Annotated in this window: 40 protein-coding genes; 6 read left to right on the forward strand and 34 right to left on the reverse strand. The window is 34.1% G+C overall.

The features are described 5' to 3' along the window. The 9 genes from tnpA to Q0E86_RS07035 form a co-directional block, all read right to left on the reverse strand. Positions 1-272, reverse strand: a 272-nt coding sequence (tnpA, locus tag Q0E86_RS06995) for an IS200/IS605 family transposase (RefSeq protein ID WP_295755652.1), incomplete at its 3' end; no start/stop codon positions are given. A 128-nt stretch (positions 273-400) separates the two neighbouring features. Beyond that, positions 401-802, reverse strand: coding sequence for a hypothetical protein (locus tag Q0E86_RS07000; RefSeq protein ID WP_295755654.1), 402 nt, complete (start codon positions 800-802; stop codon positions 401-403). A gap of 8 nt (positions 803-810) precedes the next feature. Beyond that, positions 811-1,140, reverse strand: coding sequence for a RhuM family protein (gene rhuM, locus Q0E86_RS07005; protein WP_295755656.1), 330 nt, complete (start codon positions 1,138-1,140; stop codon positions 811-813). A 22-nt stretch (positions 1,141-1,162) separates the two neighbouring features. Beyond that, positions 1,163-1,342 carry a hypothetical protein gene (locus Q0E86_RS07010; protein ID WP_295755658.1) on the reverse strand — a complete coding sequence of 60 codons (180 nt, stop codon included), beginning with the start codon at positions 1,340-1,342 and terminating at the stop codon, positions 1,163-1,165. Continuing rightward, positions 1,326-1,460, reverse strand: coding sequence for a hypothetical protein (locus tag Q0E86_RS07015; protein ID WP_295755660.1), 135 nt, complete (start codon positions 1,458-1,460; stop codon positions 1,326-1,328). Before Q0E86_RS07015 ends, Q0E86_RS07010 begins: the two co-directional genes overlap by 17 nt. A gap of 507 nt (positions 1,461-1,967) precedes the next feature. Further along, a complete protein-coding gene (locus Q0E86_RS07020) occupies positions 1,968-2,609 on the reverse strand; it encodes a helix-turn-helix domain-containing protein (RefSeq protein WP_295755662.1) in 642 nt (213 codons plus the stop codon). Then, positions 2,572-3,264: a DUF3990 domain-containing protein gene (locus tag Q0E86_RS07025; protein WP_295755665.1), complete on the reverse strand. Its 693-nt coding sequence runs from the start codon at positions 3,262-3,264 to the stop codon at positions 2,572-2,574. The genes Q0E86_RS07020 and Q0E86_RS07025 overlap by 38 nt, the downstream gene beginning before the upstream one ends. Before the next feature lie 674 nt (positions 3,265-3,938). Beyond that, positions 3,939-4,601, reverse strand: a complete 663-nt coding sequence (locus tag Q0E86_RS07030; protein ID WP_295755666.1) for a hypothetical protein — start codon at positions 4,599-4,601, stop codon at positions 3,939-3,941. After that, positions 4,564-5,022 carry a MarR family winged helix-turn-helix transcriptional regulator gene (locus Q0E86_RS07035; protein ID WP_295755668.1) on the reverse strand — a complete coding sequence of 153 codons (459 nt, stop codon included), beginning with the start codon at positions 5,020-5,022 and terminating at the stop codon, positions 4,564-4,566. The genes Q0E86_RS07030 and Q0E86_RS07035 overlap by 38 nt, the downstream gene beginning before the upstream one ends. Positions 5,023-5,148: 126 nt before the next feature. Here Q0E86_RS07035 and Q0E86_RS07040 point away from each other — a divergent pair, with 126 nt between their 5' ends. After that, positions 5,149-7,932, forward strand: coding sequence for an HD domain-containing phosphohydrolase (locus Q0E86_RS07040; protein WP_295755670.1), 2,784 nt, complete (start codon positions 5,149-5,151; stop codon positions 7,930-7,932). A gap of 32 nt (positions 7,933-7,964) precedes the next feature. On the opposite strand, the gene Q0E86_RS07045 is transcribed toward Q0E86_RS07040, so the two are convergent. From Q0E86_RS07045 to Q0E86_RS07100, 12 genes are all read right to left on the reverse strand, one after another. Continuing rightward, a complete protein-coding gene (locus tag Q0E86_RS07045) occupies positions 7,965-9,212 on the reverse strand; it encodes an ATP-binding protein (protein WP_295755671.1) in 1,248 nt (415 codons plus the stop codon). A 122-nt stretch (positions 9,213-9,334) separates the two neighbouring features. Next, the gene (locus Q0E86_RS07050) at positions 9,335-10,405 is read right to left on the reverse strand and encodes an SIS domain-containing protein (RefSeq protein WP_295755672.1); all 1,071 of its coding nucleotides are present in this window, start codon (positions 10,403-10,405) and stop codon (positions 9,335-9,337) included. Between the two features lie 18 nt (positions 10,406-10,423). Beyond that, positions 10,424-11,146 (reverse strand): GntR family transcriptional regulator, encoded by a 723-nt coding sequence (locus Q0E86_RS07055; protein ID WP_288535057.1) that lies wholly within the window; start codon positions 11,144-11,146, stop codon positions 10,424-10,426. Between the two features lie 2 nt (positions 11,147-11,148). Then, on the reverse strand, positions 11,149-11,859 hold the full coding sequence (locus Q0E86_RS07060; protein WP_295755674.1) for a GntR family transcriptional regulator: 711 nt from the start codon (positions 11,857-11,859) through the stop codon (positions 11,149-11,151). 49 nt (positions 11,860-11,908) lie between these two features. Further along, complete coding sequence (locus tag Q0E86_RS07065) at positions 11,909-12,739, reverse strand: sugar phosphate isomerase/epimerase (protein WP_295755677.1); 831 nt, start codon at positions 12,737-12,739, stop codon at positions 11,909-11,911. Between the two features lie 71 nt (positions 12,740-12,810). Next, a complete protein-coding gene (locus tag Q0E86_RS07070; protein WP_295755679.1) occupies positions 12,811-13,638 on the reverse strand; it encodes a PTS system mannose/fructose/sorbose family transporter subunit IID in 828 nt (275 codons plus the stop codon). After that, positions 13,628-14,404 carry a PTS sugar transporter subunit IIC gene (locus tag Q0E86_RS07075; RefSeq protein WP_288535048.1) on the reverse strand — a complete coding sequence of 259 codons (777 nt, stop codon included), beginning with the start codon at positions 14,402-14,404 and terminating at the stop codon, positions 13,628-13,630. The genes Q0E86_RS07070 and Q0E86_RS07075 overlap by 11 nt, the downstream gene beginning before the upstream one ends. A gap of 23 nt (positions 14,405-14,427) precedes the next feature. Beyond that, positions 14,428-14,898: a PTS sugar transporter subunit IIB gene (locus Q0E86_RS07080; protein WP_288535045.1), complete on the reverse strand. Its 471-nt coding sequence runs from the start codon at positions 14,896-14,898 to the stop codon at positions 14,428-14,430. A 21-nt stretch (positions 14,899-14,919) separates the two neighbouring features. Further along, a complete protein-coding gene (locus tag Q0E86_RS07085; protein WP_118325653.1) occupies positions 14,920-15,333 on the reverse strand; it encodes a PTS sugar transporter subunit IIA in 414 nt (137 codons plus the stop codon). 145 nt (positions 15,334-15,478) lie between these two features. Then, positions 15,479-16,150 (reverse strand): HAD family phosphatase, encoded by a 672-nt coding sequence (locus Q0E86_RS07090; protein WP_295755682.1) that lies wholly within the window; start codon positions 16,148-16,150, stop codon positions 15,479-15,481. Between the two features lie 66 nt (positions 16,151-16,216). Beyond that, complete coding sequence (locus Q0E86_RS07095; protein WP_295755683.1) at positions 16,217-17,251, reverse strand: SIS domain-containing protein; 1,035 nt, start codon at positions 17,249-17,251, stop codon at positions 16,217-16,219. Positions 17,252-17,557: 306 nt separating this feature from the next. Beyond that, positions 17,558-19,099: a hypothetical protein gene (locus tag Q0E86_RS07100; RefSeq protein WP_295755686.1), complete on the reverse strand. Its 1,542-nt coding sequence runs from the start codon at positions 19,097-19,099 to the stop codon at positions 17,558-17,560. Positions 19,100-19,393: 294 nt separating this feature from the next. Between Q0E86_RS07100 and Q0E86_RS07105 the strand changes: the two genes are divergently transcribed. After that, positions 19,394-22,048 (forward strand): DUF3427 domain-containing protein, encoded by a 2,655-nt coding sequence (locus Q0E86_RS07105; RefSeq protein WP_295755688.1) that lies wholly within the window; start codon positions 19,394-19,396, stop codon positions 22,046-22,048. A gap of 4 nt (positions 22,049-22,052) precedes the next feature. Next, positions 22,053-22,439, forward strand: coding sequence for a (deoxy)nucleoside triphosphate pyrophosphohydrolase (locus tag Q0E86_RS07110; protein WP_295755690.1), 387 nt, complete (start codon positions 22,053-22,055; stop codon positions 22,437-22,439). 1,207 nt (positions 22,440-23,646) lie between these two features. Here Q0E86_RS07110 and Q0E86_RS07115 read toward each other — a convergent pair. The 6 genes from Q0E86_RS07115 to Q0E86_RS07140 all read right to left on the reverse strand — a co-directional run bounded on the left by Q0E86_RS07115 (position 23,647) and on the right by Q0E86_RS07140 (position 31,581). After that, the gene (locus Q0E86_RS07115) at positions 23,647-23,802 is read right to left on the reverse strand and encodes a hypothetical protein (protein WP_158551044.1); all 156 of its coding nucleotides are present in this window, start codon (positions 23,800-23,802) and stop codon (positions 23,647-23,649) included. A gap of 79 nt (positions 23,803-23,881) precedes the next feature. After that, positions 23,882-26,590 (reverse strand): heavy metal translocating P-type ATPase, encoded by a 2,709-nt coding sequence (locus Q0E86_RS07120; protein ID WP_295755692.1) that lies wholly within the window; start codon positions 26,588-26,590, stop codon positions 23,882-23,884. Positions 26,591-26,599: 9 nt separating this feature from the next. Next, positions 26,600-26,911 (reverse strand): metal-sensing transcriptional repressor, encoded by a 312-nt coding sequence (locus Q0E86_RS07125; RefSeq protein ID WP_295755694.1) that lies wholly within the window; start codon positions 26,909-26,911, stop codon positions 26,600-26,602. Between the two features lie 518 nt (positions 26,912-27,429). Beyond that, on the reverse strand, positions 27,430-28,845 hold the full coding sequence (locus tag Q0E86_RS07130) for an ATP-binding protein (protein WP_295755696.1): 1,416 nt from the start codon (positions 28,843-28,845) through the stop codon (positions 27,430-27,432). A 158-nt stretch (positions 28,846-29,003) separates the two neighbouring features. Further along, positions 29,004-29,735, reverse strand: a complete 732-nt coding sequence (locus Q0E86_RS07135; protein ID WP_295755697.1) for a response regulator — start codon at positions 29,733-29,735, stop codon at positions 29,004-29,006. After that, the gene (locus Q0E86_RS07140) at positions 29,728-31,581 is read right to left on the reverse strand and encodes a DUF4118 domain-containing protein (protein WP_295755699.1); all 1,854 of its coding nucleotides are present in this window, start codon (positions 31,579-31,581) and stop codon (positions 29,728-29,730) included. Before Q0E86_RS07140 ends, Q0E86_RS07135 begins: the two co-directional genes overlap by 8 nt. Positions 31,582-31,713: 132 nt before the next feature. On the opposite strand from Q0E86_RS07140, the gene Q0E86_RS07145 reads away from it, so the two are divergent. The 3 genes from Q0E86_RS07145 (at position 31,714) to Q0E86_RS07155 (ending at position 34,316) form a co-directional block, all read left to right on the forward strand. Further along, entirely contained in the window at positions 31,714-33,051 is a 1,338-nt protein-coding gene (locus Q0E86_RS07145) for a TrkH family potassium uptake protein (protein ID WP_295755700.1), read from the forward strand. 10 nt (positions 33,052-33,061) lie between these two features. Further along, on the forward strand, positions 33,062-33,709 hold the full coding sequence (locus tag Q0E86_RS07150) for a TrkA family potassium uptake protein (protein WP_295755702.1): 648 nt from the start codon (positions 33,062-33,064) through the stop codon (positions 33,707-33,709). A gap of 253 nt (positions 33,710-33,962) precedes the next feature. Beyond that, positions 33,963-34,316 carry a hypothetical protein gene (locus Q0E86_RS07155; protein ID WP_295755704.1) on the forward strand — a complete coding sequence of 118 codons (354 nt, stop codon included), beginning with the start codon at positions 33,963-33,965 and terminating at the stop codon, positions 34,314-34,316. Between the two features lie 194 nt (positions 34,317-34,510). On the opposite strand, the gene Q0E86_RS07160 is transcribed toward Q0E86_RS07155, so the two are convergent. From Q0E86_RS07160 to Q0E86_RS07190, 7 genes are all read right to left on the reverse strand, one after another. Next, positions 34,511-35,527: an alpha-hydroxy-acid oxidizing protein gene (locus Q0E86_RS07160; RefSeq protein ID WP_295755706.1), complete on the reverse strand. Its 1,017-nt coding sequence runs from the start codon at positions 35,525-35,527 to the stop codon at positions 34,511-34,513. A 2-nt stretch (positions 35,528-35,529) separates the two neighbouring features. Then, the gene (gene eutH, locus Q0E86_RS07165) at positions 35,530-36,555 is read right to left on the reverse strand and encodes an ethanolamine utilization protein EutH (RefSeq protein ID WP_295755707.1); all 1,026 of its coding nucleotides are present in this window, start codon (positions 36,553-36,555) and stop codon (positions 35,530-35,532) included. 50 nt (positions 36,556-36,605) lie between these two features. Beyond that, entirely contained in the window at positions 36,606-38,492 is a 1,887-nt protein-coding gene (locus tag Q0E86_RS07170; RefSeq protein ID WP_295755709.1) for an extracellular solute-binding protein, read from the reverse strand. 2 nt (positions 38,493-38,494) lie between these two features. Further along, positions 38,495-39,322, reverse strand: a complete 828-nt coding sequence (locus Q0E86_RS07175; protein WP_118011557.1) for an ABC transporter permease — start codon at positions 39,320-39,322, stop codon at positions 38,495-38,497. Between the two features lie 3 nt (positions 39,323-39,325). Then, positions 39,326-40,909 carry an ABC transporter ATP-binding protein gene (locus tag Q0E86_RS07180; RefSeq protein ID WP_003865298.1) on the reverse strand — a complete coding sequence of 528 codons (1,584 nt, stop codon included), beginning with the start codon at positions 40,907-40,909 and terminating at the stop codon, positions 39,326-39,328. Between the two features lie 20 nt (positions 40,910-40,929). After that, complete coding sequence (locus Q0E86_RS07185; protein WP_295755711.1) at positions 40,930-41,463, reverse strand: cupin domain-containing protein; 534 nt, start codon at positions 41,461-41,463, stop codon at positions 40,930-40,932. A gap of 130 nt (positions 41,464-41,593) precedes the next feature. After that, on the reverse strand, positions 41,594-42,205 hold the full coding sequence (locus Q0E86_RS07190; RefSeq protein ID WP_295755713.1) for a hypothetical protein: 612 nt from the start codon (positions 42,203-42,205) through the stop codon (positions 41,594-41,596). Between the last annotated feature and the right edge of the window lie 27 nt (positions 42,206-42,232).

The following is a 42,232-nucleotide window of genomic DNA, read 5'->3' on the forward strand; positions in this document are numbered from 1 at the left end:
TCTTTCATTAAAAGTCTGGCCGATACACCCTTCATAGCTTTTATAATATTTGGAATGTAATGCTGCGGCGTACAATTGATCAACATATGGATATGATCTTCCTCCATATTCATTTCTAGAATTTGAAAACCATTATCCTTTGAAATCTGAATCAGCAACTCTTTTAATCTTGTTGCGACCTGTCCATTCAAGACATCACGACGATACTTTACGCACCATACAATATGATACTGTATAGAATAGACATAGCCTCTACCTTTAACAACTTCCATATGTTTTTTCCTCATCAATATTATAACATATGTATATGATTAAAGCACTATATTTATCATTTATTTTTAAATTATTTATTTAACATCTGCACATCTAATTCATCTCATGACTAAAGTCACAAGTGTTCTTAGATTGCATTATAAAGTAGATTAGCCGCCTTTTCTTCAATACTCGAATATATTTCTCGACCAAAAACATTTTGATATACAGCCGCAATAATTCCTTTTAATTTACCCTGTTCTTTTTCAACACCAAATACAGAAGAAAATCCACCATACCCCATTGAATCAATTAGAATTCTGCACTCTTCATAAGTCAATTGATATATTGAATCTTTACCTTCTGGCTTTAAAACACATCCATGATCATAATCATCCAGTAATGATAATGCATTTGAATAAGCCTCAATCACATTCAACACTTCTTTTTCTTCAATACCCAAAGTAGAAGCAAGCATTCTGGATTGAATCGTGATTGTTTTATTTAAAACCTCAAGTCTCTTTTCATTAACTGCATATCCCTTTATCATATACTCCTTCAATATAGAAGTTGCCCATTTACGAAAGATAATACCATTTTTGATTTTACACGGTATCCTACGGAAATAATCATATCGAGATTATAGTATTCAATTGATCTTTGAATTTTTCGACCTCCTTCAGTTTGAACTGTCGCAAATTTTGCGACAGTTGAATCATCTAATTCTTCTTTTAATGCGTTGCTAATATGTTTACCAATCGTTTTAACATCTCTATCAAATAATTGTGCAAGTTGATTACGATTTAGCCAAACAGTTTCATTATCTGGTGATGCCGTAACATCTAACTGTAAATCACCATTCACAAACTTAATTATTTCATTATTCATATATTCTCCAATCTTTTTTTATTTAAATGACCATGCCATGCTTTGTGGTTGTCGCATATTTTGCGACAACCTTCCATTTGAACTTGTTCCATTTTGGAACAGGTTGCTTAACTCCAACAACACGCATTTTTTGCGTGTTGTTCTCTTTTTCAACTTCTTGATCTTTAAATGTGTTATTTATATGCTTACGAATTTTTTTCATCACGATCAAACAATAATGCCATTTGATTTGCAGATAACCACACAGTTTCATTATCCGGTGGTACCGTAACATCTAACTGTAAATCACCATTCACAAACTTAATTATTTCATTATTCATTTGTACTCCAATCTTTTTATATTTAAGTGATCTTGATAATTAATGTCTTCATTAATTAATAAACTCTATATCATTTGCATAACCATTCCTTTATAGAGCTATAATACAAATAGAGAAAAGCTACTGGAAAAGCAGTGGCTGCTCTGAAATATAGTTAATGCTAAAGCACTAATCTATTTCCATTGCTAGTGGTGATTAGTGCTTTTTGCATTTTTCTATAATTATCAATGTGATTCTTAGTATTTCTACTAGTGCCATTAAACACATGGCAACATCAATATATAGATATATATATACATAGACATTTTCCTCCTGCAAAATCGGAATCTTAGATAACTCAAGATATAATCCTTTTTATTCAGAGGGTTCACCGTTACTACATCCAGTAGCCAATTTCAATTATAACGGTCCAATGTGAAAACATTATTAGCTCCAGTAAATTTGTTGTTTTTATTTCAAATCAAAAAGAAAAGAGTAGAATGAATCATCTCATTCTACCCCTAAATATCATTTTTCAATCAAATCCTCTATCTTACAACCAAATACTTTAGAAATACGATACAACTTATCTACACTCGCCTTATTAATATCTTTATTTCTTTGTTCATATAATTGTATTGAACGAAGACTTACACCAGAAAGATTGGATAATTCTTGTTGCGTATACCCATAAGTAGTTCGAATACGCTTTAAGTTTGTTTCCACATAATACTCTTTCATTTTAGAATCCACAATATCTACAAACTTAGAAATATCCGCCTCATGAAGTGTATAATACATTCTTTTTAAATCTTCAAAACTTAAAACATTAAATATCTCTTTAAAACTTCGATCTGAATACCACTGGTAATAGGCAATAGCCCAACCAATCCAATACTCACATGAACGACTATAGTTTACTTCAGCTTCAATATCCAACTCTTTTTGCATGGTCTCAAATACAATTTCATGTACAAGCTCAATACCACTTTTACCCGCCACACAGGCAGGCTCTCCATTTTCAATACGCTTACTCATAGAGCTTACGACAAACATATTCACAAAATCATCACCTGAAATATGACAAGTATTGATGGCATAATCAAAGGCATCTCCCAACATTGTTTGTGCATTATTTACATATATTTCTTGGTATGCGTGGATCATCATTTTTAATGCCCCCTCTTATAATATCTTGAATAAACAGTCCATTCATTTCTTGATCAAGCATTTTCAAATAATATTGATTTGCTTCATCATTTCTAACTTTACGTAAATCATAATATTGATTCTTATCTGCGGTTTCATATCCTTCAAACTTTAAATTTGAAAACGCAAACTGCGACTTAATGACAATCTGTTCTCCTAATTTGCCCAATCTCATAGCTTGTGCGAGTTGCTCAACTGAAATTGTATTATTCAAGAAACTTTCTGCATAATCAAAATAAGAATCATCCGCACGATAGCCTATAATCAAGTCATATGCGTTCACGTTGATACTAAAATGATCAATCAAATATTGCTTTGCCCTTCTTGCCACAGGCGTTTTAATTGAAAAAAGACGATGCTCTACCAATATCGCAATCCAATTTAAAATCGTATAATCCGAACTATTTAAATTCAAAACCTTCAAATACTCTGTATCTAAAGTATACTTATTAGAATAACCATCATTTAAAGATGAGACTGCCCATTCTTTTGCCAAATCATTACTTTGCGTACAATAAAATCCCAACCCAAAATCATTATTCTTTTTTCCAGCCCCAAATATTGGATTCTCTATTATTTTTTCAGATCCATGGTACAAAATCATTTTATTATCCATTATCATTCATCTCCTTTTAACTAATTATATCACTGTAGCGATATTACGAAAACAAAATTGGAAAGAAATAATATATTGACACATACTAAAGATTTGTTATGATTTAGTTAATCGTAGTCTTCACACCTCTTAACAATGTGGCCCAGAAGGCTCTTTTTTTAGGAAAACATATGAATAATTTATCTCTAATTGTGCAAGCATATTTTATCATCCAGAAATCTCATAGTTTCTCTTGTATTTTTTTAAAAGAATGGTATATTGCATATGACGAAGGCCGTCATCAGACGGCAAACTAGCGAATCACTATCGTACCCAATCGATAGGGCTCGCTTTTTATTTACAATGATTATGTATTGTATTCTATTATAGTTTGAAATATGAACTTATTTAGAGCAGAAAAAAGGAATATGACAATCAATAATTTTAAGCCAATGAAATGTCCAATATGTCATAAATATTATTTTGTTAATGACACCCAATGACAAGAAGAATGACTATTGCCCTCATTGCGGATGAGAAGATGATGAGTTAATGGAAAATGAACCAGATAAATAGGCAGGCTGCTCTAATCCACTTTATTTAAATGATTATCGAAAAGATTATCAACAGCGATTACAGAATTCTTCTTTTTTGAGAAACAAAAAAAAGGTGCAATAAAGCACCGATTTTCTAAATTAGAATAATAATTGTAATCCCATCACAATGATCCACATATAAGCACAAGTCTTAGGAATCATCAATAAACCAATCTTTGGCTTTGTCTTAGACCACAACGTAACTGGGATGTAGCAACCAAATGAAATAATGATCGCTGCAACCATACGGTTTAAGTGTAAATCATACATATTTCCTGAAATGGCATAAAGAAGAATTACACCAATTCCAGTTAGGGCAAATACGGCATTACGAATTACAGACAGTTTCCTGTTTCCTTCTTCTGAAGTCCAGTTATTCTGTGGTAAGAAACATACTACGATACGAACAATAGCTGAAATCCAAATCATAGCCTCAATCCATGCTGGAGCAGTAAGTGTTGGGAATGTTAATTTCCAGATATACAATAGAATAATATAGAATACAGTCATTGTGATTGAAGATACCTGCAATCCAATCCCTAGCTGTCTTTTAATTTTATCATTTGTTCCATAAATAGCTCTTTTAATACGAGGAACCAAGTGGAATGCATCTCCACCACACAAAGTCAATGTTAATACACCATATAAAATAAATAATGGATTTCCTTTTGAATATACAAAGAATAAGATTCCGGCAATTAAGTCAAAAATCAAATAACATGCATCAAAAATTGCTTCCATTAAATCCGGCATTTTTTTCATTTGAGATCATCCTTTCTGCATTGTCATACACCTTTTGAAAGATATCCATAAACACTTTGATCTCATTTTCACTAAGACCATCAAACATGTCTTGCGCAAACTCCTTTTGCGCCCACTTACCATCTTCAATCACTTCACTGGCCAGTTGAAGCAAATGAATGGTGACACGTTTTTTGTTGTTTTTATCCACTTTTCTTTCAATCAAACCACGATCTTCTAACACTTTAAGTGAAGTAGAAACATGAGACTTTGCTGATTTACGAATACGAACAATATCCGCAGCCGTATTATATTCAGGATTATTGTAAAGAAACATTAAGATGTCATATTCCATCTGTCTTAAATTGTATTTTTCACAAACCCCCGACATTTTCATCTCATAATATCTCGTTATTGTTTTATGTTCATCCCAAAAGTGCATATGCATTCTCCTTATTGTTCCATTTAGAACGATTACATTTTATTACTCATGCCTTGGTTTGTCAATAAAATCATTGACACACCTCTAAAAAAAAGGGATACTCTCTTTAGGGAAGAAGGATTTAAAATGCGTACACAAAAATATAACCTACAAGGAATAAAAGTATTCTTCTATATTTTAATGATTGCCATTTTAGGATGGTTTCTTTGTATGCAATTTTTTGGTGCAAATGAACAAGAAAATGATGTTCAATCCCTATCCCCTATCTATACAGGAACGTTTTATTGGGAAAAAGAAGATGGTTCCAAGCAAAAATTAAACATTCCAGGAGATTATGAAATAAAACCCGGTCATACAATGATTATTAGTACAACGCTTTCTAAAGATTATGATGCAACTTCATTTGCAATTCGCTCCTCTTTACAAGACATTAAATTCTACGTTGGAAATGAATTACGTACAGAATATTCTACTAAAGATACAAGATTGGCAGGTAAGAATTCAGCCAGTCGATACATATTTTGTCCCACAACCTATAGGGATGCAGGAAAAACACTACGCATTGAACTAACAACTTATACTTCTAACTATTCGGGTGTTGTCAACGAAGTCTATTGTGGAAGTCAGGCTGAAATCTGGCAATATATATATAACGATTATGGACTATCTACATTCATTGCCTTCTTCATTTTATTTGCCGGAATCACATCCATTATCTTTGGTTCAGCCCTAAAATTTACCTATCACACCACTTTCAGCATGGAATATTTAGGCTGGTGTATGGTTATGGGCGCCATCTGGATGCTTGGAGAATCCAAGATTCGCCAAATGCTAGTGCCAAACGCATCTTCTTTAGCCTCATTATGCTTTGTGATGATCATGCTTAGTCCTTTGCCACTACTGTTCTATGCCGACAGCATCCAAAATGGAAAGCACCGAAAGCTCTATAAATATATTGGGTGTATTGCCCTTCTAAACTTTGCGGTTTCATCCATTCTATATTTAGCTAAAGTCAAAGACTACATTGAAACATTACCTGTTGCACAATGCATTCTGATCTGTGTATTTATCTTGGTATTCATTCATTTATGCCAATACATACGCAAATACAGTCATTCCCGCTCAGACTACTTCTTACTTTTCGGACTCTTTTTAGTCTTAGTCTGCATAGCTGTTGAAAGTATATCCGTCTATTTTGTAGCTATGATTTCCGGCATCTTTATCGGTATCGGCATGATTATATTACTACTCACAAACATTGCTCGTACCATCCATAGAATTCAACTTATTGAACAGACGCGTCACCAAAAGGAATTAGATATTGAAAAGAAAGAAAACAAGAAAATAACGCTTCAAATGATGCAGTCCCTATCTACAACGATTGAAGCTAAAGACGAATATACACGAGGTCATTCAAGACGTGTAGCTCAATATGCGGCACTTGTAGCCAAAAATCTTGGTTGGACAGATCAAGAAATTGAAAATATTAAGAGCTGTGCTTATTTACACGACATTGGAAAGATTGGGATTCCAGACCAAATCTTAAATAAGCCTGGCCAATTAACAGAAGATGAATTTAGTTTAATCAAACAACATACGATTATTGGACAAGACATTCTAAAAGACATCACAATCATACCTCACTTGGGTGAAGTCACAAGAAGTCATCATGAACACTATGATGGTACTGGCTATCCAGATGGACTCAAAGGAAATGAAATTCCAATTCAAGCTCGTATTATTGCGCTTTGCGACAGTTATGATGCCATGAATTCAAAAAGAATCTATCGTGATGCGCTTAGTTTTGAACAAATCAAAGAAGAAATCAAAAAGAATGCAGGAACCCAATTCGATCCTGAAATCACAAACATCTTTCTTAAACTCATGGACAATAAAACTTTATTGAATTTAGAACACGAAAGTATTCCAGTTCATGAAAATACAATTGATAAATTTATATCCGACGTTGTATCAACCATTAAAGATCAGGAAGAAACAAAGAACTACGACTATCTTACAGGACTTCCAGTACGTAGTGTAGGGCAAAAATACATTGCGAGTGCCATGCAAAAGGCAACGGGATGCCTTATCTTTTTAGATATGGATAATCTTAAGAAAATCAATGATGTCTATGGACATAAAGCTGGAGATAGAGCTTTAAAAAGCTTAGGAAAACTATTATTAGACATTCCATCCGATAAGATTACATGCAGAATGGGCGGTGACGAATTCCTTCTATTTTTGCCAAAAGTAAATCATGAAGAGGCTGAAAACACCATTTCTGATTTGATTCAACAATTCAAAAAAATTGTTCAAAACGATCATGAAATTCAATTTGCGACCCTCTCTGCGGGTATGCTTATGACGACAAAGAATGATCATTTTGAAGATGCTTCTTCAAAAGCGGATAAAGCCTTATATTATGTGAAACAAAATGGTAAAAACAGCTATTCTTTCTACAATCAAATTCAATATGGAAATGAATCCAACAATGCGACTGACCTGAAACAAATTGCCAAATCCCTACAAAATAGCGGAAGCTATACAGGCGCTTTAAATCTAGAATTCAGAGAATTCACTCGACATTATGAATACATACACCAATTAATGGTTCGTAATCATTCTTGTTGCTATTTGGTGATGGTGACCATGGAAACTGTACAAGATACACTTCCATACATTGAAGAAATTGAAGAAGCATTAACACATATGGGTGAAGCTATCCACAAAAACATTCGAAAAGTTGATGTTTGTACACGCTATAGTGCCATGCAATATTTGATTATTCTATCCCAACCAATGGAATCAGAAATCCCAAATATTATGACCCGCATCTTTATGCAGTACTATAAGCTTCAAGACAGCCAAAATTTCACACCAACCTATGAATATATCACTATGAAGGATTAAAGGAGATTGACCACAAGTGTCAATCTCCCTTTTTAAATTAACAACCACTTCCAAACTGGAACCACATCTATATTAATTCCATCACAATTCAATTTTGTTTCCTCACTATTTGTGATAAGAAGACACTTTATGTCCGGGATAAATTGATTCAATTTTACAAATGCCTTCGTTTCACGTTCTAAAGTATCCACATCCTCTAATACTTGCATACTCACTTGTATTGCTAAGTTTTCACTAGGAATAAAGAAATCTACTTCGATATTATTTTCAAAGAAATACACATTATCAAATCCATATCTTCGAATCAGCTCAACCGCAACCAAATTTTCCAATTGAGCTGTTTTACAATCCAACAACATCAATCCTAGTAACCCAGTATCCATGAAATAATATTTTGGTGATGTTTCTTTTTCAACAAGTTTTGCTGCATAATTCTGCAAAGAAAAGATAAGATATGAATCTAACATGTGTCCTACATAATTAATTACCGTTTGTTTACCAATAGAAATACCAGCACTTTTCACAATGTTCGTTAACCGATTAAAAGACAAAGCTTTCGTTACAGACTCCGCAATCTTCTTTAAAATCAATCGCACCGCAAAATCATTCGTGATTTTATTTCTCGTGATGATATCCTGCAAATATACCGTTTGATAAATATTGTTTAAAAACGGTCTTTTATTTTTAATATCCACCAATTCAGGAAAAGCTCCATACGTCACATACTGTTCATATTGACTTACAATATCTGCACGCTGTTTCGTACTCATTTGATCAAGTCGTACATTCTCAATATGATTTGCACTCAAATATTCCTTAAATGAATATGGAAATACATTCACAATCATGAATCTGCCACCTAAAATAGAAGCTATTCTATTACTTCCCGTAATATTAATTCGATATTTCATATCCGCAACTCTACGAACAAATTTTTCCCATCCATCAACATTCTGAATTTCATCTAAAAATAAGTATGGTTTTCCTTTCGAACCAGATAATTCAATACCAATCTCTAATATTGTATTTAAATCCTCCACACCAATCTCCAGTAAACGCTCATCCTCGAAATTAACATATACAATTTGTGACGATGGAATTCCATCATTCATTAAGTTATGAATCTGTTGATACATCATATATGATTTACCCGTTCTTCGTATACCAACAAAACAATAGTTCACATTTTCTTCTAAATCATAATTCCTAGAAATCAATAGATTATCAAGATACATCTCCTTTTGATCGATTATTATCTGTTTCAAAATATCTCGATTCATATGTATCAACCTCCTTCACCTTATCATATATAGATATTGTCTTACTCACAAGACAATATTCATATATTTTTGTCTTACTAACAAGACAAAAGCCTTCCGAACAAATCGAAAGGCTAATAAAACTAATCTTCATATGTGATAGTTTTTGAATTAACAATCTTTTTAAACTCCTCAAACAACGGATGTTTAGGAATGGATCTTAACTCTTTACTAATTCGATATGCAAATAATTGGAATACTTGAAGATATGTTAAGGATACAGTATCTGCACATGGATTTAGTAACGTTAATACATGATCATCATTATACGCTTTATTTGTGATGTAATATACACGGTCTGAAACAGCACGAGAAGCTCTATAGATTTGGTATGAACGATCTGAAGTTTCATCTTGCGCATCAATAATAAATACATTATGTTTTGGAGAAAGTTGCAAATTCGGTCCATGAATATATTCTTCTAATTCATATGCACAAGAAACAATCTTCACAGTTTCACCAATCTTTAGTGCTGCCTCTTTCGCAACACCTTCAGCTACACCACATCCAGCCGCATACATATTTTCCATAGATAAGAAGTTCTTTTTAAACTTATCTAAGAAAGCTTCTTCACGCACAAAGTTTTCCTTTTGCATAGAAGCATAGTTTTCACAATACTCATCCAACCAAACTGTATCAACGGCTTCCTCTTGTTTTTCTAGAATCGCAAAAGTCAATTTCATTAAGAATAAGGCTAGTGTAGTTACACCCTTAGTAACATACCCCTCCTTTTCTTCGTCTACATAATCAATCACAACTTCAGCATGATTTTTAATATCACTCTTTAAATCTCCTGTTAACGCGATTGTTTTACGATCTAATTTTTTTAATATATCCAACGCATCTAATGCGTTTTTACTATATCCACTCTGTGAAACGACAAACACAAAGTCATCTTCACATAATACCGGATAGTATGCGAATGTGTATGGATTTATTACAGTGACATCTACACCTAAGTATTTTTCCATAACATATTTAGCACACCAAGACCCATTTCCGCTTGAACCAGAAGCTATAATCTTAATATTCCTATAGTTTCCATCCATATAAACCTGAGCCAATTTATCCGTCTGTTCTTTATTTTTATATACTGAATTTAAAATATCCTGCGTCTGCAAGACATAATATTCCATTGTTTCTAATTTTCCCATATTCTTTCCTTCGTGAAATTAAATTCTAAATCGATATGTGGATTTATCACTACGAATGTAACTATGCGTATATTCCACGACATTGTGCTCTTTATCATAACCAATATATTGAAACTGATATACAGGTTCTACAAGATTACCCAAAAGCTTTGCGATACGATCATCTGGAAATTGTACAATCAATGAACGATGGAAGTCACAAGGATCATGATCTTTTGTGGCCATGAAATCATATAATGACACTTTCGAAAAATCATAGTTTTCAATACCCTCTACATACTTATAGGGTATATAGGCAATTTCCACAGAAAAAGGTTCCCCGTTATAATAACGAACACGCTCTAAACAATACACGTCTTCTCCTTCTTCTAATTTCAAATGTGCACGAATGGAAGTTGTCGGTTCGATCTTTTCTGCAACAATAACCTTACTATCAATCGTAAAACCCTGTGCCTTTAAAAAACTTGAAAAACCACGATGCTCATCTACCGCATCATAGTTTCCCCAAGCCGGTTTTACAATTTGTTTTGCGACAAACGTTCCTTTATAAGGAACCTTGACCAATACACCATCTTCAATCAAGACATTCAGTGCAGAACGCACAGTTTGTCTATTCACACCATATTTTTCAGCCAAGTCTCTTTCGGACTCCAAACGCTCACCTGGCAACAATTCTCCATTATCAATACGATTTAACAACGTATTTTTTAATTGTAAATACAAAGGTATACGTAAATCCATAATCAACACTCCTCATCCGCATAAATAAAGCGATTCATTCGCATCACAGATTCATGATAACTCTTATATTGATTATCATCTGTATACAAAAGCCCTCTTCGCAATACCAACGGACTGTTTTCTTCCACACCCAAATATTTACTTTCAGTTGGATTTGCGTTTACCACAAGAATTTCCTGCTCCCCATGCGTAAATTTCACATCATAATATTTTTCTAAGACTGAAAACAATGAATTATTCTCTAAATCTTTATCTAATAATCCTGGAAATTGTTCCACTTCAAAATAAGCGGTTTCCAAAGAAATAGCCTCTTCATCCAAATAGCGAACTCTTTCAAATTCAATTAATTTTGTTCCTAACGCAACACCCATTTTCTTAATTAATTTTTTATTACTTTCAAGTACCCTTAGAAAAATCACTTTACGATGCATCTCTTTGCCCATATTTTCAATACGCCCACTCATACTTGAAACAACATTCAATGTTTCCAAAATGCGTGGTTCAGATACATAATAACCCGATCTTTCAACACAATAAATCCAACCCTCATCGAGCAAGCTCTCTAACGCCAAGCGTACAGTTGCACGCTGACAATCAAATATTTCACAAAACTGTCTTTCGCTAGGTAATTTGTCATGAGGTTTAAATTCACCTATCTCGATCTTATAACGAATCTCATCCGCTATATAAATATCTCTAGTAATAGCCTTCATAAAAACCTCCTCACACACTCAATTTATTATACCATTTTTTATTTAAACATTATTCAATTTCTAACTGATCAAAAGCACTTATCGTCTTTTCTTCAGCAGTCCAAGGCTTTTCATAATATCTAGAATTAGCGCTTTCCAACGACAAATATCCATCATATCCATAGGCCTCTAAATCAAGAAGATCTTGTTTCAAATCTCTTGTTCCATCTGACCATGCCAAGTGACCCGTTGGCTTTCCATCCACAAAGTGTGTATGGATCACATTTTTTCCAAACACATCAAAATAATCTTGAATTGTATTATTGACGCGTGCCATCGCACCAAAGTCAATACATACCTTTAATTGTGGATGATTTACCGCATCCAAATAGGCCTTTAATTGTTCCACACTATTTGCCAAAACAGATTCATTTGGTTGTAAAGCTTCGATTGCCACCAAAATATCGTTTGCCTTTGCATAATCACAAACCTTACGCATCATTTCAACCGAACGATTCCATGCACCTTCTACAGATTCATCATAATAAGCCCAGCCTGTTGTGACCAATATATGTTGGGCATTGACTTCTTTTGCGATATCCACCATTCGACAATAATATGCATATACATCTTCTTGACGTGTTGGACTTGCCACATTGTTTGGCTTTGGATTTGTTTGTTCTGGACAAATACCAATGATTTTTACATCATATTTTTTTGCATATTCCTTAAGCTGTTCTACACTCTGATTTTTATTGTAGTCCACATAGAAATGCATAGGACCCGTCCAAATCTCTACGTTCTTAATACCTAAACGATTCATTTCCTGGAAAAAACGTTCAAAAGTATGAAATCTATAGTGACAGTTCATTCCACATAATCGATCTTTATATTTTTTCATTTTTTCTTTTCCTCATCAAAAATTAAAGGGTTGAAAAAAGTTTTTTTCAACCCCATATATATTATGTTTAATTATGCCAAAATACCGAAGAATGCACAAACAATACAAAGTGCCATCATCGCAAACATAATTACTAGTGGTTTAACTTTCTTATTTAACAACATATATACGAATCCAGTTAATAATAATGGTAATAATCCTGGGATGATTCCATCAATAATAGCCTGAACTGTTGTAGCTGATTCACCACTACCAATCGCAATTGGAACTGTCAAATAAACCATTTCTGCAGTCATAGCACCCGCAACTGTTAAACCTAAGATACTTGCTGCTTTACTAATTAGATCCATTACACCAGATTCTTCTGCAGAAGTAATGAAGTCTGATCCGAATTTGTAACCTGCATATACCAATACGTAACGTAAGATATAACTAGGTACGTTGAAAACCAATAAGAATAAGATTGGTCCTAAGATACTTCCTTGTAATGCTAATGAAGTACCTACACCTGTAGCTAAAATTCTTAATGTTCCCCAAATAAAACTATCACCAATACCAGCTAAAGGACCCATGATAGCTGTTTTAACACTTGAAATAGAAGTTGTGTCAAAGTTTTCCATATCATTTGCACGTTGTTCTTCCATCGCAACTGAAATACCCAATGGCAACGTAATACATTGTGGAGTTGTATTGAAGAACTCCAAGTGACGTTTACATGCTTCTTTAAGATCTTCTGGATCTGTATAGATTTTTTGTAATGCTGGAAGCATTGAATACATATATCCATCATTCATCATACGTTCATAGTTCCACGTATGTTCCATTGTAATGGCGTGTAAGAATACTTTTCTTAAATCTCTTTTATTAATAACGCCCTTGTATTCGTAATTAGAACTCATCTAAGCCATCTCCTCCCTCAACAACTGCAACTTTTCCTTTTTGATCTTTTTCTTTAAAGAACATTAAGACTACATAAGCCAATGCGAAGATTGCGATTGCTGTTGTATTTAATCCTAAATATTGAACTGCAAAGAAACCAATGAAGAAGAATGGAGCAATCTTTTTGTCCATAATCATCTGTGCTAACATCGCAAAACCTAATGCAGGGATAATTCCACCTGAAATATTGATACCTGTTTGTAACCATTCTGGAATTTGACTTAATAATCCAACTACAGCTTCACTTCCAAAATAGAATGCACATGGAATTACAACCAAACGAGGTAAGAATGAAGCATAACCACCAAAGAAATAGTGGAATTTAAATTTTCCAATGTTACCATCTTCAATATCTTTATCCATCAGGTGAGTGAAAACCAACATGATTGGAGCACTTAATACTGAGTTCAATGCCAACATAACTGTCGAAATTGGTAATCCTAATGCCAACGCAGTTTCAGGTCCTGCTCCAGCTTCGATTGCTAAAGCTGTTCCTAAGATCGTTCCTGAAATCATATCAGGAGGTATGTACGCACCAATTGAAACTGCACCAATAAACGCTAACTCAAGAGTAGCACCCATAATAATTCCTAATTCTAATTGACCAAACGCTAGACCTACCAACGGTCCTAAAACTAGCGGTCTTTGAATTAATGATGTACCCAACAAGAATTCTGAAACCGCGAAGAACGTGATCAAGAATATTAATAAAGTCTTAACTAACATCTTATTCTTCTCCTCTAAAATTTTTATTTTAATAAATCTTTTGTGTTAACACGCTTGTCTGATGGAACCATCTGTGTAAATACGTCAAATCCATCATTCATTAAATCTTTTAAGATTTTTTCATCGTTATCACTTACATAAACCGCTGTAGAAATTACGTGACGATCATCTGTAGGTTTTGTACCACCAAGGTTGATCTCCTTAATATCTAATGCTCTTGCGATTCTGTCAGCATCTTCAATACTTTCAACTACGATAAACAATTTGTACTTATCTGTAACACCAGATTTGATTGCTGCGATCGCATCATCAACTGTTTTAGCTACAACCTTTACGCCACTAGGTTTAGCCATTTTAATAGCTGACATACGCAATTTGTCATTCAACAAAGTATCACAAGCCAACAAAATGCAATCTGTACCAATTTGTTTACTCCAACTAAAAGCTACCTGACCATGTAATAAACGATGATCAATACGAAGTAATTTAATCATTGTTTTTTCTCCTTTCATTTCTTACAACTCATCTAAATCTGAGTCAATTTCTGAATCATTACAATATACGATACCTGTTTTAGCATCTTCAACGCATGTGCGGATGGCTGCTGCAACATCATCGCATTCACGACAAGTCAATAAGATTGACATTGCCAAAATTAAGTTTGTTCCTGTCACTAAATGAACATTCCCCTTAGTAGTTAGTTCTAACAATTCATTGTTTACACTACCACCCAATAGGTCTGTCATAATTACAAATTCATCTTCAGGATGATCTTCAACTTCTTGAATTACCAAAGGCTTAAAGAAAGGTTCGCCCTCAGCATATGCACAATATACGGATAAGTTGTCTTGTTTTCCAAGAATTAATTCAAGTGAAGTTTTGATTCCCTTAGACATATAAGCATGTGATGCCAAAATAAATCTTCTCATCAATACATCCTCTTTTCCAATTGTGTACACTTGATTTATACCTCTCGACTATGCCCGCTTGCGAGTGGTATGTATTTGCATACCATTTGTACAATCAAAGTATACCAGTAATTGAAATACATTGCAAGCGTTTACATGAAAAAAATTAATTTTCTTCTAAATTCCAATATTTAATGATGTTATACGCATCCAAAATATCACTTGCAATCACATCTGCTAAATCTTGATTGAAATCATAACGATTATCTTCTTTGGCAATCACACGAATATTTGCACCAATACATGCCTGTATACCATATGTCGAATCTTCGATTGCAATTACCTCTTCTGGTTTTAGATCCAATCTTCTTAATGTTTCCAAATAAATTGCTGGATCTGGCTTACTCTCTTTAAAATTAAATCCACTGACCATGCAATCAAAATAGGAATCTATACCACATTGACGAGTTACTGTTTTAATATTTTCCATAGAAGAACTTGATGCAATCGCAAGCTTATACCCCTTCGCCTTTAATTTAGGCAACACATACAATACATGCGGATTTAAAATCGTACGATAATCCAAGCCCAATTCTTTTGACCACATATCCGCCTTAATTTCTTCAGGCGAATATTTATGATTTAAATATTCAGAAATAATTTCAAACATTTTATCATCCGAAATACCAACAATCGTATGCATCTCTTTTTTCATTTCCAAATAATCCACATCTTCTTTAAGAACATCAAAAATATAATCAATGACTTCCTGAAAATAGATTGGTTCTGAATCCACTAAAACTCCATCCATATCAAAAATAATACCTTTATATCTCATACTTAACCCCCATATAAAAGAAAACCACCCTTATATACAGAGTGGTTTGACATCGCCCATTGACTATTAATATTCAAATTGTCTGTAGTAACGACGATATTGTAAGTTGTGTTTAGTATATGCTTCGTAGTGTCTTGATAATCTTCCTGTAATACAAGCAGTAGTGATCATAGGAACGATGAATTTTCTGAATTCATTGTCTAAACGAACTGCATATTCACTCGCATCGAATACTGCATATTGACAGTTGATCTTTTTACAGAATTCTTCAACACGGTTGTCTTGAGCTCTAAATTCATCTTCACCCTTAACGATAAATACTGGAACTTTGTCTTCGATCAATTCTAATGTTCCATGGAAGAATTGTGCAGCATTTACTGGACGGCAACGAATCCATTGCATTTCTTCTAACATACACATAGAGAATAATAATGTTTCTCCCCAAAGTGCACCAGAACCTGTAAAGATTGTATATTCAGCATCATATAATTCAGAAGCCATCTTCATTCCGATTGGTTCGAATTTTTTCTTAATTGCTAATAAGTCTTCGAAAATATATTCAGATAATTGATCTGCAAAACGATCATAAGCATCAAAATCTCCACGTAAGTTCATTAATTTGTACATGAAATATGCTTGTAATACATATGAGTGTTCGCAATATCCAGTTACAACAGGAGCGTGAACTACATAATCTAACATTTTTCCTAATTTACTTTCACGACTTGTAAATGCAACAACACGGATTCCTTCTTCTTTCATCCATTTAGCAGCTTGAACAATTTCAACAGTATCACCAGAAGCACTAGCAGTAATTACTAATGAATCTTTGTTTAATTTCTTAGGACGAACAGTGTTCACATCAGCCGCATTCACTGAATAAATATCTACATCTGACATTCTTGAAATTAAATATTCAAAGTGACCAAATTCAAACTCAGTACCGCCAATACCTAACAAGAAAATGTTTGAATAACCTTGATCATGAATAACTTTTGCTAAATCTTCAGCCTCTTTACGCTGGCCAACTACAGCCTTACCATCTTCCAAATACTTTGGTTCATCGAATTTAATTAATTCAACTCTTTCACTAACAGTCATAATTTCCTCCTCTTAAGTACGCCAACAACCTCGGGCACTGGTTTGTATTTGCATACCATTTGTACACACTTAATATACCAGTTCTTTTTAGAGAATGCAACACTTTTTTTGAAAACGTTTACTATTTTTTTAAATACCAAAAAAGACAGCAATTATAAGAAGTTGCACTTCTTTTTTTCATCAACAAAAAAAAGCACCTATCCTAAACAGATGCCTAAATTATCATTTGTTAATAAATTTGTATACTCGTAAGTATACTACTCATGAGTATACAAATATGCAACAATTCTTTCACTGTATTTTTCTTTATTCCCCCAGTTCATCCAACATATCATCTACACCATCACGATAGCTTTCATCTGTATCGTAACGATTTTCATCATAATCACCAGAATATGCATCATCACTTCCTTCATCATAAGATGAGGACGAAGAAGATGATGAGTTTGAACTTTGCCCCTCTTTCTTTTTACGTTTTTCTTCCCTTATCCTAAACTCATTTTGTTCAGCTTTCCGCCTACTCTCAATACGATACTGCTTCTGTGCCATATCCCATTCTGCCTCTTCCTTTTTCAAAGAAATATAACCATATCCAAACAAAAGTCCAATAATGATCAAGAAAATAATTCCCCCCTTGCCATTTGATGTTTTCTCCTGTTTAATAGCTACTGAAGTCCTGCTTTGATTTGTCTTTCTAGAAGGTTGACTCACATGCTCACTGCGAATCTTTGGGGATCTCGTCACACTTTTATTAGATGAGGTGCCACCCTGATTTACCTTACGAATCTTTGGGGATTGTACTTTAGGTGGAGTTGTCTTCACCATTTTAGGTTGCTTAACCACCACTTTCTTATGTATATCAAGCAATCTTCTAAATATAAAATGAGCCAACCAATTAATAAAGACCTTCTCAAAATCAAAACTCATACATGTTAATACACTAAGAAACGCAAGTAGATCATCATCAAAATAATCATCCTCACACCAAGGTTCATCATAAAGCATCTCTTGAATTTCATCCTCTGACTTACCATCATATTTTTGAATCAATTCATCATCACTCATATCCAAGATTTCCTTAACACCATCACCAACAATCTTCTTACGAGTTTCAATATCTAATTTTGGCTTTCTTACAATCTTAGGCGGTGTTTCTTTCTTCTTCTCAAAAGCAGGTACCTGAGGCTGCTTCATTTCCTTCTTCTCAGTAATAGGTACATCCATACCATACTGCTGCATGACCTGTATTAACGCTTTTGAAAGTAATCCCTTTTTATTAGCCTGAATATAAAGTTCTTCATAGATTGGACAAAGACTACAAGCTTCACTAAACTTATCCTCTTCAATTAAAGAATTTACATGTTCCATAAACCCATACGAACTATATCCCTTAATACACTCTTCGCAAATAGAGGCATAGAAATGTCTTAAACAAACAGAAACATAAAACGCATTTTCTTTACATTGGTTAGAAACATCATCAATATGTTTCTTTGTTTTACTAGAATCTAAAATCATACGATAAAGCATACTTGCCAAAGGATTGCACAATATGCCAAAGTTCACATTCCGACAAGACTCTAACATCTTTTCCTTTACAAGCTCAATTTCTACATGAATCTGACTTGTACTTCCTTGCATCATAAGCAATTGAATCTTTTCAAGACTATCTATATCACGATTCAAATTATTCGTATTCATATTTGAAAAAGGAAGTTGTATCTCTTTATATTTACCGCAAATCAGTTTATTCTCTACATCATTTACTAAACTTGAATACTTTTCTTTACACTCATTATAATATTCATACCAATCTAGAAACTCTTTTGAAATTATTATATTTTCCATTCAATATACCCTGCTTCATACAAATCTTTCTACTAATTATTATAACCTTTTCGATCTATGATTTCATTTTTATGCTGGTATAATATTAGGTATGAACTATCAAAATATACAGAGCGGCCTATCCACCGCATTTCTAGACAAAAATATATCTTCCAACATATTATATCGACCTCAATTTATTTCAAACGACTATAAGAATGGAAGAAAAGTACTAAGCACCATTGAAGATGAACTATTACACTGCGACTCTTTTTTAATCAGTGTAGCCTTCATCACCATGGGAGGAATTACCCCTTGCTTCAAACTCTTCGTACGCTAGAAGATAAAGGCATCAAAGGTAAAATTCTAACAACGGACTATTTAGCTTTTAGTGATCCAAAAGCCTTAGACAAACTAGCTACATTTTCCAATATTGAACTTAAGATGTATCTAGTGCCAGACTCAAAGAATGGTTTTCATACCAAGGGATATATCTTTCAATCCGATGAAATCTATAAGATCCTTGTAGGTTCTAGTAACATGACAAATACGGCTTTAACCACAAATCGCGAATGGAACACAAAAATTGTTTCTACAAAATCTGGAGAATTCGTATCCGAAATGTTAGATGAATTTAATGAATTATGGAATCATCCAAATACATATTCCTACAATGAATTTATTGGTGCATATAGAGTGCATTATGAAGAATATAAAAAGGTGAAACAAAAAGAAGAAATCAAATTACCTTCTAAACAACTGATTCCAAACTCTATGCAACAGGCTTTTATTTCGAATCTAAGAAAGCTTCGCAATGCGAATGAATCCAAAAGTTTGTTGATTTCAGCCACAGGAACAGGCAAGACTTTTGCATCGGCTTTTGCTATGCAAGATCAAAATCCAAAAAGAGCCTTATTCCTTGTTCATAGAGAGCAGATTGCCAAACAAGCTCTTCAAAGCTATAAAAATGTATTTGGCAACACAAAAACATTTGGACTATTATCTGGAAATAGTAAAGATACCAATGTAGATTATTTATTCGCTACCATGCAAACGATGTCTAAAAAGGAAGTGTATTCTAGCTTTGATCCGAATACATTTGATACAATCATCATTGATGAAGCCCATCGCATTGGAGCTAAAAGCTACCAAGAAATCATGAACTACTTTAAGCCAAAGTTTTGGCTAGGAATGAGCGCAAGCCCAGAAAGAACAGATGACTTTGATGTATATGCAGCCTTCGACCATAATATTGCCTATGAAATACGTCTTCAACAAGCATTAGAAGAAAATTTATTATGCCCATTCCACTATTTTGGCATTACCGACTTTTTAACAGACGGAAACGAAACCGATTTTACAGACTTCAACTATTTAACATCCAACCAAAGAGTCGACTACATTATCGAACAAACCAATTATTATGGCTATAGCGGAGAACGCGTTAAAGGACTCATGTTTTGTAGCTCAAAAAAAGAAGCGGCTGCTCTTAGTGAAAGATTAAATCTAAGAGGATATAGAACCCTTGCCTTAAGTGGAGAAGACTCTCAAGAAAAAAGAGAAGATGCGATTGATCGCTTAGTATCCGATACAAGAAGTGACTACCTACAATACATATTAACTGTAGACATCTTTAATGAAGGTGTAGATATTCCTGAAATCAATCAAGTCGTTCTTTTAAGACCTACACAATCACCCATTGTCTTTGTGCAACAATTAGGTCGAGGCCTAAGAAAATCACAAGACAAAGAATACGTTGTCATTCTAGACTTCATTGGAAACTACAAAAATAACTTTATGATTCCAATCGCTTTATCTGGAGATCGTTCTTACAATAAAGACAACATAAGACGCTATGTCCTTGAAGGCGAAAGAATCATTCCAGGATCGAGTACGATTCACTTTGATGAAATCAGTAAGAAACAAATCTTTGCGTCAATTGATACAGCCAACTTTGCGGATATCAAACTCATTAAGGACAGTTACAAAAATCTAAAGAATAAACTTGGAAGAATCCCTACTCTTATGGATTTTGAAACCTATGGAGAAATAGATGTACAAAGAATTTTCGACAACAAATCCTTAGGATCTTATTATGCCTTTTTAAAGAAATACGAAAAGGATTATAAAGTAAGATTAAACGAACTTGAAGAAAGTTTTATTAAATTTATTTGTACAAAACTAACCAATGGAAAAAGAAAGATTGAACTTGAAATATTAAGCAATATTTTAGAAGATAAAATTGATATATTCCCTAATAATCTATCAAAAAATGAATATACAAATGTAATCAATATTTTTACCAATGAATTCCCAACCGGTTCTGGAAAGAATACGTTTAAAGATTGTATTTTTATGGAAGATAATAAAATTTCAAAACCATTTAAGAAATGCCTTGATAACAACGAATTTAAATCCATGGTAAAAGAAATTATTGAATATGCATTGGATCAATACAACAAACATTATAAGCATACGTATAAAGATACAAACTTTGTACTCTACCAAAAATATACATATGAAGATGCATGTCGCTTGTTAAATTGGCAACACAATGAAGTTCCATTAAACATTGGCGGATACAAATATGATCAAACAACCAAGACATTCCCTGTCTTTATCAATTATGACAAGGCCAATGACATTCAAGATACAATCAAATATGAAGATCATTTTATCAATGAAAGTCAATTGATTGCGATATCCAAATCCGGAAGAACCACAAGTAGTGATGATGTACAAAACTTCTTGTATGCCAAAGAAAGAGGTATTGAAGTTCATTTGTTTATGCGAAAAAACAAAGATGATAAGACAAGTAAAGAATTCTATTATTTAGGCAACATGCAAGCAGAAATAGACAAGACCAAACAGTTTATGATGCCAAACACACAAAAAACTGCTGTCGAAATCTTATGGCAATTAGATACACCCGTAAGAGAAGACATTTATCGATATATTGTAGAGGAGTGATTTTTTGAAAACAATACACGTAGTAGCCGCCATTATTAAAGATGGTAATAAAATATTTGCCACCCAAAGAGGCTATGGCGAATTCAAAGACGGATGGGAATTTCCAGGAGGAAAAGTAGAACCCAATGAAACAAGTAGACAAGCCATTGTTCGTGAAATCAAAGAAGAATTAGATACAACCATCCAAGTAGAAAAATACTTTGATACTGTCGAATACGACTATCCAAACTTCCACCTATCCATGGAATGTTTCATTTGTACAATTCTTGAAGGAAAACTAACACTATTAGAACACGAGTCTGCCAAATGGCTTACTAAAGAAACATTAGATTCAGTAGATTGGCTACCTGCAGATCTAGGATTAATCAAAAAACTAAAAGACATATTATAATCCCATACAACATTTTTAAATACCAAAAAAAGAGCATTTCATCTTTACATAAAGAACAAATGCTCTTTTTCATTTTGTCCAACTGTCAAATAATCAACAAATTTACAAGAATTCACAATGTTTTCACATTGGACCTTTATAATGGAAATTGGCTACTAGATGTGGTTGGTGGTTGCCTCTTGTTAAGGAGTTTTGAAGCCTTGAATCTTGAATTCCAGGTAAGTAGATCCTTCTATTTTTTTACAGGAGGAAAGCTTATGTATATATATCTACATATTGATGTTGCGATGTGCTTATTTGCCATAGTAGAAATACTAAAAGTAACATTGATTATTATAGAAAAATGCAAAAAGCACTAATCACCACTGACAATGGAACAAGATTAGTGCTTCAGCATTAATTTTATTTCAGAGTAACCACTGCTTTTCCAGTAGTCGTTCTCTATATGTATTATACAGATAAACCAAATGTATTTCCACAAAAAAATCAAAATCCCATACAACATTTTAAAACATCAAAAAATGAGCATTTCATCTTTACATAAAGAACAAATGCTCATTTTTATTTCATCCAACTGTCAAATAATCAACAAATTTACAAGAATTCACAATGTTTTCACATTGAAGTTTTATAATTGAAATTGGCTACTGGATGTGGTTGGTGGTTACCTCTTGTTAAGGAGTTTTGAAGCCTTGAATCTTGAATTCCAGGTAAGTAGATCCTTCTATTTTTTACAGGAGGAAAGCTTATGTATATATATCTACATATTGATGTTGCTATGTGCTTATTTGCCATAGTAGAAATACTAAAAGTAACATTGATAATTATAGAAAAATGCAAAAAGCACTAATCACCAGTAACGATGGAAAAAGATTAGTGCTTTAGCATTAATTAAATTTCAGAGTAACCACTGCTTTTCCAGTAGTCACTCTCTATATGTATTATACAGATAAACCAGATATATTTCCATAAGAAAAAGCCAAATTTCCATACAACATTTATCAATTCCAAAAAGTAGTCGTTTGTACTTTATTTAAAGCATAAACTAAAAATTTTGTATGATCCAACTGTCAAATAAATATCAAATCAATAAAATTCTCATACAACATTTTATGCATGCTAAAAATATCTATTTTTACTTTATATAAAGCATACATCAAGACTTTCACTTAATTTAACTGTCAAAAAAAAGAATAATTCAAACGAACTATCCTTTCTTTGGTTGAATCCAATATATACTTTCTGCAACACGAACTTTCAATCCATCCATTATCATTTCTTTTTGTTGAAAGTTTGCCAAAACATTCAAACGATTCCAGAAAGTTCTTTCACAAGTGGATTTCCCATCAATAAAACATTCCATTTTGCGTCTCCCTCGACGTCTATCATAGAATATTCTGAATCCGCTTACAAGTCTTGACTTTTTTTATTTTTATGATTCTCTATTTTACAGAAATCACAGTATATCCCGCATTTGTTACGGCATCACTCAACATCTGATCTGTAACATTCTCTGTGCAATTTAATGTAGCTGTTTTTTCATCTAAACTAACCACTACATCACTTACACCTTCCACTTTACTTAACGCATCCTTTACGTGTGCCACACAATGCATGCACATCATACCATCTACTGTTACTACTTTTTTCATTTTCTTTTCCTCCTTATATTCAACGGGAATATAACCCGCATCCTTAACCGCTTGTTTTAAAGCTATCTCATTTACTTGTTGCACATAATCAATATCAGCCTTACCTAAATTATAATCCACACGCACATCTTTTACATTTGGAACCTTCTTTAAGGCATCCTCTACCAACCATGCACAATGCCCACAAGACATACCATCAATATGCATTGTATATGTTTTTACCTCTTCACTTTGAACTTTAGGTTTAAAATAACGAAGTCTCAATGCGTTAGTGACAACACAAACACTACTCAAAGACATACATGCAGAACCGATCATCGGTGATAATCTTAAGCCAAATGCCGGATACAATAGGCCTGCCGCAACTGGAATTCCTAGAATGTTATAGAAGAAAGCCCAGAATAAATTCATCTTGATATTCTTGATGACATCATTTGATAAATCAATTGAAGTTACTACATCCTCCAAAGAACTCTTCATTAAAATCACGTCCGCACTATCCAAGGCAATATCCGTTCCAGCACCAATCGCAACTCCAATATCAGCACGCATTAAAGCAGGCGCATCATTGATACCATCACCCACCATCATAACCTTCCTACCTTGTTCTTGAAGCTTACGAATTACACTCTCTTTATCTTGTGGCAATACATCACTGATTACTTCATCCACACTTAAAGATTTACCAATCGCATTCGCCGTCTTTTGATTGTCTCCAGTCAACATAACCACATGCATATTCTTTTGTTTAAACTGTTCTAAGGCAACCTTACTTGTACTACGAACTGTATCGGCCACGCTCACAAGTCCAATTACAGTATCGTCTTCCACAAAAATCAATGGAGTTTGACCTAAACTTGCATAAGCATCTAAATCACTTAATACTGTCTTGTTTAGTTCAATGTTATTTTCTTCCAATAACCTTTTATTTCCAGCCAAATACACATGCCCATTTAACTTAGCCTGAATACCACGACCCGAAATATTTGTGAAGTTTTCTATTTGTTGAATCTTTATATTCTTATCCTTCGCATATTCTACAATGGCCTGTCCTAAAGGATGTAAAGACCCACTCTCTAAGCTTGCCGCAACCGAAATAAAGTCATTCGTACTTATATTTGTATACAACTTAATATCCTGAACACTTGGCTTTCCTGAAGTAATCGTACCCGTCTTATCCAATACGATTGTATCGATTGAATGTAGTTGTTCTAATATGGCAGCTGACTTAATTAAAATACCATTCTCAGCCGCCTTACCCGTACCAACCATGATCGCAACAGGCGTAGCTAAACCTAAGGCACAAGGACAAGAAATAACCAATACACTAATCGCATTCGATAACGCAAATTGAATCGTTTGACCACTCACTAACCATGCAACAAATGTAATTAGCGCAATCGCAATCACCACTGGGACAAATACACCACTCACTTTATCTGCCAAACGAGCGATTGGAGCTTTTGAATTACCCGCATCATCCACTAACTGAATGATCTTTGCTAAAGTTGTATCCTCACCAACCTTTTCAGCCTCAAACTGAAACGTACCATTCTCATTCATGGTAGCCGAAATAACGGAATCCCCCACATTCTTTTCGATTGGAAGACTCTCACCTGTAATCGCTGACTGATCCACATAACCTGTTCCTGAAATGACTTTGCCATCCACCGGAATTCTTTGACCTGGACGAATCACAACTATATCATGAATTCGAATACTTTCACTTGAAACAACAACCTCTTTACCATCCCTTAAAACAGTCGCATTTTTTGGTGCCAAATCCACTAACTTATCTAAGGCATCACTCGTTTTTGCCTTTGATCTAGACTCCAAATACTTTCCAACACTCACCAAAGTCACAATGGTTGCAGCCGATTCAAAATACAAAGAGTGCATAGCCATATGAGCCATTTCCATATTTTGCACACCAAAATAATAAGCCATTTGATAAATACCGACTAAGCCATACACAAAGCTTGCACCTGAACCCATCGCAACCAAAGAATCCATGTTTGCGGATTTTTTTATTAAAGCCTTAAATCCTGTAATAAAGAAATGTCTTTGAATAAATAATATAAATAGACATAGAATCAACTGTGTTAAAGCTGAAACCATCATCCATTCCATACCCTCTAAAATTGGAAGACCTACCATGGGTTCCATCGCAATTAGAAGTAAAGGAACCAATAAAACTAAACTCAAAATCAATCTTTGTTTAGCACTTCTTTGATCCGATTCAACCCTGTCCTGACGATTTTGCCATTCCTTACGAACCTCGCCCTTTTCACCATGAACACTTGCTCCATAACCAATTTGTTTTACAACTTCACAAATCGTCTGTTCATTCACTTTATCTTGATCAAATTCAACCTTCATTGAATTCGATAATAAAGAAACATCACAATGATGAACTCCATCTAATTTAGAAACTGCCCTTGTCACATTAGCTTGACAAGCCGCACACGTCATGCCTGTCACATCAAATTTTTCTTCCATTAAAACCACCTACTTTAACTTCTTTACTAAATCCATAACCTCACTCATGATTTCTGTATTTCCATTTTGAACATCCTCAACCACACACGTATTTAAGTGTTCCTGCAAAACAATATATCCAAATGCCTGTAAAGCACTCTCTACAGCCGCTACCTGCACCAAGATATCTCCACAATAACGATTCTCCTTCAACATATTCTCAATTCCATTTAATTGTCCTACCATGCGATGAAGACGATTCGTTAACTGCTTGATTTCTTTCTCATCTCTAGGCTGATGTTTTTTATGACAACAATCCCCCATATATTTCACCTCGCCCATAATAATATACCCCATATAGGTATATTTCAAGTGATATGATTTGTGGCATAATAAAAGAAAGGAAATAACCATATGAAATATAATTATTACGTGTACCTGCCAAGAATCGGAACCATTCTTGTCATGTTTTTAACGTGCAGTGCACTCTTCTCAAAAGAAATCTTTTTTAATCTTGTATACCTTGTTTTTGTCGTGCTCTTTAGCCAAATTCTATTTATATACGAAAAAAGACTATTAAAAAACAATGAACCACAATACGAAAAAATTAGTTTTCGCGATTCATTGTTGATGTATCCTATTCTATTAAAAATTGAACTCTTCCTATTTGCGATTGTCAGCCTATTTAGTATATTGATCCTTTTATGCATCAATAAAACCATTATGGCACTCTTCACAATTGGCGTTATTACAATTATTATTTCACTCTATCTAAACATGAGAAGGCACTAGCAAGAAGAGTAAGACAATCCTGATTTATCGTCTTACTCTCCTTTTTATTTTTTGAACCCTTAAGTTTTTCAAGAAAACAAATCTTCCCCACTTATCTCATTTTGTACTATTCCACTATGCGCATTGTGCTTTAGTCCATTTGCAGAAACCATAGTCAAATGCAAAGCTTTATTACAGTTGGTCTCGCTCATAAATACGGCAAGTTTGTTTTTAAGTTCCAATTCATATTTTGAATCAATTTCAAAAGGAAGCAATGTGTATTTTATCTCACATACATTCATCACACCATCTTTTCTATCAATTAACAAATCGATCTGTGCTCCATTTTCCTTTTTAGAACTCCTCCAAGCATATTCCATCGTCTCAACTCCAGATATACCTAGTGCATTTTTAATTTGATCTACATGCAATAAGCATACAAGTTCAAACGCATTGCCAGACCAAGAAAAATAACTAGGAGTGTTTATATATGACATCCAACTGCCATAATCTCTTTTCTTTATGAATTTAAAGCAAAAATTCATAAAAGGATCTATCAATTGAAAATAGAATTTACTTTTTGCCTTTGCATAATTCTTATACTTTCTAATAAAGCCACTTTGTTCCAACTCATTCAGCGCTTTCGTAAGAGGTTCGCCATCACCTATTTTTTCGATTTTAGCCAAATCAGTCCTTTGCATTCCACATTTACTTTGAGCTAGCGCATCTATTATTGCAGCATGTCTTTCATAGTTTTTAAACAATGACTTTAAAAGCATGTCATACTCATAATATAGTTGTCCATTTTCTTTAAATAATAATTCATCTATATTTTGTGCCAAACTAAGACGTTTATCAAAACAATTCAAGTAATAAGGTATTCCTCCAAATACCATATAACTTTCTATCACTTGCTGTCTTGTCATCTGTACACCATTCAAGCGATATAAATCTTCACACTCTTTTAAAGTAAAGGGAAACAAATGTATCTGTCTTGTGATTCGATTGTAAAAACCACCCCTATCTCCAAGAAGATTATTGATAATCCATGATGTAGCAGAACCACACACAATCAGCAACAAATCATTTTGTGTTGATGCAAAACTGTTCCAAAAATACTCAAGAGCACTTTTAAAATCTGATCTTACTGTATCCATCCATGGCAATTCATCTAAAAAAACAACCTTTTTGCCACTGACCGGATCTCTTCTTACATTTTCATTAAGAAGGAGTTGTTTCAATCTTGTAAAAGCTTCATACCAGTCCTTAGGCTGTTTCTTATCTGAAAATCCATATTCCATAAGACTGCCATTAAATATCTTTAACTGTTCTTTTGTTTTTGCGTTTGATATTCCTGTGGCATAAAACGCAAATGAATTATTAAAATATTCTTTAATCAGAAAAGTCTTCCCTACTCTTCGTCTACCATAAACAACCACAAATTCTGCTCTTGGTGACTCTAAACAATTTCGCAATATTATTTGTTCTTTTTTACGTCCAATCATCTAAAACTCCTCCTAATCCTCTAAAGTCACATTAAAACTATGCATTTTAGAGAATTATAAGCTTCTTTTTATCCATAATCCTCTAAGTTACTTAAAATATATCATTATTAATATTACATCGCAAGGATATTATTAGAAATTAAAAGCGAACCCTACCATTATGATAGTGATCCGCTCGTTTGCCCTGGTTTTTCTGTCTGACGCAACATACGATATCCAACCCCTACATGCGTCTGAATATATTTAGGATTTGAAGTATCCGGCTCAATCTTTTTACGCAAAGTTGCCATAAACACTCTTAGACTTGGAGTTTCTGTTCCTTGAACACTCCCCCATACTTCACCCATAATATAATTATGAGTCAACACTTTATCGGTATTTTTAGCTAAAACACACAATAATTTATATTCAATCGGCGTTAAATGGATCTCACGACCATTCTCATATACACACCCCTGCGCATAATTGATTGTCAAATCTCCATTTTCATATACACTCTCATTGACACTTGTCGTCTGACTATTATTTAATCTTCGAATCGTTACTCTTAGCCTTGCCAACAATTCATCCACTGAAAATGGTTTTGTCAAATAGTCATCGGCCCCTAAATCTAAAGCTTGTACTTTATCTTGGTCTTCACTTCTTGCCGAAACGACAATAATTGGAATATTCGACCAAGAACGAACCTTCTTGATCACTTCCAAACCATCCATATCCGGTAAACCTAAATCTAGAAGCATAATATCAGGATTATAAGAAAGAACACTCATAATACCTTGTTTAGCTGTTTTTGCCAGGCGAAACTGATAGTTTTCCATCTCAAGCGTTGTCGTAATCAAATTCCCTACCGCAACATCATCTTCAATAACTAATATTTGTACTTTATTCATAAAGATTCACCTCCACTGCCTCCAATAAGAATTTAAAACAAGCACCATGAGGCTTTACATTCTCTACCCAAATCTTACCACCATGCGCTAAAACAATCGACTTACACAAAGATAATCCTAGACCCATTCCTCGTCTTGTATCTCCACTATGATTATTTTCCGTGTAGAACATTTCAAACAATTGATCTGGATGCAAAACACCATTTCCATCATCTTGAACCTCTATTAATATCTTATTCTCAACTCGTTTTGCACTTAAAATAATATTTGAATTTTCAGGCGTATACTTGATCGCATTATTCATTAAATTCACTAATACTTGAATAATCAAACGCGCATCCATATTGGCCATCAATAAATCATCCTCTAAATGCATAGAAATATTATGATTACGCTTATTACGTCCCAAATGATGAATTGCCTCTCTAAAAATATCCTCAATCATTTCTGGTTGTAGATTCAACTGCATCGTACCATTTTCAATACGAGTTATAAATAATAAATTTTCCACCAAATCATAAAGCCACATCGCATCATTATAAATATCCTGATACAATTCTTTCTTCTTTTCTAAAGAAAACGCATTCTCATTTTCCAACAATAAACCTGCATTACCAGAAATAGATGTTAATGGCGTTCTTAAATCATGCGAAATCATACGCAATAAATCGGCACGCAACGCCTCTTGTTTAGCTTGCTGCTCAATCTTTAGATTTTCTAAACGAATTCTTTCCTTCTCTAAAGCCATACCACACTCATCCAATATCGCAAGCCATAAATTCTTTTCAAAAGAATCCATCTTATCTTTTAATACAATTCCAACCACACCTAATACTTCATGCGTTCCATTAATAGGTAAATATAAACACATTGAATCCGAATGATAACTTGTTGTTTTACCGGCTTCATGTCTATTTTCATATACCCAAGCCACAATACCCGTCTCAATTGGACATTGTCCAAGTAAAATAGGCTCATCATTATGTGGATATAACACTAGATCTGTATCCAACAATTTATGTAGCTGTTTTAACATAGACGCATAAATCGCATTCATATCATTGGCCTTTTGAAGCATTTGACTCATCTCCAATAAGACTTGTGTACGATACACTTGTTTGGCATTCTCGAAAGATTGCTTCTTTAAGCGCGTCATTAAAGAACTTGAAGACATAGCCACCACAAACATCACAATATATGTCGTAATATAGCTTGGATCACTCAATAAAGAAAAATAGGGATATGTAAAGAAAAAGTTAAAACATAATACAGAAATCAAAGATGCCAATAAACTATAGATATATCCACTTGTCCATATAGATACAAACACAATTCCCAAGATATAAATCATAATGGGTGTCGTAATCAAGAATTGAAAGTGCATAAAGCCCTTGCCAATAAGTGTACAAAGCACAAGAATCAAAATCATCTTTAACATATCTTTTAATGAAAAATTAAAAGAATTAAAATCAAAATAAAACAAGCGACGATAATCCTGTGGATAATTCACAGAATATACATCAATATCATGCAATTTAAATAAAGCCTGTTTGGCAAGACTCTTTTCTAAAACTACGCAATCCACTTGTGAAATAGCCACATATTCTACAATCTGCTGAATCTTATTGTGCCCATAAAGAATTGTAACTTTAGCTCCCTTACTCTCCGCAAACTTAATATTTTCACGCAAACAACTCTTTGATGCCGCACTCATACTTTCGTCTTTTGGTGTCTGCACATAAATAGCACTCAACGTCGCATGATTATTCTTCGCAATTTGAACGCCTTTTTCAATCACTCTTGAATTATATTTTGAAGTCGATAAACATATTAATACACTAGCCATACGACAAGTATAACACAAGCCCTCAAAGAATCATCCATCTTAACATTGTCTTAACATAGTGTTAGAATATTTTTATGAAATCTTAATACAGACTAGTGTAGAATGTGTTGAGATATTAGGATAGGTGGTTTTATGTTTAAGAAACGTATGAATCGCATTACACCAGGACAAATGATCATCCTCAGTTTTGCGACTATGATATTGGTTGGCGCCTGCCTGCTTATGCTTCCATTTTCAACAAACAATGGAAAGGGCGCACCCTTTTTAGATGCATTATTCACTTCAACAAGTGCCTCCTGCGTAACCGGACTGATTATGCATGACACTTCACAATACTGGTCCCCATTTGGACAACTTGTCATTATAACACTCATTCAAATTGGAGGTATGGGCGTAATTACTATGGCCATAATCCTATCTGTTTTGGGTGGTAAAAAAATTGGTTTTAAACAAAGATACTTTATGCAACAATCGATTTCCGCACCAAAACTAGGCGGTATTATTCGAAACACAAAATGGATTCTTAAAGCTACCTTATGCGTAGAAGCATTGGGAGCCATTTTATTAGGCATTCGATTTTTGCCTCGCTTTGGCCTAGTCAAAGGCATATGGTATTCCATATTCCATTCTATTTCCGCTTTCTGTAATGCCGGATTTGACTTAATGGGCACAAATCAAGCCTATTCATCTTTGACAAGTTATTCAAGCGACATTCTTGTATCCAACGTTATCGCAGCACTTATCATACTTGGCGGTTTAGGCTTCTTTGTCTGGAAAGATGTTGTTCAATACAAACATCATTTACACAAATATTCCTTACAATCTAAAGTCGTCCTATTTACGACAGTAACTCTATTGATTATGAGTACACTCTACTTCTACATCAATGACTTTAGCCATTGGAATATGAGTTTATCCGATCAAATCAATGTTTCTATTTTCCAAGCCGTATCCCCAAGAACAGCCGGCTTTAATACGGTTGATTTAAACAAAATGAACCAAAGCAGCATCCTCTTTATGACACTACTTATGTTGATAGGAGGAAGTCCACAAGGTACAGCCGGAGGTTTTAAAACAACAACACTCGCTGTATTGATTCTAAGTATTCGTGCTGTGTTCAATCATAAACAAAACCCACAATGTTTTGGAAGAAGAATTTCTATGGACACATTAAACAATGCCACAGCCTTATTTATGTTGTTTATGGTATTATTCTTTACAGGTACATTCTTAATTTCAGCCTTTGATCAACTGCCAATTCTAGACGCTCTATTTGAAGCCGCCTCTGCCATTGGAACCGTTGGACTTACATTAGGAATCACACCCACACTATCAAGTGCATCTCACTGCATTTTAATTTTCTTGATGTTCTTTGGAAGAGTTGGAGGATTAACCTTACTTTTAGCCATTTCTAAACATCAAGTTGTCGCAAACGCAAATTTACCACAAGAAAATATCACAATTGGATAATGGAGGAAATATGAAATCTGTATTAATTATTGGAATGGGACGTTTTGGACGTCACATGGCACAAAAACTATATGATCTAGGACATGACGTTTTAGCTATTGATAAAAGTGAAGCCAAAATCAACAAAGTCCTTACTTATGTCACAAATGCACAAATTGGAGATTCTACCGATGAAAGCTTTATTGACTCACTAGGCGTATCCAACTTTGACCTTTGCGTTGTAGCCATCGGAGATGACTTCCAAAGCTCTCTAGAAACAACGGCCCTATTAAAAGATCATGGTGCTAAACTTGTTGTCGCAAGAGCCGTACGTGATGTACACGCTAAATTCTTATTGCGTAATGGAGCGGATGAAGTTGTATATCCTGAAAAACAAATTGGTAATTGGGCAGCCGTACGTTTCTCAAGTGAAAATATCTTTGACTATGTACAACTTACCCCAGAATATTCAATCTATGAAATTTCTGTGCCAAAGTCATGGATAGGAAAAAGTATGTTAGAGCTTGATATTCGAAGAAAATATCACATCAATATTTTAGCTACTAAAATCAACGGTATTCTAGACCCACTACCTAGTGCTGAACACACTTTTGAAGAATCTGAAAACATTCTAATTCTAGCGCAAAATTCAGACGTACAAAAATTCCTACGTTTTTAATGAAATCTTAATATGTCGCCTCATTCTTTAACACCATTTAAACATTGAAAACTCTACAATAAAGGTGTAAGAAAGAGGCGATTATTTATGTTAGGAATCTTAGCTGCAGGATCCATATTCTACATTTCTTTCTTAGTCCCAAAACTTTTAAATCACATTTTAAACATTACACACCATTAATGTATGCCACGAGCATACCAATTATCCCCAATTCTAAGGTATATATATACTTAGGAAAGGGGATTTTATTATTATGAAAACTTGGAAATTAGTCAGTGGAATCATTTCCATTGTATTAAGTGTATTTGTCGTGTTCCAAAGTATGATGGCAGGCCTTGCCAATGCATTAGAAGAAAGTGGACAATCGAGTGGCAGTGCTGGACTTGTCGTAGCTATATGCATGCTTTGTGGAGGAATTGTATCCATTGTATCTAGAAAGAACAATTCAAAAGGAACCAACATTGCACTTATTATTCTGTTTGGTTTAGCAACACTCACAGGCTTTATACTTGCAGGAAACTATTCTGACCTATACATATGGTCAGTATGGTGTTTAATCAACGCTGTATTCGCAATTATCTCATTAAGAAAAGGTATCAGAAATTAAAACTGATACCTTTTTAAAATCTCTTTACTTATCAAGTAAATAGTTATTTCTACACATTTTTCCGAACTTTTAGGCACCTTTTTCGCACATTTTTTCGGACTTTTTAGTATTGTTTTTACACATTTTTCCGCGGTTTTTAGTACTCATTTTACACATTTTTACTTTTCATCAAAAAAAGACAGCATTTAAGCTGCCTATCTTACCATATCACGAGTGATGTCCTTTAAGCTTTTAGCTCCACACATCTCCATTGTATCTTGAAGTTCACTACCAAGCTTATCCACTAAAACTTGAATACCTTCTTCTTTTGCTCCATAAATCGCATTCACAAATGGACGAGCTACAATGACGGCATCCGCTCCCATTGCCAAAGCCTTAAAAATATCGACACCATTACGAAGTCCTCCATCGACAAAGATCTTCATACTGCCATCAACAGCCTTTACAATTTCTTCAAGCACTTCAGCTGTTGCAGGACATTGATCTTGAACTCGACCACCATGATTTGAAACCACAATAGCACTAGCTCCTGCTTCTTTTGCCTTTAAAGCACCCTTGACAGTCATAACACCCTTCACAATAAATGGTACTGGTGTTTTTGAAATAATTGCCTTTAACTGCTCTGTATTCATTCTTCCTGCAGGTGGTTGACAACCTTTTAAGAAAGGAAGTCCAGCTGCATCCACATCCATAGCTACCGCAAATGCATTACTATTTAAAGCTAAGTCTAGTTTTTCTAGATATGTTTCTAAACTCCAAGGCTTAACCGTTGGAATCGCAAGTCCATTATTTTCTTTAATAATACGCGTCGCATTAATCATAATATTAGGATCTTTTCCATCTCCTGTAAAAGCACAAATCCCTGCATCAATACAACCTCTAACTAAAATATCATTATATCCATTATCATCATAGGCATCTGAATAGTGCATTCCCACAGCTCCTACAGGACCTGCAAAAATTGGATATTTAAATGTATGACCAAATAACTCTAACTCTGTACTTACAGATTCATTATCTGTAATGGTATCCATGTTGACACGAATATTTTTCCACGCATCATAGTTACGCATCGCAACATCCCCAATACCTTTAGCACCAGGTCCAGGCACTGTATTTTTACATGCCTTTCCATCACAAACAGGACAAGACTTACATAATTTTGTCCCCATCACTTCACGACTTTTTTCCATCAATTCCTTATAATTCATAATCATTCCTCCAATACATTCGCAATAACTAAGCCTAATATCCCGGCCAATAGCTTCACAACCACAAACCAAGTCACACTTGTAGGATTGACTGAGGCAATAAAACCGAGTTGTCCACCAAACACAAAGGCTCCACTTAGTGAAAAGGCTGCATTTAAAATTTTACCCTTCCTATTCATTCTACTAAATAATGGTAACATCGCAATACTTGTTCCAAAAGATAAGATAATACCCATCACTGAATATTTATCAATATTTAAAATCTGTCCAACTCTTTCAATTTGACTTGAAAACTTTCTTAAAACAATTTCACAAAATACTAAAGAACCACACACAATAATACTCATCTGAAATACAATGCGTAAAGCTTCATTGATCAATGTCGCATTTGTGAAGTTCATATTGAAAAAGAAAGTAAGACAAACTAGGAAAAAGAATATATATCCAACAATTTGTACAAGCTTCGAAAACAAAGTTAAAATCACAATGAGTGTTTTAAACGATATAAAGAACAAGCCAATTAGAATCGCACAAATAAAAATAACAGGTAAAAACGAGATGATAAAGTGATCAATTTTTAATAAAAAACCACTCACTATAAGAATGGGTAATAGTCCTAAAATACCATAGACCACACCTTTTAAATAGTGGCTCAAATCATCTTTATCCAGTTCATTTAAAAAGATAGGCAATTGAAAACTAATCAAGCACCCCAAAGTTGACGTTAATAATACCCCACAAAAAACAAGAACATTATCTGCATGTGTCATAGACTCTATAATAGAATAGCCTCCAAGATCTGGTGCCAACAAGCTTGAAATAATCATTTCTTTATTTTCAAACAAGCCAGCATGACCCTTTAGAAAGGCTATCGCAATACAATAAAAGCCTCCTACACTCATCATAAAATCGCCCATTGTGATGATGCCTCGATCAAAAGAAGCAGCTAATCCCAGTCTATTCTTAAACATCTTGTCAAATAAGCCTAGAGCCGCAAAACACAATAAAATAAAAATAATCGGATTCATGACTTCATTCTATTATAAGAATGAAAAAAAGTCGAAGAAAATTTCTTCGACTAATGTGCATTACTTGCAGCCACCTTAACTCTTGACCACAAATCCGCAATAATTTTACGTGTGGCTTCATCATATTGGAACACTTCATCCTTGTCATAACCTGAACGAGGTGTGTATGCGTTAATACCATCATAATCTCCGCCTTTGCCACCAAGTTCTTCCATAACTTCTTTATTTGGTGAAGTATATCCAACATAACTTGAATTATCCATAGCTGCATCATAGCTAGTAATATAACGAACAAATTCATTCGCAAGCTTAGGATTTTTCGCATTCTTAGGAATAACCATCGCATCTGACCAAAGGTTTGTTCCACTCTTTGGCATATAGAATCCCATATTTTCATTTTCAGACATGACATAAGCCGCATCTCCAGAATAAATCAATCCAAGAGCCTTTCTAGCCTGTGCCATATTATCAATAATTTCATCGGTTACAATTTCTGGTTCCATTGTCTGAACACACTGTACTAACCAGTTATATGCAGCATTCAATTCATCCTGACTTGTCGTATTCATTGAATATCCTAGTGCCTTTAATGCCATCATGAATGAATCTCTTTCAGAATCATATAGATAGATATCTCCCTTAAATTTCTGATCTAAGAAAATATCCCATCCATCTTTTTCCAAATCCTCTTCAGATACTTTTGTCTTATCATACACAATACCAACAGTACCCCAGAAGTAAGGAATTGAATATTCATTCTTTGGATCATAAGGAAGTCCCTTGATTGCATCAGCCAATTCACTTAAGCATTCTTTACGTGTTTCTGGGTCTAATTTTTGAAGCATATCTTCCTGCATCATTCTTTGAATCATATAATCACTCGGAACTAATACATCATATGCATCACCATTGGCAACCTTGATATACATTTGTTCGTTTGAATCAAAGTTATCCATAACAACTTTGGCACCTGTTAATTCTTCAAAGCCAGAAATAATATTTTCTCCTGTATATTCACCCCAGTTATATACATGTAAAGTCTGTCCTGCATAAGGTAAAGAATTTGCGGATTTATTTAAACCAAACAAAGAAGCCACTAAACCAACCACTACAACACCTGCAACAGCCCATTTCCAAGGTTTATTTTGTTTAGAAGGACTTGTCTTTTTACGAATCATTGGCAAGACATTCACAATTGTTAATGTGATTGTGATCAACAATACAACCAATGTACTAATCGCATTTACACTTGGATTAATACGCTTAGACATTGTGTATACCATAATACTCAAGTTTTTCACGCCTTGACCTGTTACAAAATATGAAATCACAAAATCATCAAAAGACATAGTGAACGCAATCAAAGCACCCGAAACAATACCTGGCATAATTTGAGGTACAATAACTTTTACTAAAGCCTGCCAAGGCGTAGCTCCAAGATCCATTGCAGCATCTGCCAAGTTTGGATCTAAAGATTTGATTTTTGGCATAATACTCAAAATTACATACGGAATACAGAAAGCGATGTGTGCAAGTAATAATGTCACAAATCCCTTTTCAATCTGGAATGTGATAAATAGAAGCATCAATCCGATTGCGGTAACAATTTCAGGGTTCATAATTGGAAAATCATTGACCTGACTGACAAAAGCACGCAATACTTTTTTTGACTTTGATAAACCAATTGCTGTAATCGTACCAATGATTGTAGAAATAATTGTTGCCAATAACGCAATCACAATAGTGACATACAAAGATTCCATCATTCCATGGTTTTTAAGCATAGCCTCATACCAACGCAATGAGAATCCTGTAAAATGTGTTAATGATTTTGAACTATTGAAGGAAAAAATAATCATGAATAGTATTGGTGCATAAAAGAACACCAATAATAAAGCCATGCCTACTTTACCTAATACTCTCTTATCTTTCGACATGTCTATTTTTCCTCCTTATTACGCTCTTCAAGTTTTCTTACAAGCATCATTAGAAGCATCATGATCATAGCCATGATCATTGAGATAGCTGAACCAAAGTTCCATTCTCCAACAGTAATGAATTGATTTTCAATCACGTTACCAATTAAGAAGAATTGTCCTCCACCCAATAATTTAGGAATAAAGAATGAGCTTACGGCTGGTAAGAATACAAGTGTAATACCTGAAACAACGCCAGGTAAAGAAAGTGGGAAAATAACTTTCCAGAAAGTTTGAAATTTATTGGCCCCCAAATCCTGTGCAGCTTCTAATAAAGATTTATCCATCTTCGTCAAAGCTGTATTGATCTGTAGAATCATAAATGGCAAGAAGTTATATACCATACCAATCAATACGGCAGCTTCTGTATATAAAAGTTCTGTATGAATTCCAAACAAACCTAAAAAGCTACTGATGATTCCATCACTTGATAAGATTCCAATCCATGCGTATGTTCTTACAAGCATATTGATCCAAGTAGGAAGTGTAATCGCAAGAACTAAGATTTGTTGAATCTTAGGACTATTCTTTGAAATAAAATATGCGATAGGATAGCCAATCAACAAACAAATAATGGTTGTCTTAATGGCAATCCATAAAGAGCGCCATAGAATCAATAAGAAGTCTTTATCTGTAAAGAAACGAACATAGTTATCCAATGTAAGCTTGAAATGTACAATACTGTTGCCTTGCTGAATGACTGAATAAAACGCAATCAGCAACATCGGAAGCAACAACATAATACAAGCCCACACAATATAAGGGATTGCTAATTGTTGAAATTTTTTCATTGTCTAAAATCCCATTTTCTCCATAACATGAATATCTTCTGCAAAGAAAGTAAGTCCGACTTCTTTTCCTTCCTCTACATAATCGGTTGTATGAATCTTAAATTCACGTCCTGTTGTCCAGAAAGTCACCTTATAAACACCTTCTGTAATTGTTTCAGGATCAAAATCATAATCTACATCTAGATCCACAGTTTCATTTTCATCATCCAACTTCCATCCTTGCGCATTTGCCCAAGTCTTCAAATCTGTATCAATAGCCATAGATTCCTTGATTTCATCAACTGTTTTAAAGAAGTTAAATGCAGATACGGCTTCATTGGCCTTCTTATTTTCAACAACTCTTTGGTCTACAACCCAAATCTTACGTGTGATCGAAGTCTTGTTGTTGGTAGAGAAAGTAACCGTATATTCTCCAACTTCTTGTTTTAAATCTGTATCAATATCATGAATAGAAATAAATTCGTCTGTTTCTGGATTCCAAGCCTGTGCATCCGCACGCGCAATGATTTCCTTATCATCAATATCCTTCATATCTTCTAAGTCTAGATAGAAGTCGTTGGCAGAAATCTTTTCTTTTCCATCCTCACTTGTGATCGCATAGTTCTTATTAACGTGCATATTTACAGTAACATGTGTACCAGGTACAGTTTCCACCATAATTTCATAGTGAACACCCTTAAATAATACACTTTCAACTTCCCCAGTCATCTTGCCATCTTTTACATCCACGATATCAATATCTTCTGGACGAATCACAACATCCACTGGCTCATTTTCTTTATATCCAACGTCCACACAATCAAATGTAATATCATCAAAGCGAACTTTTTTATCGCAAATCATACGAGCCGGAATAATATTACTTTCACCAATAAACTTGGCAACATATTGATTGACAGGCTCATTATAAATATCTTCTGGGCTACCAACCTGTTGAATCTCGCCATCTTTCATAATAACGATCTTATCTGACATTGTTAGTGCTTCTTCCTGGTCATGCGTAACGAAAATAAATGTGATTCCTACTTCTTGTTGAATCTTTTTCAATTCATACTGCATCTCTTTACGAAGCTTTAAATCAAGTGCACTAAGCGGCTCATCTAACAATAATACACTTGGCTCATTCACTAAGGCACGCGCAATCGCAACACGTTGCTGCTGACCACCGGATAATAAAGTAACATCTTTATTCTCGAAACCTTCAAGACCAATCAGCTTCAACATTTTCATAACCTTTTGATCAATGACATCCTTACTCATCTTTTTGATTTTCAATCCAAACGCAATATTGTCATATACATTCATATGAGGGAATAATGCATATTTTTGGAAAACCGTATTCAACTCACGCTTATAAGCAGGAACCTCACAAATATCTTCTCCATTTAAGATGACTTGTCCTTCACTTGGTTCTAAAAATCCACCTAAAATACGTAATAAAGTTGTCTTTCCACATCCACTAGGACCTAATAGAGTGACAAACTCATTTTCATATATATCTAAATCAATACCCTTTAATACAACTTGTCCATCAAATTCTTTCACAATGTGACGAAATTGAATTAATTTATTCTTTTCTTGTTCCATCTATGCTCTCTCCTTGTCCATTAAAATACAGGCGGTGTAGATAACCACAATACTTTGGCATCTGCACTCGATACGTTTTCTAAATAATGCCCTTCTTTACCTGTAATATAGAAGGTTTCTTTTGATTTAACCTTTAACCTTTTATTACCAACAACTAAAACAATACTACCCTTTAAAACATAGCCAAATTCTTCACCCTCATGCGCCTTGACTTCTTGTGACTTTGCCCCTGGTCTTAAAGTCAACAGAATCGGTTCCATCTGATTCTTTTGTGCATTGGGAACAATATATTCTGTAACAGAATCTTCTTGCTCGTTCACAAAAAAATCCTGAGTATGAAAAACAATTTGTTCTTCCTTACTCGATTGAAAGAAATCCGCTAAATTCGTTCCCAGAGCTTCCAAGATATTTTCTAATGCAGAAATATTCGGACTTGTTAAATCGCGCTCTAATTGTGATAAAAAGCCTTTTGTTAATTCACTACGATTCGCAAGTTCTTCCAAAGTCAACCCATTCTGGGTTCGAAGCTCTTTTAGTTTTTTGCCTATTTTCATTCAATCCCTCCTAATTTGTTTTTTATACTAAACTTTTTGTTTCATTAAAAGAACAAATCTATTATATAGGAAACCCTAAATTATGCAAGAAAAAAAGAGCAATTTTTATTGCTCAAAAGTTAAATAAATTTTACGCGTTTGAATTTCTTAATCGATACAATACACAACTAGTCATAACAGCTAAATAAAGTGCTTCACTCATCCCTTGTGTCTGTAATGTGAATGGATAATTGTCGCGTATGATAAAGTCCATACTGACATTTGTGCTTTGCGATATTTTAAAGATCTTGTCGACATTGATCTGTCCCTCATCCCAATACTTTGATGTATTTCGAGTCACTTCCATATATTTTCCAAATTGCGTTTGCGAAAGAGAGAAAACAACTTCTCGTATAAAGCGCATGCGATCTCCCATATCCGTTTGTAAATTATAATCAAATTTCTTAAATTTTTTACTTCTTTTAATATCCGTAAATAATTCTGGATGCACTAATTTTATAATATCTTGAATCTGAGTGATTGTTAATCCTTCCAAATTGATGGGCTGATTATTCATTTGCCCAAAGAAAATAGAATCAATCGACTGTTTTTGTTTATCCGCAAGAAGCAAAACAATTCTAGCTTGGGTACGATCTTCTGAGTGAATCTGCCTTCTAAAGTTACGCAAAGACATATGTGCGGCTTGGGCAACTTCTTCTTCAGAAATATTGTTGTCTTCAATAAATCGAACAATTTGTTTCATAAAAAAACACCTCCATGTTAAACATAG

This window comes from uncultured Holdemanella sp. (genome assembly GCF_934754935.1).
Lineage (GTDB): Bacteria > Bacillota_I > Bacilli_A > Erysipelotrichales > Erysipelotrichaceae > Holdemanella.

Excerpts from the sequence above, each read along its gene's own strand:
- Q0E86_RS07070 (WP_295755679.1), bottom strand. The coding sequence starts at position 13,638 with ATGAGTTCTAATTACGAATACAAGGGCGTTATTAATAAAAGAGATTTA.
- Q0E86_RS07140 (WP_295755699.1), bottom strand. The coding sequence starts at position 31,581 with ATGGCTAGTGTATTAATATGTTTATCGACTTCAAAATATAATTCAAGA.
- Q0E86_RS07095 (WP_295755683.1), bottom strand. The coding sequence starts at position 17,251 with ATGACTGTTAGTGAAAGAGTTGAATTAATTAAATTCGATGAACCAAAG.
- Q0E86_RS07190 (WP_295755713.1), bottom strand. The coding sequence starts at position 42,205 with ATGAAACAAATTGTTCGATTTATTGAAGACAACAATATTTCTGAAGAA.
- Q0E86_RS07075 (WP_288535048.1), bottom strand. The coding sequence starts at position 14,404 with ATGTTAGTTAAGACTTTATTAATATTCTTGATCACGTTCTTCGCGGTT.
- Q0E86_RS07145 (WP_295755700.1), top strand. The coding sequence starts at position 31,714 with ATGTTTAAGAAACGTATGAATCGCATTACACCAGGACAAATGATCATC.
- Q0E86_RS07035 (WP_295755668.1), bottom strand. The coding sequence starts at position 5,022 with ATGCACTTTTGGGATGAACATAAAACAATAACGAGATATTATGAGATG.
- Q0E86_RS07085 (WP_118325653.1), bottom strand. The coding sequence starts at position 15,333 with ATGAGAAGATTTATTTTGGCATCACATGCTTATATGTCTAAGGGAATC.
- Q0E86_RS07025 (WP_295755665.1), bottom strand. The coding sequence starts at position 3,264 with ATGGATAATAAAATGATTTTGTACCATGGATCTGAAAAAATAATAGAG.
- Q0E86_RS07045 (WP_295755671.1), bottom strand. The coding sequence starts at position 9,212 with ATGAATCGAGATATTTTGAAACAGATAATAATCGATCAAAAGGAGATG.
- Q0E86_RS07020 (WP_295755662.1), bottom strand. The coding sequence starts at position 2,609 with ATGATGATCCACGCATACCAAGAAATATATGTAAATAATGCACAAACA.
- Q0E86_RS07155 (WP_295755704.1), top strand. The coding sequence starts at position 33,963 with ATGAAAACTTGGAAATTAGTCAGTGGAATCATTTCCATTGTATTAAGT.
- Q0E86_RS07150 (WP_295755702.1), top strand. The coding sequence starts at position 33,062 with ATGAAATCTGTATTAATTATTGGAATGGGACGTTTTGGACGTCACATG.
- Q0E86_RS07000 (WP_295755654.1), bottom strand. The coding sequence starts at position 802 with ATGATAAAGGGATATGCAGTTAATGAAAAGAGACTTGAGGTTTTAAAT.
- Q0E86_RS07175 (WP_118011557.1), bottom strand. The coding sequence starts at position 39,322 with ATGAAAAAATTTCAACAATTAGCAATCCCTTATATTGTGTGGGCTTGT.
- rhuM (WP_295755656.1), bottom strand. The coding sequence starts at position 1,140 with ATGAATAATGAAATAATTAAGTTTGTGAATGGTGATTTACAGTTAGAT.
- Q0E86_RS07060 (WP_295755674.1), bottom strand. The coding sequence starts at position 11,859 with ATGAAGGCTATTACTAGAGATATTTATATAGCGGATGAGATTCGTTAT.
- Q0E86_RS07135 (WP_295755697.1), bottom strand. The coding sequence starts at position 29,735 with ATGAATAAAGTACAAATATTAGTTATTGAAGATGATGTTGCGGTAGGG.
- Q0E86_RS07130 (WP_295755696.1), bottom strand. The coding sequence starts at position 28,845 with ATGATTGGACGTAAAAAAGAACAAATAATATTGCGAAATTGTTTAGAG.
- Q0E86_RS07180 (WP_003865298.1), bottom strand. The coding sequence starts at position 40,909 with ATGGAACAAGAAAAGAATAAATTAATTCAATTTCGTCACATTGTGAAA.
- Q0E86_RS07090 (WP_295755682.1), bottom strand. The coding sequence starts at position 16,150 with ATGAGATATAAAGGTATTATTTTTGATATGGATGGAGTTTTAGTGGAT.
- Q0E86_RS07170 (WP_295755709.1), bottom strand. The coding sequence starts at position 38,492 with ATGTCGAAAGATAAGAGAGTATTAGGTAAAGTAGGCATGGCTTTATTA.
- Q0E86_RS07015 (WP_295755660.1), bottom strand. The coding sequence starts at position 1,460 with ATGAATAATGAAATAATTAAGTTTGTGAATGGTGATTTACAGTTAGAT.
- eutH (WP_295755707.1), bottom strand. The coding sequence starts at position 36,555 with ATGAATCCGATTATTTTTATTTTATTGTGTTTTGCGGCTCTAGGCTTA.
- Q0E86_RS07050 (WP_295755672.1), bottom strand. The coding sequence starts at position 10,405 with ATGGGAAAATTAGAAACAATGGAATATTATGTCTTGCAGACGCAGGAT.
- Q0E86_RS07055 (WP_288535057.1), bottom strand. The coding sequence starts at position 11,146 with ATGGATTTACGTATACCTTTGTATTTACAATTAAAAAATACGTTGTTA.
- Q0E86_RS07100 (WP_295755686.1), bottom strand. The coding sequence starts at position 19,099 with ATGGAAAATATAATAATTTCAAAAGAGTTTCTAGATTGGTATGAATAT.
- Q0E86_RS07120 (WP_295755692.1), bottom strand. The coding sequence starts at position 26,590 with ATGGAAGAAAAATTTGATGTGACAGGCATGACGTGTGCGGCTTGTCAA.
- Q0E86_RS07125 (WP_295755694.1), bottom strand. The coding sequence starts at position 26,911 with ATGGGCGAGGTGAAATATATGGGGGATTGTTGTCATAAAAAACATCAG.
- Q0E86_RS07030 (WP_295755666.1), bottom strand. The coding sequence starts at position 4,601 with ATGAAAAAAATGCCGGATTTAATGGAAGCAATTTTTGATGCATGTTAT.
- Q0E86_RS07115 (WP_158551044.1), bottom strand. The coding sequence starts at position 23,802 with ATGGAATGTTTTATTGATGGGAAATCCACTTGTGAAAGAACTTTCTGG.
- Q0E86_RS07010 (WP_295755658.1), bottom strand. The coding sequence starts at position 1,342 with ATGAAAAAAATTCGTAAGCATATAAATAACACATTTAAAGATCAAGAA.
- Q0E86_RS07160 (WP_295755706.1), bottom strand. The coding sequence starts at position 35,527 with ATGAATTATAAGGAATTGATGGAAAAAAGTCGTGAAGTGATGGGGACA.
- Q0E86_RS07040 (WP_295755670.1), top strand. The coding sequence starts at position 5,149 with ATGCGTACACAAAAATATAACCTACAAGGAATAAAAGTATTCTTCTAT.
- Q0E86_RS07080 (WP_288535045.1), bottom strand. The coding sequence starts at position 14,898 with ATGATTAAATTACTTCGTATTGATCATCGTTTATTACATGGTCAGGTA.
- Q0E86_RS07185 (WP_295755711.1), bottom strand. The coding sequence starts at position 41,463 with ATGAAAATAGGCAAAAAACTAAAAGAGCTTCGAACCCAGAATGGGTTG.
- Q0E86_RS07065 (WP_295755677.1), bottom strand. The coding sequence starts at position 12,739 with ATGAAAAAATATAAAGATCGATTATGTGGAATGAACTGTCACTATAGA.